The 46,493-nt window shown below is 63.3% G+C and carries 36 protein-coding genes and 2 pseudogenes; 33 read left to right on the top strand and 5 right to left on the bottom strand.

Annotated features, from left to right (window positions below; all coding sequences use genetic code 11):
- Nucleotides 1-513 precede the first annotated feature (513 nt).
- The 29 genes from CCR94_RS08435 to CCR94_RS08300 all read left to right on the top strand — a co-directional run bounded on the left by CCR94_RS08435 (nucleotide 514) and on the right by CCR94_RS08300 (nucleotide 38,028).
- The gene (locus CCR94_RS08435) at nucleotides 514-1,110 is read left to right on the top strand and encodes a polysaccharide biosynthesis/export family protein (protein WP_104507431.1); all 597 of its coding nucleotides are present in this window, start codon (nucleotides 514-516) and stop codon (nucleotides 1,108-1,110) included.
- Nucleotides 1,111-1,999: 889 nt separating this feature from the next.
- Nucleotides 2,000-3,337: an outer membrane beta-barrel protein gene (locus CCR94_RS08430; protein WP_146089912.1), complete on the top strand. Its 1,338-nt coding sequence runs from the start codon at nucleotides 2,000-2,002 to the stop codon at nucleotides 3,335-3,337.
- Nucleotides 3,338-3,348: 11 nt separating this feature from the next.
- Nucleotides 3,349-3,873: a hypothetical protein gene (locus CCR94_RS08425; RefSeq protein WP_146089911.1), complete on the top strand. Its 525-nt coding sequence runs from the start codon at nucleotides 3,349-3,351 to the stop codon at nucleotides 3,871-3,873.
- A 188-nt stretch (nucleotides 3,874-4,061) separates the two neighbouring features.
- Complete coding sequence (gene nusG, locus CCR94_RS08420) at nucleotides 4,062-4,586, top strand: transcription termination/antitermination protein NusG (RefSeq protein WP_158254680.1); 525 nt, start codon at nucleotides 4,062-4,064, stop codon at nucleotides 4,584-4,586.
- Nucleotides 4,587-4,761: 175 nt separating this feature from the next.
- On the top strand, nucleotides 4,762-6,228 hold the full coding sequence (locus CCR94_RS08415; RefSeq protein ID WP_158254679.1) for an O-antigen ligase family protein: 1,467 nt from the start codon (nucleotides 4,762-4,764) through the stop codon (nucleotides 6,226-6,228).
- Nucleotides 6,229-6,263: 35 nt separating this feature from the next.
- Nucleotides 6,264-8,528: a GumC family protein gene (locus tag CCR94_RS08410; RefSeq protein ID WP_104507426.1), complete on the top strand. Its 2,265-nt coding sequence runs from the start codon at nucleotides 6,264-6,266 to the stop codon at nucleotides 8,526-8,528.
- A 149-nt stretch (nucleotides 8,529-8,677) separates the two neighbouring features.
- Entirely contained in the window at nucleotides 8,678-9,211 is a 534-nt protein-coding gene (locus CCR94_RS08405) for a hypothetical protein (RefSeq protein ID WP_146089909.1), read from the top strand.
- Nucleotides 9,212-9,393: 182 nt separating this feature from the next.
- Nucleotides 9,394-11,226 carry an asparagine synthase (glutamine-hydrolyzing) gene (gene asnB / locus CCR94_RS08400; RefSeq protein WP_104507424.1) on the top strand — a complete coding sequence of 611 codons (1,833 nt, stop codon included), beginning with the start codon at nucleotides 9,394-9,396 and terminating at the stop codon, nucleotides 11,224-11,226.
- 224 nt (nucleotides 11,227-11,450) lie between these two features.
- A complete protein-coding gene (locus CCR94_RS08395) occupies nucleotides 11,451-12,812 on the top strand; it encodes a nucleotide sugar dehydrogenase (protein WP_425332323.1) in 1,362 nt (453 codons plus the stop codon).
- Nucleotides 12,809-13,960, top strand: a complete 1,152-nt coding sequence (wecB, locus tag CCR94_RS08390) for a non-hydrolyzing UDP-N-acetylglucosamine 2-epimerase (RefSeq protein WP_104507423.1) — start codon at nucleotides 12,809-12,811, stop codon at nucleotides 13,958-13,960. Before CCR94_RS08395 ends, wecB begins: the two co-directional genes overlap by 4 nt.
- A complete protein-coding gene (locus tag CCR94_RS08385; protein WP_104507422.1) occupies nucleotides 13,957-15,219 on the top strand; it encodes a glycosyltransferase family 4 protein in 1,263 nt (420 codons plus the stop codon). The genes wecB and CCR94_RS08385 overlap by 4 nt, the downstream gene beginning before the upstream one ends.
- Nucleotides 15,220-15,221: 2 nt before the next feature.
- The gene (locus CCR94_RS08380; RefSeq protein ID WP_104507421.1) at nucleotides 15,222-16,901 is read left to right on the top strand and encodes a heparinase II/III family protein; all 1,680 of its coding nucleotides are present in this window, start codon (nucleotides 15,222-15,224) and stop codon (nucleotides 16,899-16,901) included.
- On the top strand, nucleotides 16,898-19,039 hold the full coding sequence (locus CCR94_RS08375; RefSeq protein WP_104507420.1) for a bi-domain-containing oxidoreductase: 2,142 nt from the start codon (nucleotides 16,898-16,900) through the stop codon (nucleotides 19,037-19,039). Before CCR94_RS08380 ends, CCR94_RS08375 begins: the two co-directional genes overlap by 4 nt.
- Entirely contained in the window at nucleotides 19,023-20,021 is a 999-nt protein-coding gene (locus CCR94_RS08370; protein ID WP_244593992.1) for a glycosyltransferase family 2 protein, read from the top strand. Before CCR94_RS08375 ends, CCR94_RS08370 begins: the two co-directional genes overlap by 17 nt.
- Nucleotides 20,022-20,023: 2 nt before the next feature.
- Nucleotides 20,024-21,193, top strand: a complete 1,170-nt coding sequence (locus CCR94_RS08365; RefSeq protein ID WP_104507419.1) for a glycosyltransferase family 4 protein — start codon at nucleotides 20,024-20,026, stop codon at nucleotides 21,191-21,193.
- Entirely contained in the window at nucleotides 21,193-22,320 is a 1,128-nt protein-coding gene (locus CCR94_RS08360) for a glycosyltransferase (protein WP_158254678.1), read from the top strand. Before CCR94_RS08365 ends, CCR94_RS08360 begins: the two co-directional genes overlap by 1 nt.
- Nucleotides 22,317-23,390 (top strand): CgeB family protein, encoded by a 1,074-nt coding sequence (locus CCR94_RS08355; protein ID WP_146089908.1) that lies wholly within the window; start codon nucleotides 22,317-22,319, stop codon nucleotides 23,388-23,390. The genes CCR94_RS08360 and CCR94_RS08355 overlap by 4 nt, the downstream gene beginning before the upstream one ends.
- Nucleotides 23,391-23,516: 126 nt before the next feature.
- Nucleotides 23,517-24,737 (top strand): acyltransferase family protein, encoded by a 1,221-nt coding sequence (locus CCR94_RS08350; protein WP_104507416.1) that lies wholly within the window; start codon nucleotides 23,517-23,519, stop codon nucleotides 24,735-24,737.
- Nucleotides 24,738-24,745: 8 nt separating this feature from the next.
- Nucleotides 24,746-25,924 carry an acyltransferase family protein gene (locus tag CCR94_RS08345; RefSeq protein ID WP_158254676.1) on the top strand — a complete coding sequence of 393 codons (1,179 nt, stop codon included), beginning with the start codon at nucleotides 24,746-24,748 and terminating at the stop codon, nucleotides 25,922-25,924.
- Nucleotides 25,925-25,947: 23 nt separating this feature from the next.
- Nucleotides 25,948-27,453 (top strand): hypothetical protein, encoded by a 1,506-nt coding sequence (locus CCR94_RS25005; protein ID WP_158254675.1) that lies wholly within the window; start codon nucleotides 25,948-25,950, stop codon nucleotides 27,451-27,453.
- Nucleotides 27,450-28,535 carry a Gfo/Idh/MocA family oxidoreductase gene (locus CCR94_RS08340; protein WP_158254674.1) on the top strand — a complete coding sequence of 362 codons (1,086 nt, stop codon included), beginning with the start codon at nucleotides 27,450-27,452 and terminating at the stop codon, nucleotides 28,533-28,535. Before CCR94_RS25005 ends, CCR94_RS08340 begins: the two co-directional genes overlap by 4 nt.
- A 58-nt stretch (nucleotides 28,536-28,593) precedes the next feature.
- A complete protein-coding gene (locus CCR94_RS08335) occupies nucleotides 28,594-29,742 on the top strand; it encodes a glycosyltransferase family 4 protein (protein WP_104507413.1) in 1,149 nt (382 codons plus the stop codon).
- An 11-nt stretch (nucleotides 29,743-29,753) separates the two neighbouring features.
- On the top strand, nucleotides 29,754-30,950 hold the full coding sequence (locus tag CCR94_RS08330) for a DegT/DnrJ/EryC1/StrS family aminotransferase (RefSeq protein ID WP_104507412.1): 1,197 nt from the start codon (nucleotides 29,754-29,756) through the stop codon (nucleotides 30,948-30,950).
- Entirely contained in the window at nucleotides 30,928-31,497 is a 570-nt protein-coding gene (locus CCR94_RS08325; protein WP_104507433.1) for an acyltransferase, read from the top strand. The genes CCR94_RS08330 and CCR94_RS08325 overlap by 23 nt, the downstream gene beginning before the upstream one ends.
- Nucleotides 31,475-32,953 carry a lipopolysaccharide biosynthesis protein gene (locus CCR94_RS08320; protein WP_104507411.1) on the top strand — a complete coding sequence of 493 codons (1,479 nt, stop codon included), beginning with the start codon at nucleotides 31,475-31,477 and terminating at the stop codon, nucleotides 32,951-32,953. The genes CCR94_RS08325 and CCR94_RS08320 overlap by 23 nt, the downstream gene beginning before the upstream one ends.
- Nucleotides 32,950-33,981: a glycosyltransferase gene (locus CCR94_RS08315; RefSeq protein ID WP_104507410.1), complete on the top strand. Its 1,032-nt coding sequence runs from the start codon at nucleotides 32,950-32,952 to the stop codon at nucleotides 33,979-33,981. Before CCR94_RS08320 ends, CCR94_RS08315 begins: the two co-directional genes overlap by 4 nt.
- Nucleotides 33,941-34,768, top strand: coding sequence for a glycosyltransferase family 2 protein (locus CCR94_RS08310; RefSeq protein WP_158254673.1), 828 nt, complete (start codon nucleotides 33,941-33,943; stop codon nucleotides 34,766-34,768). Before CCR94_RS08315 ends, CCR94_RS08310 begins: the two co-directional genes overlap by 41 nt.
- 134 nt (nucleotides 34,769-34,902) lie before the next feature.
- Entirely contained in the window at nucleotides 34,903-35,658 is a 756-nt protein-coding gene (locus CCR94_RS08305) for an FkbM family methyltransferase (protein WP_158254672.1), read from the top strand.
- A gap of 24 nt (nucleotides 35,659-35,682) precedes the next feature.
- Nucleotides 35,683-38,028, top strand: a complete 2,346-nt coding sequence (locus CCR94_RS08300; protein ID WP_104507407.1) for a hypothetical protein — start codon at nucleotides 35,683-35,685, stop codon at nucleotides 38,026-38,028.
- A gap of 3 nt (nucleotides 38,029-38,031) precedes the next feature.
- Here CCR94_RS08300 and CCR94_RS08295 read toward each other — a convergent pair whose 3' ends face one another.
- Together CCR94_RS08295 and CCR94_RS25000 are read right to left on the bottom strand one after the other, a co-directional pair.
- On the bottom strand, nucleotides 38,032-39,039 hold the full coding sequence (locus CCR94_RS08295; RefSeq protein ID WP_244593991.1) for a metallophosphoesterase family protein: 1,008 nt from the start codon (nucleotides 39,037-39,039) through the stop codon (nucleotides 38,032-38,034).
- A gap of 813 nt (nucleotides 39,040-39,852) precedes the next feature.
- Nucleotides 39,853-40,398 carry a hypothetical protein gene (locus CCR94_RS25000; protein ID WP_158254671.1) on the bottom strand — a complete coding sequence of 182 codons (546 nt, stop codon included), beginning with the start codon at nucleotides 40,396-40,398 and terminating at the stop codon, nucleotides 39,853-39,855.
- Here CCR94_RS25000 and CCR94_RS24995 point away from each other — a divergent pair.
- Nucleotides 40,393-41,274 (top strand): sugar transferase, encoded by an 882-nt coding sequence (locus CCR94_RS24995; RefSeq protein WP_158254670.1) that lies wholly within the window; start codon nucleotides 40,393-40,395, stop codon nucleotides 41,272-41,274. The two genes, CCR94_RS25000 and CCR94_RS24995, sit on opposite strands and share 6 nt — an antisense overlap.
- A 243-nt stretch (nucleotides 41,275-41,517) precedes the next feature.
- Here the strand turns inward: CCR94_RS24995 and CCR94_RS08285 are convergent.
- A pseudogene (locus CCR94_RS08285) lies at nucleotides 41,518-41,664 on the bottom strand (IS3 family transposase); the annotation flags it as partial.
- A 196-nt stretch (nucleotides 41,665-41,860) separates the two neighbouring features.
- On the opposite strand from CCR94_RS08285, the gene CCR94_RS08280 reads away from it, so the two are divergent.
- The 3 genes and pseudogenes from CCR94_RS08280 to CCR94_RS08270 form a co-directional block, all read left to right on the top strand.
- Entirely contained in the window at nucleotides 41,861-42,088 is a 228-nt protein-coding gene (locus tag CCR94_RS08280) for a hypothetical protein (RefSeq protein WP_104507404.1), read from the top strand.
- A gap of 36 nt (nucleotides 42,089-42,124) precedes the next feature.
- Nucleotides 42,125-43,747: a calcium-binding protein gene (locus CCR94_RS08275; RefSeq protein ID WP_244593990.1), complete on the top strand. Its 1,623-nt coding sequence runs from the start codon at nucleotides 42,125-42,127 to the stop codon at nucleotides 43,745-43,747.
- A gap of 82 nt (nucleotides 43,748-43,829) precedes the next feature.
- Nucleotides 43,830-44,640, top strand: a pseudogene (locus tag CCR94_RS08270) (IS256 family transposase); the annotation flags it as partial.
- A 124-nt stretch (nucleotides 44,641-44,764) separates the two neighbouring features.
- Here the strand turns inward: CCR94_RS08270 and CCR94_RS08265 are convergent.
- Both CCR94_RS08265 and CCR94_RS08260 read right to left on the bottom strand, forming a co-directional pair.
- Entirely contained in the window at nucleotides 44,765-45,214 is a 450-nt protein-coding gene (locus tag CCR94_RS08265) for a hypothetical protein (protein ID WP_104507403.1), read from the bottom strand.
- A gap of 117 nt (nucleotides 45,215-45,331) precedes the next feature.
- Nucleotides 45,332-46,108 (bottom strand): hypothetical protein, encoded by a 777-nt coding sequence (locus CCR94_RS08260; RefSeq protein WP_104507402.1) that lies wholly within the window; start codon nucleotides 46,106-46,108, stop codon nucleotides 45,332-45,334.
- Nucleotides 46,109-46,493 lie beyond the last annotated feature (385 nt).

Raw genomic sequence — 46,493 nt, 5'->3', positions numbered from 1 at the left:
CGCGTCCAGCGAGATTCCGAAGAGCGTCGAGGCGCTGAGGCAGTTCTGGATGCCGATCAGGTTCAAGCGCGACACGTGAGCCGGTCCCCACCGGGGCTTCAGCCCCTGGTGCGCTCGTGCCGCTTACGTTCAATCGGGCGCCTCGACGCAATACGATAACGAGGCGGCGCTTCGGCGCAAAAGAGAACTCAGAAACGCGCCAACCGTTTACTGATTTTACCTGCGCCCGCGTCGAGCCGCCCAATCCCAATCTCGCCCGCGCGCCCATAGCAACCAGACCATCGCGCCCAAGCCTTGAACCTTGACGAGTAGGGCCGACTTTCGCGCTGACGCCGGGCTGGCGATCGCGGCATGGCCGCCCGATGTCACAGTGACGTTTCGGTCAAAGATGACGCGAAAAAACAAGGGGTTGCGATTTGTTGTCACGGTGGATCGCCGCCGCGCTCATTGACCCGTCCCCGACCGCCCCCCTAGAAAGCAACAAAATTCGGACATCAGGGGCGCAATCCAGAAATGCATTTTTTTTCGCTCCTGGCGAGAGCCGCTGTCATTGTCGGTTTCTGCGGAAGTTTGAGCGCTTGCGACACGGTGGCGAGCTTGGGACCCGCTTCGCCCGAAGAGCAACAAGCTCTGATCCAGGCGGCGGCGACGAGTTCTCCGGCGTTGCAGCCTGGCGACAAGATCAGGGTGACCGTGTTTGGCGAGGACCGGCTTTCGGGCGAGTATGAAATAGACTCGGCTGGCTACGTCTCGTTGCCTCTGGCCGGCACCGTCAAGCTCGGCGGTTTGAGCAAACTACAGGCTGAACGCGCGCTCTCCGCCAAATTCACCACCGAATATTTGCGCAATCCCAAACTGACGGTCGACATCGCGAGCTTTCGGCCGTTCTACGTGATGGGCGAGGTCGCCAAGCCCGGAGAATACCCGTTCAAGAACGGCCTCAATGTGATGAGCGCGATCGCCTTGGCGGGGGGGCACACAATTCGGGCCAAGGATTCCATGGTGCGGATCAAGCACGTCGGCGACGAAGGTTTCAAGGAATACAATTTGTCTCCGACGATCCCGGTTTTGCCCGGCGATTTATTGTTTGTTCCTCGCCGGTACTTCTAAAAAGCGCTCATGGCGTCGCCGCCGACAAGATCCGGCGCGCGGCCTGCCGCTGTTGCGGCGCCTCCGATCTTGATTGCATGTCGCAAGCCTCGCGTCGATTTTGGCTCGCGCGCGACGTGAATGCATTATCGGGGCGACCGGGTCGCCGCGAATGGGCGGCCGTGCGCGCATCTTGCACCACCCAAGAACGTCGCGAGGGAACGGCGCGAGGGAAGAACGGCGCGAGAGTTGTCCGCGGCGTCGCTCGGCGAACACGCGATCGCGCTTGCGCCAAACCCTCGGCGCGGCGATGGTTTCGCCCTGTAATGCAGATGTCCCGCGCGACTCTGATCGGCCGGCGCTGGCGCGCGTTGGGCGCCAAAAGGCGCGCGCCGACACGAAATCGCGGCCATATTGGTCAATAGGCAAAGCCGACTCGCTGACATGATCCCTGGACTCCGCGACATCCGGTCGCAGTTGACGTTACGTCGATACGGAATTTCGTCTTGCGCGACGCCGGGATCGACCCGTCGCTGGGCGCCATCGGTCAGCCTTGGGTTTGTTGCGAAACGCGCTCCATTCGGAGCCGCCTCCGGAGGCGCTTGACGCGATGCGCGCCTAGTCGTCACCGGATGTCACGCGCGGTCTTCGGCGTCCTTAGGCGCGCTGAACCGGACGTGGACGGGTTTCATCGATGTAACCTTGCCAATGGCGCCCGCGCGCCCTGCCCTGTCGCCGCGCCCATTTCCGGCTGGCGTCTGTCGCCCGGCGCGCCGGCGCCGCCGAAGGCGTAACGCCGCGATGCCGGGAGCGCTCTCGCGTAACGTTGAGCGCGCGCCGAAATCCCCATATCTCAAACCCCTCAGGTCCAAGCGCCGCAGGTAACGGCGGTGTCCAATGGAGTCGCGCGGTGTTTACAATACCGAACTATATCGCGCTCGGCGCCTGTGTCGCGGGATTGGCCTTTGCGACGACGGCGCGCGCGGACGATGACGGATACGCCCGCATCGGGTCGACTTCGGCGGAACTGGACGCGGCGGGCGGCGCGCTTGGCGGCCCGGCGACCGGCGCCATGGCTCTTGGCGGCCTGCTGCTTTCGCCTTCGGTCTTTGTTGGCGGGTCTTTCAGCAAAACCAACTATACCAATCCAACATCTTCAGCTTCTTTGGGCGCCTTCAGGTTCGCTCCAAGCGTGTACGGCCAGCTTGACGAAGGCATTCACGTGGTCAAGGCCTATGTCCTGGCCGATGGCCGGGTCTCGGCGGGTCATGACTCGCGCGGCGGCGGCAATGACTCGCCGTTCACCGGACGCGCCGGCCTTGCTTACGCGTGGTCTCCGACCGATGATTTCGTCGCGCGCCTGTCGGCGGGATATACGCGACAGTACGCCCTCTTCGGGTCGTCCCTGGCGTCCTATTCTTCGGCCAATTCCGCCACGAGCTATGTGGATGCGCCGGTTGCGACAAATATTCTGGGCTACCGCCAGTTCACGAACCTGACCACCGGACGCTTCTCGCTCGAACGGAAATTGGGCGACTTGAGCTTCGTCCGGGCGGGGCTCGATGTGCAGGATCTCGTCTATGAGCGGCCGCCAGCCGGCGCCGCCGCCTCCGTGAACGGCATGAGTTACGGCGCTTTTGTCCGCGCCGGCTTTTGGCTGACGCCGCAGGTCAACGTGTTTGTGCAAGGCGGCGGCGATTGGCGCAGATACGCCCGTTCAGTGTTCGACAGCAATGGCGATCGCGTGATCGGCGGTTTCGCGACGGACGCCAGGGGCCTCGTTCGCGGCGAAATCTATGGCGGCTTGCAGCAACAATTCAGCGTCAGCAGCTCCTTTGGCGCGGTCTCGGCGCCGACCTTCGGGGCGCGCGTCTATTACGATCCAACGCCTTTGCTGACGCTGGCGGCCATGATTGACAGTTCCTACGCGTCGGTTGGCGCGCAGTTGAGCGCGCCGTCCGCGTCTACCGCCAATACGCTTCAGACGCGCGTGCAAGCTGAATACAATTTTCTTGAATATCTAAAAGCGGCAATTCGCGGAGGGTTCGCGCAATCAACCTATTCAAACAAGGAGCCAACAGCAACGGCGTGGACGGGGGGAATTGGCGTAAGTTATACATTCTGGAGAAATACGGCGATAAATATCGATTATCAGTTCAGTAGACATGAATCCGGCAACGGAGCCAGCACAGGCGTGGTGGCTTACTCAGAAAACATCGCCTCGATGGGCGTGACGTATAACTATTGACGGATCATATCATGAAAAAGTCGGCATTCTTGTTTGCGGGGGCGCTGCTTGCGGCTTCACAAACGATCGTTCAGGCGCAGACTTTGCAGCCAAAGCCGCGCCAGTGTCCGCGCATCGAGACGGTTACGACCGAGATTCGCGCGATGCTCAACAAAAACGTCGAGAGCCGCGTGTTGGCTCGTTATGTGGCGCGCGCGTGCGCCTGTAACCCCCGCGCGATCGCCATGATTCTCGAAGCCGCCGTTGCGTCGAGCAACGACAGCCAGAAGGCGGCCACTATTCAGGCGGTCGCCGAAGCGCTCGCAATGCTGAAATCGTCAAATCCGGCCGCCGCGGCCGGCATCCAAGCCTACCTCGACAAGCATCAAAACACGGACAATTCCGCGCTCAATGCGATTGTTCGCGAGGTCATAAACCACGCTTCCGCCGAGGGGTCTCGGAGCGCAAGCGGCCCCCGAGCGGGAAGTTCAGGGGGGTCTGATGTGGTCATCAGCAATTTTGGCGTCAATCCTGGTTCGCAGGTGAGCCCCCACTGAACTCCGAATACTTCGGCAGGAACACAACCAGCCCCCGAGGGGCCGGCGCGTTGGCTTTGACTTTATTCTGGAGATAGCAATGACCTTGGTAGACCACGGGTTCAGTTTCCTTGTTTGGCGGCGGCGCGATCGGTCCTTGTCGGCATCCGCGCAGCGTCGCCATGACTGAAGGCGCGACTGGAGCGCCAATGCGCCTCGACCCGTTCGAACTTGCCGAGGGCGAGCGATGGTATGTCGTTCAGGCCCTGGCGAAGCGCGAGACCAGCGCGCTGTATCACCTGAGCGAGCAGCAGTTTCGAACCTTTCTCCCCGTCATCGCTAAAACGGTGCGGCATGCGCGCAAGACCCGCCTTGTCAGGGCGGCTCTGTTTCCCGGTTATCTCTTCGTCGCGCTCGATCTTCAGCGCGACCGCTGGCGGTCGATCAACGGCACGATTGGCGTCGCCCGGCTCGTGATGACGCAAACGTCTCCCACGCCCCTGCCCTTCGGCATCGTGGAAAGACTTCTCGACTATCGCGACGAGGATGGCGCCTGCCGCTTCGATCGTGATCTCGTCGTCGGCCAAACCGTGCGCATTGTGCAGGGCCCGCTCGCCGAATTGATGGGCGAACTGGTCAGGCTCGACGCCAATGGACGCGTTCGCGTCCTTCTCGACATGCTCGGCGGCCAAGTGCCGGCGACGGTCGAACGCAGCGCTTTGGAAGCGGCATAAACACCACGCGCTGCCAGCGCGTTTTCGTCAATCGCATGGGTGAAACGCTCCGTTTCACCCAAATGGCGGCAGCATGGGCGTCGCAAGGACGCATCGCATGCGCGGATGGGTGAGACGGTTCGTTTCACCCAAACTGCGGCAGCGTGGCCATGCGCGACAACATCAGAAGAGACCTTTGGCCATCAGCGCATTCGATCCCGCCTCGCCGCGCCTGCGCCGCGATCCGGCGACCCCGTCCACGTGGATTGTCCTGTGGCGCGACGAACCCCTCGAGGCGCTGCTGCTGGCCGGTCTCATTCTCGGTCTCGCCTGGGCGCCGCTTTGGCTCGGCGGAGATCGTCCTTTCGCCTGGGGCGTAAACGGTGTCTGGTTTCCCGGGCTGACCGTGGTCTATGAGATCTCCCTGCTGATCCGCGAACGCAAACATCCGGTCGCCGCCAAGCAAATACTGGCCCCGCTCATCCTGTTCGCCGCCGTGGTCTTTTGGATCTCCGTCCAAATGTCCACCGTCATTCCGCCGGGATTTGCGCATCCGATCTGGCTCATCGCGGGCGACGCGCTCAAGACGCCGTTGAATGCGGCCATATCGGTCAATCCGCAGGCGAGCGCCCTCGCATTGATGCGTCTGTTGACCGACGCCAGCGTTCTCTGGCTGGCGATGCAACTGTGCCGGTCGCCCCGACGCGCCCTGATCCTGATCCAGGCCGTCGTCGCCATTTGCGCGGCCTATTCGCTACTCGGCATTGTCATGATGGTGTTCGCGGGCGGCGCCCTTCCCTTCAGCGACCTTGCGGGCGGCGGCGCGATCCGCGCGACCTTCGTCAACCGCAACACTTTTGCGACCTACGCCGGAATCGGCCTTGTCGGCGCGGTCGCGCTGATCTTGCGGTTCTATCGGCGCGAGGCGCCGGGCGATCCGGCGCTGAAAAGCTATCGTCTCGCCAGACTGATCGAGGCGACCGGCCAGAGCGGCTGGACGCTGATCGGCGCCGGACTGGTCATCCTGGTTGCGCTGCTGGGGACCGTGTCGCGCGGCGGCGTGCTGGCGGCTGTGCTGGCGATATTCACGCTGTTGCTCATGACTTTCGCGCGCAGCGGGCGGCGCGACGGACAGCAGATCGACATGGTCATTTTCCTCGCGGTGGCGGTGCTTGGCGGCTTCCTGCTGTTCGGCGACAAGATCGTCGGGCGCATTTCCGAAACCGGCCTTACCGACGCCTCGCGCCTCGCGGTCTGCGCCATCGTCATTGGCTCCATTAACGACGCCCTGTTCATCGGGTTTGGTTATGGAACGTTTGCCGACATCTTTCCGCTCTATCGCGACCAATCCATCAGCGTGTGGGGCATGTGGGACATGGCCCACAACACCTATCTGGAGACCTTGCAAGGCCTCGGAATTGCGTTCGGCGGCGCCTTGATCCTGGCGCTCGCCCTGCTGGTCTGGCGGTGCGCCTGGGGAGCTGTCCAGCGCCATCGCGACGCCACCGCGCCGATCGTCGCCGCGAGCGTCTCGCTGTTGATCGGCGCCCACGCCATGGTCGATTTCAGCTTGCAGATCGAAGCGGTGGCGCTGACCTTCATGGCCATTCTTGGCGCCGGCGTGGCGCAGTCGGAAAGTTCGCGCCGTCTCGCTTCCGACTGAGCGCGCCGGATCTGTTTCCCAAGCGGAAAAACTTGATGCTTGATCGCCCCAAAACGCCTGTCCTTGAAACCGCAGCGATCGTCGCCGAGAGCGGCGGCTTCGATTTTCGCGAGGCTCTGAATTTCGCCTGGCGGCAATGGAAATTCATTCTCGGCGTCTTGGCCTTGGCCATCCTGCTTGCCGCCATTCAATTGTCGCGGCAGACGCCGCTCTATACCGCGAACGCCCTGCTCCTTCTCGAACCCAACAGGAGCAAGCCGCTGGCGCAGGACATGGCGCCCATCGAAATGCCGTTCGACATAACGACTATCGAAAGCCAGATCGCGGTGATCCGGTCGAGCGCGCTGTTGCGGCGGGTCGTCGTCAAGGAGAAACTCGTCTCCGATCCTGAATTCGGCGTCAGCCCAATGGCGCCGGGCGCTGGAATGCTCGCCTCGATCAAAAGCTTTTTCGGCGGCAAGCCCGATGCGGACGCCGCCGCGAAAAAGGCATCCAGCCGAAGCGAGGTCGGGAGCGATCAGGCCTCGGCCGAGGTCATCGCCACGATTGAGCGGCTGAAAGGCGCGTTGAACGTCGCGCGGGCTGGCCAGGCCCTCGCGCTCAATGTCTCCATCACCTCCGCCGATGCCGGCAGGGCCGCGCGCCTGGCGAATGCGGTCGCCGACGCCTATGTCGTCGACAAGCTCGATGCGCGCTTCGAAGCCGCCAAGCGCGCCTCGACCTGGCTGAGCGAGCGTCTTGTCGAATTGCGCCAGCAATTGCGGGCCTCCGAGGAGGCGGTCACGCAATTTCGCGTCGACAATAATCTCGTGCCGTCGAACGCCGCAAATGTCAGCTTGACCCAGGACCAGATTGCGCAACTCAACGGACGCCTGGTCGCGGCGCGCGCCGAAGCCGGCGAGAAAAAGGCGCGCCTCGAATTGCTGCAGCGAATCCAGGCGAGCGGCGGCAACATTTCCGCTTTGCCCGATGTGATGAACTCCGGCGCGATCGCCGATCTGCGGAAGCAGGAAAATGACGTCTCGCGCCAGGAGGCCGAACTGCGGGCGCGCTACAGCGACCGCTACCCGGCGGTCGTCAATCTGCGCGCGCAACTCGCGGATATTCATCGCGCCATCAACGCCGAAATCGCGCGGCTCACCAACAACATCAAGAATGAGTACGAGCTGGCCGAGGCGCGCGAGGACGCGGTCGAGAGAACCTTGCGCGAAGCCACCGGGCAAAACGACATCGACAACGCCAAGGCCATCACTTTGCGCGAACTCGAACGCACCGCGGCGGTCAACAAGAGCCTGTTTGAAAACTTCTTGCAGCGGGCCAAAATCACCGAGGAGCAGTCGACGTTCGAGGCGCGTGAGGCGCGCGTGATTTCGCCGGCGCTGGCGCCCTCGGCGCAGTCGTGGCCGAAGACCGGAAATGTCATGCTCGTGGCCGCCTTTTTGGGGCTGCTGGCGGGCGTTGGCGGCGCCTATCTGATCGAGATTCTCAACGCCGGCTTCACAACGCCGCACCAGGTGGAAGAACTGCTGGACCTGCCGCTGATGGCGTCGATCTCGAAAATGGAGGCGCGTGATCTCACCGCCGACGGACAGATCGTGTCGATACCGCAATATCCTTTTGTCAAGCCGCTGTCGCGTTTCTCCGAAGCCGTCCGGTCGCTGCGCAGCGCCATTCAGATGAGCGACGTCGATCACCCGCCCCGGATCATTCAATGCACGTCGACCATACCGGGCGAAGGCAAGACGACGATCTGCATGACGCTTGGCAGTTCCGCCGCGCAATCCGGTCAGCGCGTTCTCATCATCGACGGCGATCTCCGTCATCCCTCGGTGTCGCGCTATTTCAAACTCGACAAGGCGCAGGGCCTGACCGATTATCTGATCGGCGACGGCGCGATCACCGATATCATCGTTTATGACGAGGATCTGAAACTGTGGGTGCTGCCCGCGGGATCGAAGACGCAGAACCCGCCGGATCTCCTCGGGTCGAACAAGCTGAAGGCGCTCATGGACATTCTGCGCGCAAAATTCGACATGGTCGTGATCGACACCCCGCCGGTCGGCCCAGTGGTCGATCCGCTGATTGTGTCGCAAATGGTCGACAAGGTCGTTTTCATCGTGCGCTGGGCTTCGACGGGCCGCGAAATGATCGCTCATTCGATCCAGCGCCTCTCAGGGAATAAAAAAGTCGCCGGACTGGTGTTCAATCAGGTGGTCGACGCTCAGGCGCAAAAATATGGCAAATACGCCTATAGCTATTATTACGGCGGGCGTTACTACAAGAAATACTATAACGAATGATCAATATTCGCGAAGCGCGTTTCTGGACCGCTTTTGTGGTCATTGGCCTGTGCGCTTTGACCATGTCCTGGGCGGCCTCGACGCTTCAATTCGGTTGGGCGCGGCAGTCGACGAACCCGCCAGACACGAAAGCGCGCCTGGAGCCTTTCATGGCGCAGACGCCGGTCGCGGCGCTCGCGCAAAGGCTTGCTCTGGCGGCCTCGGCCTCCACCGCCGCGCGCATCGACGCCTTGCAGAACCTGCTGGGCTCGACGCCCTTGGCGAGCGGCGCCTGGCTCGATCTGGCCATCGCGCGCGCGAAGGTCGGCGCGCCAATGGAGGACGTTTCCAGCGCCCTGGCCATGTCGGCCATGACGGGGCCCAATGAAGCGCGCTTGATGGCGGGCCGCGCGGCGTTCGGGCTTCCCTATTGGGAACGCCTGCCGCCGGATGTGCGGCGGACGCTGATCAACGATCTCGTGGGCGGCTGGAGCGCGATTGGCCCCGGGGAGCGCCTCGCGCTCGCCGACCAGATCGCGCTCGTCCCGGACCCGTCGCGCGGAGAAATGCTTGCGGCATTGCTGTTGGTGGGCAAGCCGGCCGATCCCATCATCAAGGCCCTGGACCTGTCGCCCGAGGCCGGCGCGGACGGCGGCGACGAGACGGCGGCGCCTGTCAAGCCCGGGCCGGCCGAGACCCGATAGAACGTTCTATCACATGTCATTCTGCGGTTTGAACCAGGACAGGAGGGAAATGCCGTTCCGCGAACTTGCGGAGCTGCGGATCTCACTGCGTGTCTCAGGCCTGTTTGGACGCCTCGATTATGCGCGTTCTCCGGAACGAATAGGCGTGGCAATCGCGCGACCATCAGTTCGAGTCGGTCTTCATGTGCGGGATCAACGGCATTTTTGCTTACAGCCAAGCAGCTCCGCCGATCGACCGGGCCGAATTGCTGCGGACGCGCGAGCGCATGGCCAGGCGTGGTCCCGACGGGGCCGGTGCGTGGGTATCCGCCGATGGCCGCGTCGGCTTGGGGCACAGGCGGTTGGCGATCATCGATCTTTCTAAAGCCGGCGCTCAGCCGATGACGAGCGCCGATGGCAATCTGGCGATCACCTACAATGGCGAGATCTACAATTACCAGGCGATCCGAAACGATTTGATCGCGAAGGGCTGCGTGTTTCGCGGGCGTTCGGACACGGAAGTGCTGTTGCATCTTTATGCGCTGAAGGGCGCCGAGATGGTGCATGATCTGCGAGGCATGTTTGCCTTCGCGATCTGGGACTCCCGGGCGAACAGTCTATTCCTCGCGCGCGACCCCTATGGCGTCAAGCCGCTCTACTATGCCGCGACGGGCGGGACTTTTCGCTTCGCGAGCCAGGTCAAGGCGCTGCTCGCCGGCGGCGCCATTTCCGGCGAGCCGGAGCCCGCAGGCCAGGTCGGATTCTACCTGTTCGGCAGCGTGCCCGAACCGTTCACCTGCTACCGGGATATCAGCGCTTTGCCCGCCGGATCGGCGATGGTCGTGGAACGGATGAGCGCCGCCGAACCCAGGCAATATTTCTCCGTCGCAAAGGTCTACCACGACGCCGAAATGCAGTCGGCGCATGGAGCGAGGCGCAGTCGCGAGCATGGCGTCGAAGACATTCGATCCGCCCTCCTCGACAGCGTGCGCCATCACTTGGTCGCGGACGTGCCCGTCGGCGCGTTCCTTTCCGCCGGAATCGACTCCTCGTCGCTGGTTGGTCTGATGCGCGACGCGGGTCAGCAGGAGATCATGGCGGTCACGCTGACGTTTGACGATTTCCTGAAGACCACCGACGACGAAAGCCTGCTCGCCGCGGAAGTCGCCAAAGCCTATGATGTGAAACATGCGGTTCGGGTCGTTGGCGAAGCGGAGTTTCTGAAGGATCTGCCGGAGATCCTTGACAATATGGACCAGCCATCCGTCGATGGCGTGAACACGTGGTTCGTGTCCAAGGCCGCAAACGAACTGGGCTTGAAAGTCGCCATTTCGGGTTTGGGGGGCGACGAGCTGTTTGGCGGCTACCCGTCATTTCGCGACATTCCGAGATGGGTGCGCCGGCTGCATGGGCCATCGCGCGTGCCAATGCTCGGTCGAATCGCGCGAGTCGTCGGCGCGCCCGTCGTCAACAGGCTTGGGGTTCATCCGAAAGCGGCGGGAATGTTGGAATATGGCGGCGACTACGCGGGCGCATATTTGTTGCGGCGCGGCCTGTTCATGCCTTGGGAGCTGCCGGGATTGCTCCCGCCCGACGTCGTGGCCGCCGGTTTGCGTCGACTGCGGCCGCTTCAGCTGATCGCAAGAGAGAGCGACCCGAGCCCCAAGGCGGCCGCGGATCGAATCTCAGCGCTCGAATCCGGGCTGTACCTGAAGAACCAGCTCCTGCGTGACACGGACTGGGCGAGCATGGCGCATTCCCTTGAGGTCAGGACCCCTTTGGTCGACACAACGCTGCTTCGCCAATTGGCGTCTGTGACGGCGTCCGAGCAAATCACGCGAAACAAGAGCCTGCTCGCGGAAGCGCCGACGCAGCCCTTGGGCGAGGTATTGAAGCGTCGGCCCAAGACCGGATTCAGCACGCCGATCGCGCATTGGCAGAAGCGCATGTCGCAAGAAAAGATCGCGCCGCCCATTCGCCGGGCCAGCATGCCTTGGGCGCGCATCTGGGCGCAAATCATCATGGCCTGCGCCTGATCCTGGGCGCGGCGCCATAAGAGGGAACAACCGACGCCTCCCGCGGACGCGTCAGCATTGCGATCCCGGCGAATAACGGGCCGCGTTCAGACGGCCGCTCACTCCGATTTGGCGAACAAGGTCTCTGCGGCGCGTCCAGCGACAGCGCCGCCAGCGCGGCTCAGGCGCGCTTGAGCCCGTTCGCCTGAAAACGCCACCAGCTTCACTTCAGTCGTCAATCCAGGTTGGGAATTTTGGAAATGGACACGCTTGTGCAGACGAGAGCCGCCGACCTTCCGGCCCTGTTCAGAGAAAAGCGCGGGCGCCTAGGCGTGATCGGGCTTGGCTATGTCGGATTGCCGATTTGCCTCGCCGCCGCGCGCGCTGGCCTCGACGTGATCGGCTTCGATATTGACAAGGCCAAACCCGAAGCGTTGCGACGCAATGAGAGCTATCTCAAGCACATTGACGCGGCGGCGGTGACGGCCGCCGTCGAAAGCGGCCGCTTTCAGGCGACGAGCGACCTCGCTCTTTTGAGCGAGGCGGACGCCCTGCTGATCTGCGTCCCCACGCCCTTGACGGCGCATCTCGATCCCGACCTCAGTTATGTCGTGAAAACCGCCGAGATGATCGCAGAGATTCTGCGGCCCGGTCAGATTGTCATCCTTGAGAGCACGACCTATCCGGGAACGACGGAGGATGTGGTGCGTCCCATCCTCGAGCAAGGCGGGTTGAAAGTCGGCGAGGATATTCTGCTCGCGTTCTCGCCCGAGCGGGAGGATCCGGGAAATGAACGCTTCAGTTCGGCGACAATACCGAAGGTTGTCGGCGCCGACGACGAATTGTCGTTGGCCGCGGTCACTGCGGTCTATGACGCCTTTGTCGAGCGCACCGTGCAGGTGTCCTCGTCGCGTGTCGCCGAAGCCGTCAAATTGACCGAGAACATCTTTCGCGCGGTCAATATCGCGCTCGTCAACGAACTCAAGCTGGTCTACGAGCCGATGGGCGTTGACGTTTGGGAAGTCATTGATGCGGCCAAGACGAAGCCGTTTGGCTTCATGCCGTTTTATCCCGGTCCGGGGCTTGGCGGTCACTGCATCCCGATCGATCCATTCTATCTCACCTGGAAGGCCCGGGAATATGGCATGGCGACCCGGTTCATCGAACTCGCCGGGCAAATCAATTCGGCCATGCCGCAACATGTCGTCAACCGCCTGGCTCAGGCGCTCGACATGCATTCGGAGCGGGGATTGAACGGCGCCCGCGTTCTGGTCTTGGGAGTCGCCTACAAGAAGAATGTTGACGACATGCGGGAAAGCCCGGCCCTGAAGCTGATCGAACTGGTTGAGGCGCGCGGCGCCAAGACCGAATTCTACGATCCTTTCGTGTCGCTCATTCCGCCCACGCGCGAACACGCGGCGCTTTCGGGCCGTCGCAGTCTGCCGTGGTCGGCGGCCCTCGCCGGCGGCTATGACGCAACGCTGATCGTGACCGATCACGACACGGTGGACTATCGCGCGATCGTCGATTGCGCGCCGCTCGTCGTTGACACGCGCAATGCCTGCCGCCGGTTTGGCGTTCAATCGTCCAAGATTGTCCTGGCATGAATGCGCCCCCCGCTTGGCGCGTCGACTGCATCGTCGGCGCGCGTCCGAATTTCGTGAAAATCGCGCCGATCCTGCGCGCGCTCAAGGCGGGAGGATTCAGCGCCCGATTGATCCATACGGGGCAGCACTACGACCGCGCCATGAGCGAAGTTTTCTTCAACGAGCTGCAAATTCCCGAGCCGGACATTGACCTCGGCGTGGGCTCCGGAAGCGGAATCGCGCAGACCGCGCAGATCATGATCGGACTAGAACCGGTGTTGCTGGCGGAGAGGCCGGACATGCTCCTGGTGGTCGGTGACGTCAACTCGACGCTGGCGGCCGGTTTGGTGGCGGCGAAGCTGCTGATTCCGCTCTGCCATGTCGAGGCGGGCCTGCGCAGCGGCGACTGGACCATGCCCGAGGAGGTCAACCGCTTCGTCACCGACGGGCTTTCGGATCTTCTGCTGACAACCGAGCGCGAGGCCGAGGAGACCTTGCTGCGCGAAGGCATTCCGCGCGATCGGATCCATTTCGTCGGCAATGTGATGATCGACTCCCTGCTGGCCTCGCTCGTCCGGGCGCCAAGCGCGGAGGCGACGCTCGCAGCGCATGACGGCGCCTTGGCATTCCGCGCGGAAGCCATGTCCAGAGGGTTCGGACTTGTGACTCTGCACCGGCCGTCCAATGTCGACGACCCCGCGCGGCTCTCCGAGTTGCTGGAGACTCTCGCGGAGATCAGCGCGCGTCTGCCGCTCGTCTTTGCCGTCCATCCCCGCACGCGCGCGCGCATCGCGGAGAACGGTCTCGCGCGGCTGCTTGAGAACCGGCTTATTCTCACGACGCCGCCGCTGCCCTATCTTCAGGTCATCAGCCTGATGAAGTCCGCGCGTCTGGTCATTACCGACAGTGGCGGCGTCCAGGAGGAGACGACGGCGCTCGGCGTGCCGTGCCTTACGGCGCGGGCCAGCACCGAGCGGCCGATCACGATCACGCAGGGCACCAACACGCTCGTCGGCTTGTCGACGGTCGCGCTCAAGAACGCCGTGATGGACGTCCTGGAGAACGGCGGCAAGCGCGGGCGCACGCCCGAACTGTGGGACGGACGCGCCGCGGAGCGCGTGAGCGCGCGCATCGGCGACTATCTGACCGACAGGGCGAAATCCAAGTGACTCGCCTTGTGTTCTTCAGCCATTACTATCCGCCGGAGGTCAACGCGCCGGCGTCGCGGACCTCGGAGCATTGTCGCGCGTGGGCGCGCGCGGGCCACGAGGTCACGGTCATCACTTCGGCGCCCAACCACCCCAGGGGCGAGCTTTATCCCGGCTATCGCAACAAGGTGTTTCAGGTCGAAACCGCGGACGGCGTCAAGGTGGTGCGGGTCTGGACCTATCTCGCCGCGAATGCGGGGTTTTCGCGACGAATTCTCAATTACCTGTCCTATATGCTGACGGCGGTCCACGCCGCGTTTCGTTTGCCGCGGCCCGACGTTTACGTCTCGACCTCGCCGCAATTCTTTTGCGGCCTGGCCGGAATGATCGCGGCCCGACTGCGTCGCCGTCCCTGGGTGTTGGAGATCCGGGACCTGTGGCCGGAAAGCATCGTGACCGTCGGCGCCATGCGCAAGGGGCCCGTGATCCGCGTGCTCGAATGGCTCGAACGCCTCGCCTATCGCAACGCCGACCGGATCGTGTCCTTGACCGACGCATTCGTCCCTCACATCGACGAACGCTGCGGGGATCGAGGCAAGATCGTCGTGATCAAGAATGGCGTCGATCTCGCCTTGTTCCAGCGCGGCTCCTGTGCGGCGGCGGTCAAGCGCGAATTCGGACTGGAGGGCCGTTTCGTCGCGGCCTATGTCGGCACGCATGGGATGGCGCATGGTCTCGACACGCTGCTGGATGCGGCGGCGGCGCTGAAGGACGATTCCGGAATAGCCTTCCTGATGGTGGGCGACGGCGCCGATCATGGTCGCCTCGCGGCGCGGGTCGCCAGCGAGCGGCTCGCAAATGTCGTGATGCTCGGGCAATTGCCGAAGGCGCGAATGCCGGACATCTGGGCGGCGACCGACGCCAGCCTCATTCTGCTCAAGCGCAGCGAAACCTTTCTCAAGGTTCTCCCCTCCAAGACCTTCGAGGCGATGGCCATGGAGGTTCCGATTGTGCTCGGCGTTGACGGCGAGGCGAAGGCGCTGGTCGAGGACGCTGGCGCCGGCCTGGCGATTGCGCCGGAAAGCGCGGCGGATTTGGCGGCCGCCGTCGTGCGTTTGCGCGATGACGCAAATTTTGCGCGCGCGCTTGGTCGGCGGGGCGGCGCTTATGTGCGCGCGCATTTCGATCGCGAGCGGCTGGCGCGACGCTATATCGAGGCGCTCGACGCCGCCGTTGCGGCCAAGGGCGCGAAGCCGGACGGCGCAGAGCTGCGGGCGTGATCATGATGTTCACGCTTGAGCGCGCGTCGCGCCTGTTCGAATTCGCGCGGCGCATGCCCTTACCCAAGCTTGCGCGTCGCGTCGAACTCGCCATCCGCCGGCAGGTTCGCGATCGGCTGTGGCGCCGTCCCGGCCGGCCAAGGCCTCTGCCGCCGCGCGCATCCGCCCCGCCGGCCCCGCTGTTCGCCGCGCGTCGTTCTTGCGTCGCGACGGAGGGCGGCGATCTGCGCTTCACCTTCCTCAATCGCGCCATAACCATGCCGGCGCAGTCGATCGATTGGTCGGCGCCATCGCCGGCGCCGGCGGATCAGCTGTGGCGGATGAACCTGCACTATCTGGAATATCTCGAAGGCGCGGACGACAATCTCTGGCGCCGGATCGTGGCGGACTGGATCGCCGGCAATCCGCAAACGCGCAAAGGCGCCTGGCGCGACAGCTGGAACAGCTATGCGCTGTCGCTGCGCGTCGTGGTGCTGATGCAGGAGCTTCATCGACGCGGCGCGCGCGCGCCCAAGTCGCTGCGCGACAGCGTTGAAGCGAGCGTCGTCGCGCAGATCCGTTTCCTGGAGCGCAATCTCGAGACCGATCTCGGCGGCAATCATCTCATCAAGAACATCAAGGCCTTGATCTGGGCTTCGGCCTATTTCGCCAACCGCGAGGCGGAGCGCTGGCGGCGGACGGGTCTCGACCTGCTGGCGCGCGAACTCAAGCGCCAGATCCTGCCGGACGGCATGCACAACGAGCGCTCGGCTTCCTACCATGCGCAAGTCTTTGCTGATTTGCTGGAATGCCGGCATGCGCTCGGCGAAGATCCTCTGGACGGCCGGCTCGATCAGGCGCTGGACCGCATGGCGCGGGCGACCGCCGATCTCGCGCACCCCGACGGCGGGCCGACGCTGTTCAACGATTCCGGCCTCACCATGGCCTATGCGCCGGATGAATGCCTCGAAGCCCATGCGGCCTTGACCGGGCGCTCGCCCGAGCGACGGCGGGTGTTCGCGCTGAGGGACGCCGGCTATTTCGGCATGAGGACGAAGCGGCATTATCTGGTCGTCGATTGCGGCCGCATCGCGCCGGACGATCTCCCGGCGCATGGACACGCCGACGTGCTGTCTTTCGAGTGGTCGGTCGACGGCCGGCGCATCCTTGTCGACCAGGGCGTGTTCGAATATTTCGCCGGCCAGAAGCGCCGGCGCGCCCGGTCCGCCGCCAGCCACAACACGCTTTGCATCGAGGGGACAGACCAGGCCGATTTCTTCGGCTCGTTCCGTTGCGGGCGCCGTCCCAATGTGACGCTGCGCGATTACGCGCGTCGCGCCGACGGCTTCTGTCTCGAGGGCAGTCATGACGGTTTCAGGCGCCTTCCAGGCGGGCCGGTTCACGTCCGCCGCTTCGAGGCGGACGCGCGATCCGTGCGAATCCTCGATCGGGTCGAAGGGGAGCTTTTCGCCCCCGCGCACATAGGTTTTCTGCTTCATCCCGATGTCAGGGCGAGCGTTCAAGACGGCGCGGCAAGTCTTGAATGTCGCGGCGCGCGGGCGATGCTCCGCTGCAACAGGCCGATCGCTGTCGCGCCCGCGGTCTGGTGGCCGGACATGGGATGCGAATTGACGACCCTGCGGCTGTCCGTGGCCTATGCGCCGCGCGACACCCCACTCACGACGCAATTGGAGATCCTGTGAAGCAAGTCGTACAAAGTTATCGCACAGGCGAACTCAAGGTCGCCGATGTGCCGGCGCCCCGCCTGGGCGCGGGAAGCCTGCTGGTGGCGACGCGCGTCTCCCTGATCTCGGCGGGCACCGAGAAACAGCTCATGGATCTCGCCAAGGCCTCGCTCGCCGGCAAGGCCATGGCGCGTCCGGACCTTGTCCGCCGCGTCCTTCGCAATGTGCGCAAGGACGGGTTGAAGCCGACCATCGAGAAGGTGTTCGCCAAGCTCGACACGCCGATCCCGCTGGGCTACAGCCTCGCGGGAGAGATCATCGAGATCGGGCGCGCGGCGCCGGGCCACGTCGTCGGCGGGCGGATCGCTTGCGCCGGCGCGGGCCTCGCCAATCACGCCGAGATCAACGCCGTTCCGAAAAACCTGTGCGCGCCCATCCCGGAGGGGGTCGACGACGAAGATGCGAGCTTCGTCACGCTGGGCGCGATCGCGCTGCAGGGCGTGCGACAGGCTGCCCCCACGCTCGGGGAGTGCATTGTCGTGATGGGGCTCGGCTTGATCGGGCTGCTGACGGTTCAGCTTCTCAAGGCCAATGGTTGCCGCGTGCTGGGGTTCGATCCCAATCCCGCCCGCGTCGCGCTCGCCAAGGACATGGGCGCCGATCTCGCGGTCTCGTCGGATCTGCCCGTGGTCGTGTCGGGTTTCACCGGTGGATATGGCGCCGACGCGGTGATCCTGACCGCCTCCACCAGCTCCAACGAGCCGATCAACCAGGCGGCTGAGATCAGCCGCCAGAAAGGTCGGATCGTGGTGGTCGGGCTCGTGGGCATGACCATTGACCGCGAGCCATTCTACAAGCGCGAACTCGACCTCAAGCTGTCAATGTCCTATGGCCCCGGCCGCCACGATCCCGATTACGAGCAGGGCGGGCATGATTATCCGTTGTCCTACGTGCGCTGGACCGAACAGCGCAACATGGAGGCGTTCCTGGCGCTGGTCGCGGAGGGCAAGGTCACGCCAAAGAAACTTGTGACCCATCGCTTTCCGATTGGCGAAGCCGAAAAGGCCTACGCGCTGCTGGAAAGCGCCGAGCCCTATCTCGCCGTTCTGCTCACCTATCCTGAAGACGCCGCCGCGCACATGGAGCGCAGCATCGCGCGCGTCACGGCGCCGGCGCGGACGTCGGCGGGCGCGGGCGTGGCTTTTGTCGGCCTCGGCAATTACGCCAAGAGCGTTCTGCTTCCGGCTTTCCTGAGGGCGGGCGGCGTCAGGCTCACTTCTGTGGTCACCGCGACCGGCGTCAGCGCCGGCCACGCCGGCGACAAATACGGCTTCGCCGCGATCGCGACAGATCCCGCCGCGGCGCTGTCTGATCCCGACACCGACATTGTGGTGATCGCCACGCGGCACGACACCCATGCCGCGCTCGCGGCGCAGGCGCTGGCCGCCGGCAAGCATGTGTTTTGCGAAAAGCCGCTCGCGATCGACGCCGATGGCCTCGCCGAGGTCCTTGCGGCGGCGGAAGACGCGTCGGGCGTTCTGACGGTCGGATTCAACCGCCGCTTCGCGCCGCTTCTGGTCAAGGCCAAGGCGGCGCTGGAGCCGCGCTCAGGCCCCCTCGTCATGCTCTATCGGGTCAACGCCGGCGAAATCCCCGGCGACAGCTGGATCCAGCGCAGCGAGGGCGGCGGCCGCATCGTCGGCGAGGTCTGTCACTTCGTCGACGCCATGACTTTCTTGTGCGGCGCCTTGCCGATTGAAGCGACCGCCGTCGCCGCGCGCGGCCACGACGACGCCGTGTCGATCATCCTGCGCTTCGCCGACGGTTCGACGGGCGCGATCGTCTATTCTTCCCTCGGCGATCCGAGTCTTCCCAAGGAAATGATCGAAGTGTTCGCGGCGGGCCGCGTCATCCAGCTCGACGACTTCCGCCGACTGTCGGTCACGCGCGGCGGCAAGACCAGCGTCGTGAAAAGCGCTCAGGACAAGGGGCAAGCGGCGCTGGTCGCGGCGTTCCTGGCGGCGGCGCGCGAGGGCGCGGCGCCGATCCCGGTCGCCGAGCTTGAGGCGGTGACCGCCGCGACCTTCGCCATCGAGGCGGCTCTTGTGGGCTCTTGCGACGCGCCGGTCCGGGAACGCCATGCCGGCGACGCCTGAGATGATGCGCGTCGATGGCGCGGGGAGCGCGCTGGCTTTGCCAATGGGACCGATCACGGAGCCGCCGCCGCGCGAAACCGCTTTGTCGATCACGGCGATCATCTTGACCTTCGACGAGGAGATTCACCTGGAGCGCTGCCTCAAGAGCCTGTCGTCCCTGGTCGAGCGCATTGTTGTGGTCGACAGTTTCTCGACCGACGGCACCGTCGGCGTCGCGCGGGCCCTGGGCGCGGAGGTGGCGCAGCGCGCTTTCACACATCAGGCCGACCAGCTCCAATGGGCGCTCGACACGCTCGACATTCGAACGAACTGGGTGCTGCGCCTTGACGCTGACGAATATCTGGAGCCGGCGCTCATCGCGGAGATTCGCGCGCGCCTGCCTTCGCTGCCGTCAACGGTCGCCGGCGTCCGCCTCAGGCGGAAGCTGATATTTCGCGACAAATGGATCCGCTTCGGCGGCTATTACCCCACAGTTCTCTTGCGTTTGTGGCGAAACGGTCAAGCGCATGTGCCGCAGCTGCGGATGGACGAGCACATCGTGCTGAACGGCGGCGAAGCCATCGTCTTCAGCAAGGATTTCTGCGATCACAACTTGCGCGACATCACGTGGTGGACCGAAAAGCACAATCGCTACGCCACCCGAAAGATGGCGGATTTCATCGCGATGGAACGGGGACTGGGCAAGGCGAATGGAACGGGCGCCGATGCCGACGCTTCGCGCGCCTGGAAGCGGTTTCTTCAATATGCCGTGTTCCGCCGCATGCCGCTCTATCTCCGCGCGGTCCTGCTGTTTGGCTATCGCTACGTGTTGCGTCTCGGTTTCCTCGACGGCCGCCCCGGCTTCGTCTGGCACGCGCTGCAAGGCTTCTGGTACACGATGCTGATCGACGCCAAGGTGGAGGAGGCGCGCCTGTTCATCGCCGCGCGCGGGCTCGATGCGTTCAGGGCGCATGTCGCCGACCGGCACGGGATCGTTCTGTAGCCATGCGCGTCCTGATCCTGATGGGCGGCTACTGGCCCGGCCACGAAGCGACCGGCCCCAACCAGAGCCTGCGGCAGATGTGCCAGGCGATGTGCGGGACGCATGAATTCCTGGTCCTGGCGCGTGATCGTCCATTCGGCGCGGCCGCGCCTTCGGCGCCAAGCGGAAGCTGGATTGATCAGGGGTTCGCGAAGGTGCGCTACACGCCCGTTTCCGCAACAGGGCCAAGAGATCTGCGGCAGGTGTTGCGCACAACGCCTTCCGATGTGGTGTGGATGAACGGCTTCCATGATCGCGAGTTCACGCTGCCAACCCTGCTGATGCGCCGGCTCGGGCTGGTTCCGCGCGCGCCGGCGATCCTGTCCGCCCGCGGCGAGCTGGCGGTCGGCGCGCTTGGGCTCAAGTCGCCGCGCAAGACCGCCTACCAAGCCGTCGCGCGCGGCCTTCGCCTGTTGCGCGACGTCTGGCTGCACGCGGCCAGCGAGGAGGAGGCGGCCGACATTTCGGCGCGCGCTCCGGCCGCGCGCGGCGTTTTCCTGGCGCGCAACGTGAGGCGGCTTGTCGATCCGCCGCTGTCGCGACAGCTTGACGCCGCGCCTGACGACCCCTTGCGGATCGTCGTGGTCGGACGCATTGCGCGGGTCAAGAACATTGACTTCGCCATCAGGACGCTTGCGCATGTGAAGCGGGCCGTGGCGCTTGAAATCGTCGGGCCTGTCGAGGAAACCGACTATTGGCGGTCGTGCCAGTCGCTCATCGCGCAATTGCCGCCGCATGTGCGCGTGCGCCTCGTCGGCGCGATCCCGAACGCGGAAATCCCGGAGCGCGTGGCCGCCGCCGACCTCTTCTTCTCGCCGACGCTGGGAGAGAATTTCGGACATGCGATATTCGAGGCTTTGTCCTGCGCCGTCCCGGCGCTGATATCCAACCGCACGCCCTGGAAGGGGCTTGAGGCGAAGACCGCCGGCTGGGATCTGCCGCTTGGCGATCCCCGACTGTTCGCCGAGCGAATCGACGCCTTGGCGCGGTTGCCGGCGACCGAACGGCTGAAATGGCGCGCCGGCGCGCGGCGGGTCGCCGAGCGCTTCGTCAGCGGCAGCGACGCCGTGGCCGCAACCGCGCGCATGCTGGAAGCCGCGGTGGCCGGCGCCGGCGAGAGGAGGACCGCCTGATGGCCCGGATCGCCTTCGTGCAATGTCAAGTCTCCCAGCTCGACGAGCCCGTCTACAGCCGCATGTACGAGCTCGATCCGCATTCCGTCGCCGTGGTCTACTGGAATGATTACGGCTTCGCGCGCCAGCGCATCGATCCGGAGATTGGCATTGTGCCGGACCTCGGCGAGCCCGGCGGGCGCGATTATCCCAAGGTCTGGATCGACCGCTCCATGGCGGGCGCGCATCGGGACATTCTTGCCGCCGTGCTGCAATTCAAGCCGGAGATCGCCGTGCTTTCCGACCAGCCGCAGCTCGCGCGGCTGCGGCTCGCTTTCGCGCTTCGCCGGCGCGGGGTTCGCGTCGTGTTTCGCGTCGATAAAAATCAATTGTCGGAACGTCCGCGCCGAGGCTTCGCCCTGGCCCTGGAGCGGCAGGTTGCGCGCGGCGCCTTTGACGCGCTCGCGCCGACGAGCCCGCTGACAAGCGCTTACTATGCCTGGCCGGCCGCGCGCGAGAGCGTGCTTTTTCCCTATGCCACGAATGAGCGCAAGTTCGCGCCGCCGCCCGAGGTTCGCGCGCGCAAACGCGCGGAGACGCGCGCCCGGGGCGCCATTGCGCCGGATGCGTTCGTCTTCGTTTCGGCGACGAAGTTTTCGTCGCGCGAGAGCCCGTGGGAACTGGTGGAGAGCTATGCGCGCATCGCGGACATCGGCAACATTCATCTCCTCGCGCTTGGCGACGGTCCATTGCTGCCGGAAATCAAGCGGGAGTGCGCGCGACGCGGCCTTGACCGCGTGACATTTCCTGGTTTTGTCCCGTTTCGTGATTTGCAGGACTATTTCTTTGCGGCCGACGCTTACCTGCATCTGGTGGCGGTGGGGCCGTGGGAGGTGTCTCCGCAGGACGCGCTCGTCGCCGGACTTGGCCTTGTGACGACGGAAACGGTCGGCTCGGCAAGCGTGTTCCTGCGGGGCGCGTTGCGGCGCTTTCTCGTTCCCTTCGGAGACCGCGCCTTGAGCGCCGCGCGCATGCGCGAACTGGCTTTCGATCCCAACTCGGCCGCCTGGTTCGAGCCGGCGCGCTTGGCGACCGGCGACTATACCGTGGACGCCACGGCGCGACGCTGGCTGGAGGCGTTCAAGTGACGGCGATCAGCCCTGGACGGGCCCCCCTCATGGTCTTCTCCGGCGAGTTCTGGCGGGGCTCGAGCGGACTCGGGCTGGCGCATGGCTTTCGCAAGCTTGGCTGGGCGGTGCAGGAGATCGATCTGTCGCGCATTTTCGCCAGCACGAGCAATGCGCTCGTCGCGCGCGGCGCCCGCCGTCTGATGAAGCCGTTTCTGGTCCGGGAGTTCGAGCGCGCGCTGCGCGACGCCGTGACGACGCTGAAACCGGATCTGTTTCTGTCGATCAAAGGCACGCGCGTCACACGCGAGCTGTTGGAATGGATGGGCGGTCGCGGCGTCCCGCGCGCGCTGTTCTATCCCGATTTCCATTTCGATCATCCCGGCGTGTCGCTCGACGACTTCGCGCTCTACGATCTTGTCTTCACGACCAAGACCTTCCATCTTGATGTCCTGCGCGCGCGGCTTGGCGCGTCGAAGGTCTTCTATGTTCCGCACGGATATTCGGACGACGTGCACTGGCCGGTCCGGGGCCAGGTCGCGGACCAGGACTATGCGTTCGACATTCAACACATCGGCGCGCATTCGGCTTACAAGCAAGAGTGGATGCAGAGCCTCCACACGGGTTGCGCTGCGGCGAGCCTGCGGCTGATTGGCGCCCGATGGAGCCATGCGGAGGGCGTCGCCAATATTGGGAAGGTCGCCGTCGCGGATTCGATCTACGATTGCGCCTACAGTCGCGCCCTGCAGGAAGCGCGCATCAATATTGCGGTGATGATGGGGCCGCACAAATCGGGATGGCAGGACGCCGTTTCGACGCGCACCTTCGAAATCGCGGCCTGCGGCGGCTTCCAACTGCATATCGACAGCGAGGAATTGCGCGCGTTCTTCACGCCGGGTGAGGATCTCGACGTTTTCACGACGCCCGAAGAACTCTGCGACAAGACGCGCTTTTACCTTGAACGACCCGATCTGCGCGCCCGCATGATCGCGAAGGCGCGCGCGCGCTGCGCGCCCCGGCATGGCTATGACGCGCGAGCGGCGGAGATACATGAAAAATTCAAGGAAAATGGCGTCGCGCTCGGCGTGTGAAACACGAGTCGATCGGGCGCTCCGCCGGGACGCCGCGATCGCGTGGAACTCCGCTCATGGCTCGGCGTGGACGATCGCCATGGCGGAAGATGTTGCCGCGCGCCCGCAGGGCGGCCGGGGAGCGAAATGAGCATGGCTTGGTGGCGAGTTAAGTCAGGACGCGATTCGGCGCCCCGAGGCAAAGAGGGAGCGACGCAACCTCTGCTCGCCAATCTGGAGTCGCTGCGCGGGATCTGCGCCGTGATGGTCGCGATCTTCCACACCTCCTGGCTCACCAGCCTGCACCCGACGCCCTTCATCCAGAACGCTTATTTGTTCGTCGACTTCTTCTTCGTGCTGTCGGGTTTCATCATCGCCCTGAACTATGTCGACCGCGGGGGCGGGCCGTTCGACGCGCGCGGCTTCCTGATCAAGCGCTTTTTCCGGCTCTATCCTCTCCATCTCGCGACCATGCTCGCCTTGCTGGCGTTGATCCTCGCCAAACAGTTCGTTCTGCCCGCCTTTACGCCTCTGACGCCGCATGGCCCGCTGCCGGATGATTATGCGACGTCGATCGTCTTTCACCTGACGATGCTGCATGCGCTGAACCTCCACCACGGCGGCGTGCTCAACGTGCCGAGTTGGAGCATAGCGGCGGAGTTCTGGACCTATTGCGTGTTTTGCATCTGTTGCGTCGTGGCGCGCGGACCGGCGATCCGGATCGCGCTGGTCGCGGGGATCGGCTTCGCGTCGTTTCTGGCGTTGCTGCCGCTCGCGGGCGACGGCGGCTTGTGGACGGCGCCGCGCATGCTGCGCTGTCTGGCGGGGTTCGGTCTTGGAGCCCTCGTTTGGGCGGCGGTCGCTTGGCGGCCCATCCGCCTCGGCTCCCGCGTGACGGATGTCGCATTCGTCGCCGTGTTGACCTTGCTATATTGCGTTCTTGCCGCCGCCAACAATCATACGCCCACCAACGTCCTGGCCTTGCCGTTGTTCGCGGCGGTCATCTGGCTGGCGGCTTTGGACCAAGGGTCGTGGACGCGTCATATCCTTGAAATGGCGCCGTTTACCGCGCTTGGACGGTTATCGTACTCGATCTACATGGTGCATCTCATGCTGGCGACGGCGATCGGCGTGCTGCTGGAGCGGGGCGCATTTCCGCGCGTCGCGATCGGCGACATTCATGCCCTGATGGTGTTGCCGGGGCGCTGGGGCGACGCGGCGCTCGTGATTTATCTGGGCGCGTTGATCGCGCTCTCCGCGGCGACTTACCGATGGATAGAAAAGCCTTGGCGTGAAATGGGGCGCAGGTTGGCTTCGGCCCGGACTCCCGTGCAAAGCGCGGCCGAGTTCACGGCTGACTCGAAATGAGAGTCGCAATGCGTACTGGCAATGTTTCGCAGACCAGGCCCGTTCTTTATAACCTTGAGGCCTTGCGCGGATTCTGCGCGCTCATGGTGGCGCTCGTGCATGTGCCCTGGACGACGCACCTCCTCTTTCTCCCCATCGTTTACAACGCCTGGATGTTTGTCGATTTTTTCTTCGTGCTTTCAGGATTCATCATCGCCTTCAATTACGCTGACAGCGGCCAGAAGCCTTTTCATTTGCAGGGGTTCATGGTCCGGCGGTTCTTCCGCCTCTATCCCCTTCATATCGTCACGCTGATCATGCTGCTCGCGGTCGAGATCTTCCGCGAGCTTGTCGTCCCGCTGTTGACGCAACTCCCTCCCAGAGGCGCATTCCAAGACCCCTTCGGCGTCACCTTGGTCTTGAACGTCCTCCTGCTCCATGCAACGGGCCTGACCACGCAAAACATCTTGAACACGCCGAGTTGGAGCATCAGTACTGAATTCTGGACCTATCTTCTGTTCGCTTTCATCTGCAAGCTTTGGATAAAGCCGGGAAAACGCGTTGCGGCTATGGCGGCTCTTGGTGGCTGCGCGCTCATGGCTTTGCTCTGGCTCAATGGCGCGGGCGGAATAGCCACGCCCATCCAGTACGGCTGGCCGCGTTGCATCATGTCGTTCAGCATGGGCGTGGTCGTCTGGTTCTTTCACGCGCGGTGGCGACCAAGGCCAGACGATCGATGGCTGGACGCGAGCTACCTCGTGTTGTTCCCATCGATATATATTTTAATGGGATTTGCAGGACGAACATCTCTGCTGAATCTGGCGGTCGTCCCGCTCTTTGGCCTGATCATCTACATGTTCGCGATCGATGGCGGCTCCAGGGTCAAGAAGGTCATGCAGACCGCGCCGATGCAGGCGCTTGGCCGGCTCTCATACTCGATCTACATGGTGCATGTGTTCTGGACGAGCATATTTGGGTTTGCCCTGAACCGTTTCTTCGCGGGGAAGACGACGATTTTCGAAATGGGAAATCGTCTCGATGTGTCGCTCGTGCTGGGAGATTTGGTGACGATCATCTATCTCCTCTGCGTAATCGGCACGGCCGCTCTCACCTATCAAATCATCGAACAACCGTGGCGGCGGTACGGCGGTCGATTGGCCAAGCGTCTCAACGGCGAGCCAACGATGACCTCGCCGGCCGTCGTCTAACTTGAATTGATTGTCCGGTCCAGATGAGCAGCGCGCCCCAACCGAATCTTGTCTTGCTGAAGTCAAGTCGAGGCGAGTTGTCAGCCCTTGCCGGGCTGAGCTTGATCTATGTCGCATTCGACGGCCTCGTCGGTCCCGAGGCCTATGATTACTTGAACTTCTATGGCCCAGTTATGTTTTTGGCCACGCTGGGATATGGAATGTGGCGCACCGCAACCGCGCATCCTGCGGGAATCTGGATATCGTTGTTCTGGCTGAGAGTCGCGACCGCTGTCTATTACGGATTTGGCGCCGTCGTGCCGTTAATCGTCAATGACACGACGCTTGACGTCATGAATCACTTTTATCAAGCGACTCCGGCGGAGATGCTGAGGGTCAATACGATAACGACGCTGAGTATTCTGGTCATACTCCTGACGTCCAATCGGGTCATGAGCAAAATCCGGCCTGTCGTCGTTGCGAATCCAGGCCGGAATTCGTCGCGCGCCATGTTGAGATGGGGGGTGCTGGTTGGCGGTCTTGGGCTTGTCGTCAAATACCAGATCGCCCTGCCCTACAGTTTTGGTCTCGTCGCTTGGCAGGTGCCCGGCTTCTTTCTGCAACTGTCGATGTTGAGCTCGGTCGGCATCTACCTCGTGGGGTCCTGGGCCTTCGCGCATTCACGGCTGATTTTCGCCGCCGTCGCCGCATTCGCCGTCTTCGAAGCGTTTGTCGGGTTGATCACGTTCTCGAAAACCGAGCTCACCTTCACGCTGGTCATGATTGGTCTGGCGACCGTCCATCGGGGCGCGTCGATTTGGCGCGTCGCTCCGATCGCCGCGGTTTTGTTCATGACGTTCGCGACGGCGTCGCCCATTGTTGATTTCGGCCGCAGCGTGCTTTTTCAAAGATACAACAGCGTCACCGGCGCGGGTTTCGATGAACGCGTTGACATTGTCGCGTCCTATTTCGCTGGCGGGCGCGAACAGTTTCTGGCGGATCCCTTCAGGTCGGAATTTCAGGGCGGCCTGGCGCGGCTAAGCTACATGAATCAGGCCTCATTCGCCGTCCACCTCTACGACAGCGGCATGCCCGGGGATTCGCTCAATGCGATCGCTGTGGTGCTGGTCCCCAGATTCCTCTGGCCGGACAAACCCAGTCTCAACTATCTCGGCGCCGGTTTCACGGAAAAGGCCACCGGCGGCACGACGAGTTTGAGTTGGCCGGGACGTTATGCCGAGGTCTACTGGAATTTCGGGTGGTGGGGCATTCTGTTCCTCATGCCGCCGTTGGGCTTTGTTTATGCTCTGCTGTCGCGCTACACGCTGTGGGTCTTCGCCGCGCAGCGATGGGCGCATTTTCCCGTCGTCTTGATGTCGATGAAATATGGCATCGACATCGCCGGGCCTTATGCGACGTCCGGCGTCGGCGGCCTCTCGTACATCATTGTGGCGCATTTCGCCTCAAGGCTGCTGGAAAGGCTGGTGGACCGCGCCACCAACCGGTGGTCTGCCCCCGCCGTCGCCCGGCGCGATCCGAGATTCGCATGATGGACGGCCTTCGCAAGTTCTGGCGGTTCGTGACGATCTACGGGCCGCGCCGCGCGCTGTTCAAGGCCGCCGGACGACTGCGCGGGGGGCGGGCCTGGTGGCTTGGCGCGCGTCGCGGCGTGGCGCGCGACATTGGCGTGATCGGCTGCGGCCAGTTCGCCTTCGCGTCCATCGGCTATGCCATCGCCACGCGGTTCGGCCTGCGGTTCGGCGCCGCCTTCGATCCCGACCGCCGCGCGGTCGCGAGCTTCGCCTCCTTTTTTCAGGCCGAGGCTTGCGACAGCGCGGATGAGGTGATTGGCGCGGCGGGCGTCCGGGTCGTCTACATCGCTTCCAACCACGCCAGCCACGCCGATTATGCGATCGCCGCGCTGGCGGCGGGTCACGACGTCTATTGCGAAAAGCCGCTCGCTGTGACGCAAGAGAGCTTCGCCGCCTTGATGGCGGCGCGCGCGCGCGCGCGCGGGCGGCTGTTTGCGGGCTACAACCGGCCCTTTTCCGCCGCCATCGCGGAATTGCGCGCGCATTGCCGCGACATCCACGGGCCGTTGACCCTCGCCTGCATTGTTCAGGGCCATGTGCTGGGGCCGGACCATTGGTACCGCCGCCCCGAGGAGGGCACGCGGATTTGCGGCAATGTCGGCCATTGGCTCGACCTGATGGTGCATGTGCGCGCGTGGAACGGCTTGCCGACGCGCTGGCGGATCGACTGCGCCTGGAGCGACGACCGCGTCCGCGACGACGATCTGACGGTGACGCTGACCAGTGCGGCGGGCGACCTCGTCACCATCACCCTGACCGCGCGCGCCGAGCCTTTCGAAGGCATTGCGGAGACCATCGTGCTGCAATGGGGCGAGATCGCCGCCACCATCGACGATTTCCGCGCCATGACGCTGCATGTCGGCAAGCGCCGCATCCGCCGCAGATATTGGCCCAAGGACGTCGGTCACGTCGCCGCGCTGCTGCAACCGTTCCGCCACGACGCGCGCGACTTCCGCGAAGTCGAGCTTTCGACCCGGCTCATGCTTGCCATAACGGACATGGTGCGCAGCGGAACGCGGTCGCGCCTGTTCGACTTTTAATCTCCCGGCCGGCCCCGTCGGGCCGGCGCCAAAGACAATCTGCTGAAAGGCCCGACCCTTGACAAGCCGCGATCTCCTCGCCGGCAAGCGCATCGTGCTGGGCGCCGCGACCCTGACCGCCGGACGCGGCGGCATCGCGCGGGTCGCGCGCATGACCGCGCGCGCCCTGACCGATCTGGGCGCCCAGATCACGCCCGTCTCCTATCTCGATCGCGCGCCGCTCGACGTCGCCGGCGCCGCCGTGGCTTGCGCCGGCGGCGACAAGCTGCGTTTCGCCGCGCTCACCTGTCTCAAGGCCATCGGCCGCGAGGGTTTCGTTTACGACAGCGCGGGGATCGCCCGCGCGCATCCGTCCCTGATCGCGCGCGGGCGCGGCTGCGTCGTGTGGATGCACGGCATCGAGGTGTGGGAAAACCTGCGGCCGGACCATCACGCCGTGCTCAGGCGCGCGCGCCTGGTGCTCGTCAATTCGCATTACACGCTCAACCGGTTCCAGAAGCTGCACGGGGCGCTGCCGCAGGCGCGCGTCTGCTGGCTCGCGACCGAGGACGACGCGGCGGGCGAACCTGCCTCCCGGAGCGCCGGGCCGCTCACCGTCCTTGCGCTTTCGCGCCTCGACGTCGGCGACGTTTACAAAGGTCACGACGCCTTGATCGCGGCCTGGCCGCGCGTGCTCGCCGCCGCGCCCAACGCCCGGCTGGTCATCGCCGGCGACGGCGGCGGACGTCCGGCGCTGGAGGCGCGCGCGCGCGCGCTCGGCCTGGGCGACAGGATCGAATTTACCGGTTTCGTGGCTGAGGCGGCGCTGCCCGCGCTTTGGGCGCGCGCGGATGTGTTCGCCATGCCGAGCCGTAAGGAAGGGTTCGGCCTGGTTTACGTCGAGGCCATGCGGCAGGGCGTTCCCGTCGTCGCCTCGGTTCACGACGCCGGCGGCGAGGTGAATGTTGATGGCGAAACCGGGTTCAACGTCGACCTTGGCGAAAGCGAAATGCTCGCAAGCCGCCTGATCGCGCTGCTGACGGACGCCGATCTGCGCCGCCGCTGCGGCGACGCCGGCCGCCGACGCTGGCGTGCGCATTTCTGCTATCCGCGGTTCCTGGAACGGATCGGAGCCCTGCTCGGGGCCGACGAAATCCAGTCGCCTTTCTCCGCCTCGCAACGGGCGGATGTCCGGTCGTCGGGACGCATCCCGGCGCAAAACAGGTGAAGCCTCAGAAAATGAAGACAATCCGTTCTGCCGTTGATCTCGCCATCAACGGAGCGACGCCCGCTTTCGCGGAGCCCTTGCATGTCGGTCGGCCCAATATCGGCGACCAGGCGAAGTTCATCCGGCTCGCGGCCGACATGCTCGAACGCCGCTGGCTCTCCAACGCCGGCCCGCTGGTGCAAGAATTCGAGGCGCGGCTCGCCGCCGAACTCGGCGCCAAGCATGTCGTCGTCATGTGCAACGGCACCGTCGCGCTTGAAATCGCCATTCGCGCGCTCGGCATGACCGGCGAGGTGATCGTTCCCTCCTACACTTTCGTGGCGACCGCCCATGCGCTGTTCTGGCAGGGCGTCACCCCGGTCTTCGCCGACATCGACTCCGTCACCCATACGCTGGACCCTGCGGCGGTGCGCCGCATGATCACGCCGCGCACGACCGGAATCATTGGCGTGCATCTGTGGGGGCGCGGCTGCCCGGTGTCCGAATTGCAGGACATCGCCGACGAGCATGGGCTGAAACTGCTGTTCGATGCGGCGCACGCCTTCGGCTGCAGCATCGGCAATCGCGCGATCGGCGGCTTTGGCGAGGCCGAGGTCTTCTCGTTCCACGCGACCAAATTCTTCAATTCGTTCGAAGGCGGCGCCGTCGCCACCAACAATGACGCTCTGGCCGAAACCATGCGCCTCATGCGCAATTTCGGCTTCGCCGGTTACGACAATGTCATCCACCCCGGCACCAACGGCAAGATGACGGAGATCTGCGCGGCGATGGGGCTGGTCAATCTCGACGACACCGCACGGGTCATCGAGGCGAACCGGCGCAACCACCTGGCGTATCAGGCCGCCATCGACGACGTTCCAGGCCTGACAATCTTGCCCTTCGACGACGCCGAGCGCAACAATTACCAGTATGTCGTCATGGAGGTCGGACCGGAGTCCCACGCCAGCCGTGACGAGATCATCGCCGCGCTCCATGCCGAGAACATTCTGGCGCGGCGTTACTTCTGGCCGGGATGCCACAAGATGAAACCTTATCGCGACCTGTTTCCCCATGCGGGCCTGGTGCTGCCCAACACCGAGGCGGTCGCCAACCGCGTGATCGTGCTGCCAACCGGCACGACGCTGCCCGAGGGGGCGGTCGAGACGATCGCCTCGGTGTGTCGTATCTTGCAGGGTGGAGGCGCGGTTGAGCTATTACGACGCGCATGAGTTGGCGCAACTCGGCTTTGCCGCCATTGGCAAGGATGTCAAAATTTCAAGGCTTGCTTCGATATATGGCGCGTCGAGAATTGCGATAGGCGATCACAGCCGAATTGACGATTTCTGCGTCCTTTCGGCCGGGACGGACGGCATCCTCATCGGCAGGCATGTGCATGTGGCGGTCATGTGCGCAATCATGGGCGCGGCTGAAATCAGGCTCGATGATTACAGCGGCCTGTCAAGCCGGGTCAGCGTCTATTCGTCCACGGACGACTACAGCGGTTCGGCCATGACCAACCCGACCGTCCCCGCCGAATATCTCAACGTGATGTCGCAACCGGTTCTGATTGGCCGTCACGTCATTGTCGGCGCCGGGAGCGTGATCCTTCCTGGAGCCATCTTGCATGAGGGGGCGGCGTTGGGCAGCTTGAGCCTTGCGCGCGGCGAACTCGAGGGCTTCGCGATTCACGCGGGAACCCCCGCGCGCCGGATCGCCGAGCGCAAGCGCAATTTCCTGGCCATGGCGGCAAGCTTTGAACGCGACGCCGAAACATAAGCCCCTTTCGGCCGCGCTGTGGAGCGCGGCCGACACCTTGATGCGTCAGGGCCTGCAGTTCTTTGTGTCGGTTGTGCTGGCGCGACTGTTGTCGCCGGAGGAGTTCGGCACGATCGCGTTATTGGCGCTGTTCATCGGCATTGCCGGCGTGTTCGTCGACAGCGGCATGAGCCAGGCGCTCATACAGCGCCAGTCTGTCTCCGACGACGACAGTTCAACCGTATTCTGGTTCAACATTGTCATCGCGATCTTGGTCGCGGGCCTTCTCCTGGCCGCGTCGCCCGCCATCGCCGTCTTTTTCGGCAAGCCCGAGCTGGTTCCTCTCACTGCAATTATGGCGGCGAACATCGTCATCAGCGCCCTCGGCGCCGTGCATCAGACCCTGTTTACAAAAAGACTTGCTTTCAAGCCCTTGGTGACGATCGGGGCCGTGGCCAGCGTGGTGTCCGGCGCCTGCGCGATCGCGCTCGCCGCGGGCGGTTGGGGCGTCTGGGCGCTGGCCGCGCAGACGCTCGTGGCGGGGACGTCGACGACGGTCATGTTATGGGCGCTCAGTCCGTGGCGGCCGCGTTTCGTGTTCAGCTTCGCCTCGGCGCGCCGCCTGTTCGCCTTCGGCGGTTATATGCTGGCCTCCGGTCTGCTCAACATCCTCTATGAGCGCGCCTATACCTTGCTCATTGGAAAGTTTTACGGTGCGGCCGACCTTGGCCATTTTGCGCGGGCGGAGGGGACAGCCGCGCTGCCGACCGTCCTGTTCACCAACACGATTTCCCGCGTCGCCTTCCCGGCGCTTTCGTCGATGTCTCACGATATCGAGCGCACCAGGGCAAGCCTGCGGCTGGGCTTGCAGGCGACCATGCTCATCAATGCGCCGGCGATGTTGGGCCTGGCCGCCGTGGCTGAGCCCTTTATCGCCACGGTCTACGGGCCGCAATGGCTGCCGGCGGCGCCCCTGCTTCAGATCCTGTGTCTGGGCGGCGTCCTGATGCCGATGCACGTTCTCAACCTTCAGGTGTTGATGGCCCTCGGACGGTCCGACCTGTTCTTCCGCCTCGAAATCGTCAAGAAGGTCTTCGGCGTCGCCGTTCTCATCGCAGCCTCGCGCTTTGGTCCGTTCGGCATCGCCTGGGGCCTGTTCGGGCTCGCCTTGATCGCGCTCCTGATCAACACCAGCCAGACTGGAAGGCTCGTCGGTTACGGGATCTGGCGCCAGCTTCGCGACGTCGCGCCGGCCATTGTCGTTGCTGGAGCGATGGCTATTCCCGTGCAGTTCATTTCCGGGTTTGACTCCTTCTCTGAGGCAGTGCGGCTGCTGGCGGGCGTGGGCCTCGGACTCGTTTTGTTTGGCGGCATGGCTTTGGTTCTGCGCCTGCCGGCCGTTCCGATGCTCGACCAACTCGTCTTCCGACGCGCCACCCGGCCGACCGCGTCCGATTCAGGAACAGGTGAATTATGATCGAGACCAAACGTCCGGAAAGTCCGACGCAAAAGCCGCTCGTCTCGATACTCATGCTTGCCTACCGGCACGAGGCTTATATTGCACAGGCCATTGAGGGCGTGCTCGCACAGTCATGCGACTTCCCCATCGAGTTGATCATTGCCGAGGATTGCTCGCCCGACGCCACGCGGGCGATCGCCGAAATCTACCAGTGCCGCCATCCGGAGGTCATTCGGATCGTAACCGGAGATGAGAATATCGGCGTCATGCGCAACTTCTATCGCGCGCTGGCGCAATGCCGCGGCGCATATGTGGCGTTCTGCGAAGGCGACGATTACTGGTGCAATCCGACCAAGCTGGCCAAGCAGATCGCCATGATGGAAGTAGACGCCGGGCTCGGCATGACGCATGGAAATTACGTTACCGCCCGCCCCAGTCAAACCGGATGGGTTGTTGGCGGGCGTGGCGCGCATGACGGCCGCGGATCGGACGAACTCAGCGGCGATATGTTCTCTCTGTCGCTGCGCGAATTGGCGCCGCGCACATGTACAATGGTAGTGCGGCGCGTGGTGCTGGATGATCTCGGCGACAGCGTCCTGGGCAATCCCGACTATGTGGCGGGCGACTTGCCGATCACCGTGTTTTGCGCCGCCAACTGGCGGATCGGCTACCTTGACGAGGTCGTCGCCGTATACCGATTGTCTCCGAACTCCGCCACACGCAACAGTTTCCAATCGAAGTTGCGGTTCTTTGAAGGTCTGGTGAAGATTCGCGACGACATTGAGGCCACATTCGGTCATCGCGCGGATTTCGATCGCAGTTCGGCGGCATGGGTCCATGACACGCATGCGCAGATCGCCTTCCGCGCCAACGATCCGGCCGCCTTCGCGCAGGCGATGCGCCGACTGCGCGAGATTGATCCCCGGTCGGCGGGTCGATTTGGACTGCGCTTGCGACAGGTTCTCCTTGCCCACCAGAGGCTCACTTTGGCCAGCAATAAGCTCATTGATTTCGCCCGAAGTGTGCAAACCACGTTCAGATCCTGAAAAAGCGGTCGCGATGCTCCCTCGTATCTCCGTGCTGTTCATCACCTACAACCGTCTTGTCACGCTGAAGCCGACAGTCGAAGCGTTTCTCGCCAACACCGACTACCCGCGTGATCGCCTCGAACTGATCGTTTGCGACGACAGCAGTCCACGCGCCGTTCAAGACGAAATCCTGACAATGCCATTCGACAGCTTTTGCCTTGCAAAGGCTCGCGGCGGACTCGGCAGAAATCAAAACAATGGCCTGAGACGCGCGACGGGCGACTACATATTGCAATTACAGGACGATTGGGTGTGCCAGGGTCCCAGTCATTATTTGAGGGACGCCGTCGAGATCATGTCGCGCCGACCCGAATTGGGAATGTTGTTTTTCCATAAAAATCCCATGCCGCTTGTGGTTCGCGAAACCATCGCGATCGATGGCGGCGTCCTGCGTATTTTTGAAAATATTCCCGGCGACAGGAGGCAACAGGCTTACAGCGACCGGCCGCACCTCAAGTCGCGGGAATTCGTGCAGGCCTTGGGGCTTTATTTGGAAAGCCGGAAGATGTGGGAGTGTGAGCTCGAGTTCACAGACAGGGTGAATGGGCAAAATCGCTTCTTCATTGGTCAAAGTTCAGCACACGAGCGCCTGTTCTCCGACATTGGCGCGGACCACTCCCATAATCTGTCAAGCAGGAAAGTGAAGCTGGCCAAGAAAATCAGCTCCTATCCAGGCGGCGCGGCGGCGCTGAAAGCCTATTTCCAGATCAAGCATTTGATCAAGACTCATCGGCGAGCGACCTGACCGACACCGGGCGCGCCCCGCGCTTGGAGAGCGAAAGTATCAACATCATGAATCGAAGAATTCGCAGACTGTCTTGGCGACTGGGTCGGCGGCTCTACTGCGCGGCGCGCGGCGAACCCAATCCGAACCTGCCAATGCGCAATGGCGAAATCGACCTCGCGCGACGCGTCGTCTCCTCCGCGCCGTCGGGATCGCCGCTCATCGTCATCGACGTCGGCGCCAATGTCGGCGACTGGATCCGACCCGTTCTCGACGCGCTGCCGGCGCACCGGCTTGACACGTCCCGCACGCGTTTCTTCGCGTTCGAGCCAGCCCCGCAGACGCGCGGCTTGCTGGTGGAGAACATTGCCGCCCACGCGCGCAGCGCGCTCGTCACGATCGAGCATCGCGCGCTCTCCAATGAGCGGGGCGAAGCGCAGATGATGACGTTTGGCGCGGAGGCCGGCACGCACACGCTTGGCGTCGGGACTCATGCGTGCGGCAGCGCATCGGAAGCGGTGACGGTTGAAGTCACGACGCTCGCGGAATTCGCCGGGGAACAAGGCCTGGGACATATCGATCTCGTCAAGATCGATACCGAAGGTTTCGACCGGCTGGTTCTCGAGGGAATGCAGCCGCTTCTCGCCGAGGAGAGAATCTCTGTCGCGCAATTCGAGTACAATCACCGCTGGGTCGCGACACGCTCCTTCTTCAAGGACGTCTTCGACATGGTTGAGGGGCTGCCCTATTCGGTGGCGCGTCTCATGCCTGATCATGTCGAGGTTATCGAGCAATGGCATCCAGAGGTGGAACGGTTCTTCGAGGCCAATTACGCGGTCGTGCGCCATGCGGATTTGCCCCGTCTGGACGCGCGTCGCGGATGTTTCGACGGGTCGAACACCTATGCTTGATCGTCGGCGCGCCCGCGCGGCTTTATGCAAGTGATCGGCGAGGCGGGCCTTTGGCGGCTCAGCCGCCGCCTTCTGCTCGGCGTCGGGGCGCTGGCGTCCGGTCATGGCGCGGCGCGGGCGGATGACGACGCGCCGAGGGAGTCGCCGCTCCTCGTTTTCGAAACGGTGAGCCTCGCGGCGCGCGCGCGGGCGCCAGGACGCGTCGCCGTGATTGAAACGCTGGCTTTCGCCAAGATCGGAGACGGCGGCGGCGCGCGCTACATTCGCGGCCGGGGACCGGTCATCGCTTTCGCCAGCGCCGACGGCGAAAGCTGGGTGCTCGATCCCAAGCAACCGGTCAACGCGCTGATGTTCGGCGCCGTCGCCGATGCGACCTATGATTTCGACTCCGGCGAGACCCGCGGCGTCGACAACGCGCCAATGATCCAGGCGGCGCTCGATTGGGCGATGTGCAATATGGTCCCGACGGTCGCGTTGCCGGCCGGCGCCTATCGCACCGACGACACCCTGCACATTGGCTACGGGCATGGCGTGGCGCACACGCTGCAACTCGTCGGGGGCTGGCGCAGCCGCTATGGCGATCTGCCCGGCTCGATCCTGTACCCTACACGCGATGACAGACCCGCGATCAATATTCAGGGCGGCCGCTCGTCCGGCATTCGCGGGCTGTCGATCCGGGGACGCAACCGTCCCTGGGTGGTGGCCCAGCGTGTCAATCCGATGGCGCTCGCCCCCGAGCGCGCCGCTTGGCTCGACCCGCGGCTGGCCAGGGCGGGATCCGCGCCGGGCGGCCTCCAGCGCCACAGCCCCTATGCCGGCGTCGCCATCGACGCCTATGGCGGGCGGGCGCCGGCCGACGCCTACCCGCGCGTCGATTATCCGAATTGGCTTGGCGCGGATCCGCCGCAATATGGCAAGACGCCGAGCAGCGACACGCTCATTGAGGATGTCGAGATCGAAGGCTTCGCGGTGGCCATCTGCAATCGATCCAACGGGGATGGCAACAGCGACTTTACCCGAATTCGCGATTGCCGAATCCGTTACGCGCCGGTTGCGATTGCAATTTGCAACACGCAGTCGCGCAATGTCGAGATTCGCAACGTCACCGGCTATGGTCTGCACACCTTCCTCACCAACAGCGGTTTCGGCGTGGGCGGCACGATCAACGGGCCGATCGACAATTGCGAAGTCGGCAACGCCTACCAACTCTTCGATATCGGCACGGGTTCATCCGGTCCGTTTACCGTGAGCCACATGCATTGCGAGGCCACCGTTCGCGTCGGCAATCTCACAGGCTCCGGCTCCCAATGCGCGGCCGTCACCTTTGAATCGTGCTTCCTGAATCTCGACAACGCCCTTCACGGGCAGTTGCCCGCCGCCTTCATCTCGACCTACAATCCACAGCCCATCGCGCTGCGCGGATGCACCATCCGAACTGGCGGACGTATCGCCAATCTCGTGGTTGGCCCGGCCATGCTGGACATGCGCGGAACATTGTTTGTCGGCGCCCGGCACATGGCGCGAAAGACCGAGGTAGAGAAGCGCGCGGTCAATTTCACGGGCGGGATGTTGCTTGGGGGAGCCCGTTTCGGCGCGGGACTTTGCCCGCAAATTGTTGGCCTCGGCGCCGGCAATGTCGGCAGTTGGATCGAAGATGGCGGGGGCCTTGGCTCAACCTCATATGGGTCGCTTGCGGTCGGCGCGCCGCGCGCGCCGATCAATCAATTTGTATCGGGCATGTTGAGTGCGGGCCGCAGGTCCTGGCGGCTTGGCGTGGGACAAGAGCCGCTCTTGCGCCTGTGGCGGCAAGGAGCGCCGACTTTTGACGGCGAACACATGACTTTTGTTCTTCCGCCGCGCGTGCAGGAGAAGTTCAACCTCGATCCCGCGCCGGGCGATCTTCTTTACCATGTTGCGAGCGGCACGATATTTTCTGTCATGAGCATCGGCCCGGCGACCCGGGAGGGCATCACGATCAGATCGCGGCAGCTCAATAACATTTCCGTCGCGCCTCACAGCGATGCGTTCGTGAGCAACGATCTCGCCGACAAAAAACTGGATGGCGTAACCGTGTATATTTCCACGCGCGCTGTTCTGCCGACCGAAATGTATTATGCTGATTTCATTGTGGGATCGACACTGGCCTCGAACGTGCATCGCGGCGACGGATGCGCGCCGGACCTGTCGCGTCATTACCAACCGGGGGATGTGTTTGCATCCGCTCCCGCCGACGCTTTTGCGCGATCGCCAATCGCGGCGAATTCGTTGATCGTATCGGTCGCCGCAGGGTCGCCTGGGACTCTCGTTTTCAGCAAGCCGGCTGTGGCGACGTCGCAAAACGTTCCAATCTACCCGATTCCAGCCTACTGAAGCCTATCGAGTTCGGCTGTCCGTGGAGAGTATTCTTCGGGTCTCTCCTTCGAGAACCAGGGCGGTCAGCACGCCGGACGCATAGGCACCCGTATCGACGTTGATGCGGTTCTTCCGCATGTCGACGGTGGGATTGGGCGTGTGACCGTGAACGACGACCTTGCCAAAACCGCCCTTGAACGCCAGGAAATCGTCGCGGATCCACAATAAGTCCTCGTCCGACTGGTGTTCAAGCGCGATCCCCGGACGCGCGCCGGCGTGGCAAAAATAATAGTCCCCTGAAGAAAAGCTCAGGCGGGTGTTTTCCAGAAACTGTCTGTGGCGCTCGGGCATGCGTTGAATGAGGGACGATCGGGCGAGGTCGTAGCCTTTGCCGCGCGCGACATGGCTGATGTCGACGCCGTAGGAATGCAGCGTCTCAAGGGCGCCGAATTTTCGCCAGTTTTCCAGAACGGACGCGTCCGACAGGAAGTCGAGCAGCACCTGCTCGTGGTTGCCGCGCAAGGCGCAAAAGCGCGTGCAAAATTCGTCAGAGCTCAGCTTTTCTATAACGCCGCGGGAATCGCCTCCCCGGTCCACATAGTCGCCAACAAATATTGTCAAGACATTTGACGGCGCCGCGCCAAGATCTCGCTCGATTTCATTTTCCAGGCGAGTCAACAAATCGAGCCGGCCGTGAACATCTCCGACAACGTAAAGACGCAGTCCCGGCGGGAGAGTCGCCGCGCCGGGGGCGCGCGTTTTGAATCGCCGGATGCAGGCGGATATGTTCATCGGCTCGATCCTGTTCAGCAACGCTTCCGCCCGCGCTGCATCATTCTTCCGCCTTGGCCGTCTCCGGCGCGAGATCGTCATTTTCATCAAACATCTGAACCATGACGCTTCGTCATCAAGCGCTGCTTTCACTGCGCAGTCTTCCAAATCCCAGCCGTGAAGCCCCTGGGGCGACCGCCCTCGCCTTTCTCGCCGCGGCAAGAGTTCTTGCAAGCGGTTCGATTTGCGCTCTTTCATCGCGAGTTTGCAAGCTTGTCTCGCCGATTTGAAGGCGGTTGACACCGTTACGAATGGGATGCCCGGCGGTTTCGACGTGACGCGAGGCGCTCGGATCGCTTGGGTCGAGTTGCTGCGAGCCGACCCGTGCTCGCCCGGGCTGCATTGGCGTTCAGCGCGCCTTGGTCAAGGCGCCGGCGCCGTCGATCAGGGCGGAAAGCCTTGGTCGGTTCGTCGGCGCGCAGGGCGACCGGCCTAAACCGCTTCGGTTTACAAAAGAGATTTCTCGGTCAAGTGACGCGCCTCGTTTCAACGCCCGCATGGCGACCCGGAGACTCGGAGCGCGCGAGAATATGTTGGCGACGCCTTTGGAGCGGCCAATCGCCCCTGCCCCTTTTCGAACTGGACTCGAGTCGCTCTCAGCAGAGGTGACATGCGGCCTGAAGCGCTCAAGACAGAGCGTTGGGGCACAGTATCTCCACCCACCGTAACGTTGCGGAACTCGCGCCAATCCATTTGTACTCGTCATTGCAGCGCGTTGGGAGCGAACGTCTCAACGCTTCCGATACAATGATTCCGGAGCACAGAAATGGAAGCTCGAATTAACGATCGGAATTTTGTTTTCATGACGCCCCGCGCGAGGCGACTGCAAGCTGTCTCCGTTCCGGTCGTGACGATCTGTCCGTTCGCGGCCTCGCCAACGAACAGGGAGATAGGTTGATGCGGCCAGGCGCTCCGACCTCCAGAAGTCAATTCGTTTGGCGCATCTCCACATTCGACCTCGCTTGGGCGGTCGGCGCGCCATTCATCGCCATGTGGCTGCGTGAGCCGGCCTTAATCGACATTGCGGCGACGCGAGGCGGGCCGCCCATCTGTCTGGAATACGCCGGTCTCACAATCGCCTTTTCGATCTCGGCCTTCCTGGTGTTCCGCCTGAGCCACGGAATGACGCGTTATTTCTCCGTCGGCGATCTTTGGACGGTCGCGGCGGCCACGCTGACCTGCGTCGGCGGCGTCAGCTTGGCGTTTCTGGCTTTGAGGGGCTATGAAACTATGCCCCGCTCCGTTCCCATCATTCATGGTCTCGTGCTCGCCACCGGTCTGGTGATCGGCAGAGCTCTGGCGCTCGCGATGCGTCTGGACGACGATTTGAAAGCGGGACGCCATCATCCGCGTCAAATGGCGCGGGTTCTGCTCGTGGGCGTCGATCGCCATGCCGCGCATCTCATCAAGCTCACGGACGTGCAGGCGCCAAGCATCACGCAAATCGTCGCGGCGCTCGATCCGCGCCAAGGTCTTCATGGCCGGACGATCAATGGCGTCAAAATCGTCGGCGGTCCCGGCGACCTTGACGCCGTTATCACCGAATATGCGGTGCATGGCGTCGAGATCGATGAGGTATGGCTCTCACCAGAGACCCTGGCGTCCGAGGCGTTCGTTCAGGTCAAACGCGATTGCGACAAACACCGCGTCGTGACGCGCGCCTTCTCCGACATATTCAATCCCGCGCCCGTTCTCGCGCCTTCGAGCTGCGCCGGAGGCGCGAGGCCGAAGCTTCCGGCAAGGAGCGTGATCTATTTTCGTCTGAAGCGAGCTTTGGACGTGGTCGCGGCTCTGTGCCTGATTGTCCCGGTCTCTCCGATCGCGCTGATCGTCGCGGTCGTGGTCTATTTGGACGTCGGCGCCCCCGTCACTTTTTGGCAGCGTCGGATCGGACAGGGAGGACGTGAGTTTTTCCTTGTTAAATTCCGCACCTATCGCGCGCCGTTCAACAGGAACGGCGCGGCTGTCCCCAACGATATGCGACTTTCGAACATCGGCCGCGCCATCCGGGCCACGCGTCTCGACGAAATCCCGCAGCTGCTAAATATTCTGCGTGGGGACATGTCGCTGATCGGGCCGCGCCCGCTGTTGCCAATCGACCAGCCGGAAGATCCGAGCATGCGATTGCTTGTTCGTCCGGGCGTCACCGGCTGGGCCCAGGTGAACGGCGGCACGCGGGTGACCCCGGAAGAAAAGGACGCTTTGGACGTCTGGTACATCCATCACGCGTCCCTTCTGCTCGACCTCAATATCGTTTTCAGGACTGTGATGGTCGTGTTCCGAGGCGAGAGCATGCATCATGATGAGGTGGCCGCCGCCGTGCAATGGAGGAGCGCGATGAGGCGCCTCGAACCGTGCGTGGCGCTCGACGTGTCAAATCGCGTACAACTCCGCCCGCTTTTCGCATCCAGTAATCCTCCTCTCGCGGGATAAGCGTGTCGCACCGCAGGCGTTGGTGTCGCGCCCGTGCGAACCGGCGGCAATCGCGCAGAGTTCGAAAGACCCGGCGTCCGGCGTAAGCGGACTACGCCCGGGTCCAGAGCGCGACGCCAGACCCATATGGTCCGCGACGCTCGGTGATCGGCTTTCCTGCGTTCCAAGCAACCACAAAACAATTTCTGCGCGACAGGGGGACGAAGTAGAGCGGGATGATCGGGAAAGCCACCAGCAGGCCAATGCGGGCGAGGTCGGGCGAGGCTGGTAATAGACGCTCCCGCGACTGATGTTGAGAACCTTGGCCTGACGAGCGATGGGAAGATTGTGATGACGGTCGATCATCGCTTTGCGCTCAGCATGCCGGCCTTGATGAGCGCGCCTTCCAAATAACGGGGAGCCGCTAACGTGCGGGCGGAAGGGAGCGGCCGATACGATTTTGGTGACGCGTGATCCCGTCAAAAAACCTGGTCCATGGGCTGTTGCGCACTTGAGAGGGGTGACGCCATCTCGGCGGTCCCGTTTAGGAATTTGAATGAATTGCCCAGCCCTGCCCTTCCGCTGACGTCAGCAGGAGGAAATGGGGATGAACCCCAGAAAATCCAAGCGGGACGGCGGCAAGATGCCGATGGCGCACCCGAACGCTGCGGCCATCGACATTGGCGCTGCAATGCATATGGCGGTCGTCGGCGCAGATCGCACCCCGGAGCCAGAAAAGCCACTTATCGCTCTGCCCAGATTCCCCGAGCCACCTCAGTATGGGCCGCAATACAAATTTAAATCTGATTATGATAATTATTTTATTGGAATTTAATTTATTTATCTCATCTCGTTTGCAAGGGAAACCGCAATGGCGATTTTCTACGGAGATACAACTGGTTCGCTCAATGGAACGACGCGTGGCCGCGATCATACGACCGTCGTCTCCGACCCGACCAACACAATTTATGGCGACGCCGGCATGGATTTGCTCGACCGGTCGGTCGGGGGCGACGACACGCTGACGATCGAAGGGGCCGGGAACGTGTATGGCGACGCCGGCAGGAACCTGCGCGGTAACGCAATCGGTGGCGATGACGAACTGAATGCGCTCGTTACAGCCGCTTCTCCCGATTCCGTCGACATCAATCTTTACGGCGACGCGGGCGGGAACATGGCCGGCTGCGCCATCGGAGGGGACGACAGTCTGAATTTGTCGATCACCCGGCCCTGGCTGTGGGCTGACGACAAGGTCACCTCAAAAATGTATGGCGACGCGGGCGGGAACATGTCCGACCACTCCGTCGGCGGTAACGACGTGTTGAGCGTCTACCTCGAAGACTTTCAATATCTTCGCGTTGACATGTTTGGCGACGCCGGAGGCAGTCTCGCCGGTTATGCTTCTGGTGGGAACGATACGTTCTCCAGCGACACTCACTGGGGTCACATCGCCGTCTTGATCATGTACGGCGACGCCGGTCTGAACATATCGGGTCACGCCTTTGGCGGAAATGATGTCTTCAATCTTGGCGCCAACGTGGAAGGCAACATCACATGCTATGGCGACGCCGGGGGGACCATGTCCGGATATGCGACCGGCGGCGACGATGAATTCACCACGGCGCATGTGCGTGAAACCAATTTCTCAATTTATGGTGACGCCGGCGGCGACATGAGCAATTACGCCACGGGTGGGAATGATGTCTTCAGCGCCAATGGGGAAAACGGTTACGTCCTGTTCTACGGGGATGCCGGCGGCAACATGACTGGTCATGCCCAAGGCGGCGACGACACCTACAACGCGGGCAACGACGCGACCACCACCTTCTATGGCGACGCGGGCGGCAACATGGGCGACCGGACCGTTGGCGGCAATGACACCTTCATCGGCAACGCGGCAAACTTCTGCGGCGGTGTTCTGGCCTACGGGGACGCCCTGACCATGGCCGGGAGCGCGCGGGGCGGCAACGACACTTTGGTTGGCGCCAGCTTCAGCCCAACCGGAAACACGCTCTACGGCGACGCCCTGACCATGTCCGGCAACGCGCGGGGCGGCAATGACACACTCATCGGCGGCGATGGGGTCGCAGCGATTTCGGGAAAATACGAGAGCATCCTCATCGGCGACGCGAAAACCTTGTCAGGCAATGCGCGCGGCGGAGACGACACGCTGATCAGCGGAGGCGGCAGCGACGACATGTGGGGCGATGCGCGGGTCATCGGCGATTCCGCCAGGGGCGGCGACGACAGGTTTGTTTTCAAGGCCGGCAATGGCCACGACGCCATCGAGGATTTCGGCCAGGGGCAAGCGGGATCGAAATGGGGAACCGACCATATCGACGTCAGCGCCCTGGGCATTCAGAGCTTTGGCGCGCTCAACATCTCGGCCTTCGATACGGCGACCCATACCAGCACCCTCACCTTCAGCGCGGGCAACGATGTCGTCGTCCACAGCATGCTTGCGTTGCGGGCGCAGGATTTTATTTTTGGATGAGGGCGGGCGTCTGGCGGGCGCACCCTTGTTTGTGAGTCGGTCCGAGACCCGATGAGGGTCACCCACCGCGAACTTTGGCCGCCGCAAAGGCGGTCCTTTTCCCTTGGCAAACGTCCAGGAGGCCTATGTGCAGGGCGTTTCGAGCCGATCGGTGGACACGATCTCGTCAAGGCGATGGGCGGCTCCGGGGTCTCGAAAAGCCAGGTGTCGCGCCTGTGCGAGGAGATCGGCGACAAGGTCCAGGCTTTCCTCACGCGCCCCCTCGAAGGCGAATGGCCCTGCGTCTGGCTCGACGCCACCTATGTCAAGGTGCGGAAAAACAACCGCATCTTCTCCACCGCGGTGATCATCGCGATCGGGGTCAACGCCGACAGGCGGCGCGAAGTGCTGGGCATGGACGTCGGCCCGTCGGAGGCGGAAACCTTCTGGACCGAGTTCCTGCGCAAGCTGCGCCGGCGCGGCCTGCGCGGCGTGCAACTGGTGATCTCCGACGCCCACGAGGGCATCAAGGCCGCCGTTTCCAAGCTGATGAACGCCAGTTGGCGGCGTTGCCGCGTCCACACCATGCGCAATGCTTTGGCGCACGCCGGCAAGAGCGGGCGGCGCGTCGTCTCGGCCTTCATGGCGACGGCCATTTCGCGCAGGACAGCGCGGACGCGGCCAAGGCGCAATGGCGCAAGGTCGTCGACCAGTTGCGGCCGAAACGGCAAAAACTCGCCGGCTTCATGGATGAATCCGAGGCCGATGTGCTGTCCCACATGGCCTTTCCCAAGGAGCGCTGGCAAAAAATCCACTCGACCAACGGTTTGGAGCGCTTGAACGGCGAGGTGAAGCGCCGCCGCTACATGACGCTGGAAACCATCGCCAGCTTGAGCGATGACTCCACCGTCTGACTGCCCGCCGTGGCCGTCTGACCAACCCGGCCTATGCCGGAAAACGTGGTGCAAGGCCCAGCATCAGCACCACCACCGCCCGGGACACGATCGGACGTCGTGCTCAGCAGTTTCGCGAGTGGGTTTACGCTAACGGTACGCGAGGAGCGCCGAATTCAGCGACGAAGACCGAGAGTTTTTTGACCCAGGATCTCGGAGGCGGAGTCTCACTTGCGGTCATCCCCTGCTCCACGGCAATGCGTTGGGCCGCGCGCAGAAAAATCGCGCTGTTCTTCGCAGAGCCGATGCGTCGCCCGACATCGGCGAGACGCAGCGCTTCGTCCCGAGCGCCGTCCGGACCGTGCTGTTCGATCAAATGAAGCACGGCAGCGTCGATCTCGTCTTCTGAAATTCTGAGGAACCAACGTTTCATGACGAGCAAATCCGGGTTGGCTGGTGACGAACTTGGACGCATTGCCGGTTGCCGCTGGCTGACCGATCCGGCTTTGCCGAAGAACATGAGGACCGCGTCGGCGCAATAGCCGACGCCCTCACCAAGTTCGACGCCGCCGAATGCGCCAACGATCTCAATCACTCAGGATATCGCCACAGCCCGTGAAACTCTAGCGTACGATTTGGAATATCCTCTCTCATGACCCCAATGAGCCGCCGCCGACAGCCGCGAACGCGGCGGCCGGCGCGCGGAAATCCGTCAGAGAATCTCGACCTTGAGCTTGTTGTGAAATGTCCTGCCGCGAAACTTTTCGAAGATCTCGACGGCGGCGAGGCTTTCCGCATCGTTGTAAAAGGGCGTGCCCGGACCGCGATCGCGAATGAGATCGCCATTCGAGCCGCGCAGGTTGGCGACAATGACGTCGACCTTGAACTCCTTGGCGGGACCGCGGCCGATGGTGGCGGGCTTGGCGACCGTCGGTGTGAACTCAATGGTCAGCCGGGCCTTCCGGGCGGCGCTGTTCAATTCGTTGGTCGTGTAGCGGGAATTGTCGCCACGTCCTTTTGACGCGGCTGGCGCCGGCCTCTTGGCGAGGGTCGACGGCGCGGCCTTGGCCGCCTTGCTCGCGGCGTTTGCGACTCTTGCCGGCTTGGCGACCTTTTCGGGTTTGGCTCGCTTTCCCGACCCGCCGGATTTGACCGGCTTCGCCGCCTTCACCGTCTTCGTCACCCTGGCCGGTTTCGCGCTCTTCGCTGCTCGCGCAGGGCTACGCTTTTTGGCCGCTTTGGCGACAGGCTCTGCGGCTTCTTCCGGGACCGTCGCCACGGCTTCCTCTGCCTTCGCGACCTTGCGCGCGCGCGTCGCTTTGGGAGACTTCGCCACCTTCGCCACCTTCGCGGAACTCGCGCCGCCGCGTCCGGCCTTCTTCGTATTGACCTTGAGCTCAGGCGCGGAAGTCTCGGCCAACGCCGGCGTTGCGGAAGCGGTCGGATCGGAGTCGGAAGTTGGGTCGGTGGCCTGCGTGTCGTCGGTCATGCGTCTGTCTCTTGCTTCGCGTATTCAGTCCTTCAGAGCATCGGCTATAGGAAGACTTTTTTGTCAAGTTGTTTTGACGAAAGCGCCTCCGCTGAAGGGAGTGGCGCATGCCGCGACATGCGCCCCGGTTCGCAGATGCGCGTAGCCGCCAAGCAGCCCGTTAATGTCGACACCGGCTTTTACAGTTGGTAAGGCTTCGCGAGTTCTCGTTACGCAGCAATGCGTTCAAGTTCATCACCAGCCAACCCGGATCCGCTTGTCATGAAACGTTGGTTCCCCAAAATTTCAGAAGACGAAATCGACGCGGCCGTGCTCTATTTGATCGAACAACACGGTCTGGACGGCGCTCGGGACGAAGCGCTGCGTCTCGCCGATGTCGGGCAAC

The sequence above is a fragment of the Rhodoblastus sphagnicola genome, from assembly GCF_002937075.1.
GTDB lineage: Bacteria > Pseudomonadota > Alphaproteobacteria > Rhizobiales > Beijerinckiaceae > Rhodoblastus > Rhodoblastus sphagnicola.
The sequence above is the reverse complement of the archived record's forward strand: the minus strand, read 5'-3'. Positions and strand labels throughout refer to the sequence as shown.

Coding starts and splice junctions, on each gene's coding strand:
- CCR94_RS08330 (WP_104507412.1), top strand. CDS start 29,754: ATGAAGACAATCCGTTCTGCCGTTGATCTCGCCATCAACGGAGCGACG.
- CCR94_RS08345 (WP_158254676.1), top strand. CDS start 24,746: ATGCGTACTGGCAATGTTTCGCAGACCAGGCCCGTTCTTTATAACCTT.
- CCR94_RS08370 (WP_244593992.1), top strand. CDS start 19,023: ATGCCGGCGACGCCTGAGATGATGCGCGTCGATGGCGCGGGGAGCGCG.
- CCR94_RS08295 (WP_244593991.1), bottom strand. CDS start 39,039: ATGAAAGAGCGCAAATCGAACCGCTTGCAAGAACTCTTGCCGCGGCGA.
- CCR94_RS08350 (WP_104507416.1), top strand. CDS start 23,517: ATGAGCATGGCTTGGTGGCGAGTTAAGTCAGGACGCGATTCGGCGCCC.
- nusG (WP_158254680.1), top strand. CDS start 4,062: ATGCGCCTCGACCCGTTCGAACTTGCCGAGGGCGAGCGATGGTATGTC.
- CCR94_RS08405 (WP_146089909.1), top strand. CDS start 8,678: ATGGCGCAGACGCCGGTCGCGGCGCTCGCGCAAAGGCTTGCTCTGGCG.
- CCR94_RS08410 (WP_104507426.1), top strand. CDS start 6,264: ATGCTTGATCGCCCCAAAACGCCTGTCCTTGAAACCGCAGCGATCGTC.
- CCR94_RS25005 (WP_158254675.1), top strand. CDS start 25,948: ATGAGCAGCGCGCCCCAACCGAATCTTGTCTTGCTGAAGTCAAGTCGA.
- CCR94_RS08365 (WP_104507419.1), top strand. CDS start 20,024: ATGCGCGTCCTGATCCTGATGGGCGGCTACTGGCCCGGCCACGAAGCG.
- CCR94_RS08435 (WP_104507431.1), top strand. CDS start 514: ATGCATTTTTTTTCGCTCCTGGCGAGAGCCGCTGTCATTGTCGGTTTC.
- asnB (WP_104507424.1), top strand. CDS start 9,394: ATGTGCGGGATCAACGGCATTTTTGCTTACAGCCAAGCAGCTCCGCCG.
- CCR94_RS08315 (WP_104507410.1), top strand. CDS start 32,950: ATGATCGAGACCAAACGTCCGGAAAGTCCGACGCAAAAGCCGCTCGTC.
- CCR94_RS08300 (WP_104507407.1), top strand. CDS start 35,683: ATGCAAGTGATCGGCGAGGCGGGCCTTTGGCGGCTCAGCCGCCGCCTT.
- CCR94_RS08425 (WP_146089911.1), top strand. CDS start 3,349: ATGAAAAAGTCGGCATTCTTGTTTGCGGGGGCGCTGCTTGCGGCTTCA.
- CCR94_RS08280 (WP_104507404.1), top strand. CDS start 41,861: ATGAACCCCAGAAAATCCAAGCGGGACGGCGGCAAGATGCCGATGGCG.
- wecB (WP_104507423.1), top strand. CDS start 12,809: ATGAATGCGCCCCCCGCTTGGCGCGTCGACTGCATCGTCGGCGCGCGT.
- CCR94_RS08305 (WP_158254672.1), top strand. CDS start 34,903: ATGCGCAATGGCGAAATCGACCTCGCGCGACGCGTCGTCTCCTCCGCG.
- CCR94_RS08360 (WP_158254678.1), top strand. CDS start 21,193: ATGGCCCGGATCGCCTTCGTGCAATGTCAAGTCTCCCAGCTCGACGAG.
- CCR94_RS08340 (WP_158254674.1), top strand. CDS start 27,450: ATGATGGACGGCCTTCGCAAGTTCTGGCGGTTCGTGACGATCTACGGG.
- CCR94_RS08380 (WP_104507421.1), top strand. CDS start 15,222: ATGATGTTCACGCTTGAGCGCGCGTCGCGCCTGTTCGAATTCGCGCGG.
- CCR94_RS08260 (WP_104507402.1), bottom strand. CDS start 46,108: ATGACCGACGACACGCAGGCCACCGACCCAACTTCCGACTCCGATCCG.
- CCR94_RS25000 (WP_158254671.1), bottom strand. CDS start 40,398: ATGCACCGCATATTCGGTGATAACGGCGTCAAGGTCGCCGGGACCGCC.
- CCR94_RS08275 (WP_244593990.1), top strand. CDS start 42,125: ATGGCGATTTTCTACGGAGATACAACTGGTTCGCTCAATGGAACGACG.